Raw genomic sequence first — 57,671 nt, forward strand, 5'->3', positions numbered from 1 at the left:
TGATGAAGCGAGTTCAAGAAACCACCATGACAACGAACATCTTAAAAATCGACGACCTCAGCGTGGCCTATGGCGGCATCCAGGCGGTCAAGGGCGCGAGCCTGGAAGTCAACGAAGGCGAACTGGTGACCCTGATCGGTGCCAATGGCGCGGGCAAGACCACCACCCTGAAAGCCATCACCGGCACCTTGCCCAACTGCAAGGTGCAAGGCCACATCAGCTACCTGGGCCAGGCCCTGAAGGGGCAGAGCTCGTTCCACCTGGTGCAGCAAAAGCTGGCGATGGTGCCGGAAGGGCGGGGCGTCTTTACGCGCATGAGCATTCATGAAAACCTGCTCATGGGGGCCTACACCAGCGACGACAAGGCGCAGATCCAGCAAGACATCGAACACTGGTTCACGGTGTTTCCGCGGTTGAAGGAGCGTGCCAGCCAGATGGCGGGGACCCTGTCGGGCGGGGAGCAGCAGATGCTGGCGATGGCGCGGGCCCTGATGAGCCACCCGAAGCTGCTGTTGCTGGATGAACCGTCGATGGGTTTGTCGCCGATCATGGTGGAGAAGATCTTCGAGGTGATCCGCACGGTGTCGGCGCAGGGGATCACGATCCTGTTGGTGGAGCAGAACGCCAAGCTGGCGCTGGAGGCGGCGCATCGCGGCTATGTGATGGAGTCGGGCTTGATCACCATGACCGGCAATGCCAGGGAGATGCTTAATGATCCGCGCGTCAAGGCGGCTTATCTGGGCGAGGGGTAAGGAAGGACGGGAGGCGTGTATTCTGCCGAATATAGCATTCAGATACATCCTTTAAGGAACCATGCGACCTGTTAAGGGATCGACAGTATGGCCTCGCAGCACAGGGAACGCCTGAGCGTCAATATGACATCCAGGCACGGTGCGGCGGGTTTCAGTCTTATCTTTATCGCAAGGAGCTCTCCATGAATAAGAAATCCATTGTCTCCTCGGTTCTCGCCCTGACGCTCGGCCTCGGTGCTTTGCCCGTTGTCCACGCTCAGCAATACGGTCGCGACGACGACCGTCCGCGCCACGGCCATGACGAGGGTCGCGGCCCGCCTGACCACCGCGGGCCACCTGACCGACGTGACGATCATCGTGATGACCGCCGCGGGCCTCCAGGGCATCGCGACGAGCGCGGCGCCGGTCCCAATCAAGCTTTCCATCGCGGCGACCGTCTGCCGCCGGAATACCGCAATCGCCAATACGTCGTCGACAACTGGCGCGACCATCACCTGAGCGCTCCTCCGCGCGGCTATCACTGGGTGCAGACCGGCGGCGACTACGTGCTGGTCGCCATCGGCACCGGCATCATCCTGCAATTGTTCCTGGGCAATTAAGCATTCCGTCGCCACCGCAAACGACGTATAAACGACACTCGCCCCGTGCATGGAGCGAGTGTCGTTCTTGGTTCCGGTAATCCATACGCCATTGAATTTAATTCTGCAAAATAAATATTTGTTAAATTAAATTCGCAATATTTGTAGTAAATGCAGAATTAATATTGGTTAATCACGCATAGAATCGCAGCAGGCAAAAACTGTGTTTTGCCGATTCTTTCCGAGACAAACCAACATGAACAGCGCCTCCGACCCTTTCGTTTTTTCTCCAGCCTTCACCGCTTTCCATCACGAAGTCATGGCCGAACCGACGCCTCTGCGCGCCGCGATCACGGCCGTCTATCGACGCGACGAACGTACTGCCGTGCAATGGTTGCTGGCCCAGGTGCAGAGCAATGCGACATGGACCGAGGCCACGCAAAAACTGGCGCGCAAGCTGGTGCAGGCGGTGCGCACCAAGCGCACTCGCTCATCCGGCGTCGACGCGCTGATGCATGAATTCTCGTTGTCGTCGGAAGAGGGCGTGGCGCTGATGTGCCTGGCCGAAGCATTGCTGCGCATTCCTGATCATCAGACCGCCGACCGCCTGATCGCCGACAAGATCAGCAAGGGCGACTGGCGCAAGCATCTCGGCGAATCGCCGTCGCTGTTCGTCAACGCCGCCACCTGGGGGCTGCTGATCACCGGCAAGCTGGTCGGCACCAGCAGCGAAAGCGGCCTGGCTTCAGCATTGACGCGCCTGATCAACAAGGGCGGCGAGCCGCTGATCCGCAAAGGCGTGGACCTTGCCATGCGCATGCTGGGCAACCAGTTCGTCACCGGCCAGACCATTGCCGAAGCACTCGACAACAGCCGCGACAATGAAAAGCGCGGCTATCGCTATTCCTACGACATGCTCGGGGAAGCGGCGCTGACCGAACACGACGCCGCCTTCTATTACAAATCGTATGAAGACGCCATCCACGCCATCGGCCGCGCTTCCAACGGCCGCGGCATCAAGAACGGTCCCGGCATTTCGGTCAAGCTGTCGGCGCTGCACCCGCGCTATTCGCGCGCCCAGCATGCGCGCGTGATGAGCGAACTGCTGCCGCGTTTGAAGCAATTGCTGATGCTGGCCAAGTCCTACAACATCGGCCTCAACATCGACGCCGAAGAGGCCGACCGTCTCGAACTGTCGCTGGACCTGATGGAGACGCTGGCCTTCGACCGCGACCTTGACGGTTTCGAAGGCATCGGTTTCGTGGTGCAGGCTTACCAGAAGCGCTGCCCCTTCGTGATCGACTACCTCGCCGACCTGGCGCGCCGCAGCGGCCGCAAGCTGATGGTGCGCCTGGTCAAGGGCGCCTACTGGGACAGCGAAATCAAGCGCGCCCAGGTCGACGGCCTGTCCGGTTATCCGGTTTATACGCGCAAGGTCCATACCGATCTGTCTTACCTGACCTGCGCGCAAAAACTGCTGGCCTCGACCGATGCCATCTACCCGCAATTCGCCACGCACAACGCGCATACCTTGTCGGCGATCTATACCTGGGCGCAGCAGCATAAGATCGACGATTACGAGTTCCAGTGCCTGCACGGCATGGGCGAAACCCTGTACGACCAGGTAGTCGGCGCCGACCAGCTCGGCAAGGCTTGCCGTATTTACGCCCCGGTCGGATCGCACCAGACGCTGCTGGCTTACCTGGTGCGCCGCCTGCTGGAGAACGGCGCCAACTCGTCCTTCGTCAACCAGATCGTCGATGAGCAAGTCGCCATCGACACATTGATTACCGATCCCATCTCCGCTGTGCAAAAGTCGGGCGGCGATCCGCATCCGCAGATTGCCCTGCCGCGCAATCTGTACGGTGCAGAGCGCAAGAATTCGGCCGGCATCGACCTCAGCAACGAAGACAATCTGCGCTCGCTCGACCGCGAGTTTGCGCAGTTGGCCACGCGGCAATGGCAAGCCGCGCCATTGCTGCATGACGGTTCGACGTCGATCGGGGAGACGCAGCAGATCACTAATCCGGCCGATCGCCGCGATGTCGTCGGCCAGGTCATCGAAGCCACGCGCGACGACGTTGAAAACGCCTTGTGCGCCGCTGCCGATGTCGCGGCGCAATGGCAGGCGGTGTCGTCCGGCGACCGTGCGCAGATGCTGGAACGCGCCGCCGACCTGTTCGAAACCCATCAGGCCGAACTGATGGCCCTGGCTGTGCGCGAAGCCGGCAAGTCGCTGCCCAACGCGATTGCCGAAGTGCGCGAAGCGGTCGACTTCCTGCGTTACTACGCAACGCAATCGCGCCATGACGGCAATACGCTGGCGTTGGGGCCGGTCGTGTGCATCAGTCCGTGGAATTTCCCGCTGGCGATTTTCATCGGCGAGGTCAGCGCTTCGCTGGCCGCAGGCAATGTCGTACTGGCCAAGCCGGCGGAGCAAACGCCGCTGATTGCACATCGCGCCGTGCAATTGCTGCATGAAGCCGGCGTGCCGCGCGCTGCCGTGCAATTCCTGCCGGGCCGCGGCGAGACCGTCGGTGCGACGTTGACCGGCGACGCGCGCGTCAAGGGCGTGATTTTCACCGGGTCGACCGAAGTCGCGCAACTGATTAATCGAACTCTGGCTGCGCGCACGCTGGCAAAGCACGCCAAGGATGAACACGGCGACATTCCGTTTATCGCCGAAACCGGCGGCCAGAATGCACTGATCGTCGACTCCAGCGCCTTGCCCGAGCAAGTGGTGCAAGATGTACTGAGTTCCGCCTTCGACAGCGCCGGCCAGCGCTGCTCGGCGTTGCGCGTGCTGTGCCTGCAGGAAGACATTGCCGACAAGACCATGACCATGCTGAAGGGCGCGATGCAGGAACTGCGCATCGGCCGGCCGGATTGTCTGGCCACCGACATCGGCCCGGTCATCGATATGGAGGCGCGCACGCAATTGCTGACGCACATCGAACAGATGAAAAAGGGCGGCAAGGTATATCAACTGCCGCTCGACGAACGCCATGCACACGGCACCTTCGTCGCGCCGACGGTGATTGAAATCGACTCCATCGCGCAGCTCAAGCGCGAGGTGTTCGGTCCGGTCCTGCATGTGCTGCGCTATCGCCGCGACCAGTTGCCGCAACTGGTCGACGCCATCAACGCCAGCGGCTACGGCCTGACGCTGGGCGTGCATTCGCGCATCGACGAAACCATCGATTTCGTCGCCGGCCGCGCCCATGTCGGTAATATTTACGTCAACCGCAACATCGTCGGCGCGGTAGTCGGCGTGCAGCCGTTCGGCGGCGAGGGCAAGTCCGGCACCGGCCCCAAGGCTGGCGGTCCGTTGTACCTGAAGCGCTTGCAGCGTCATCCCGAAGTTGCCCTGTTCCCTGCCGGCAAGCCGGCCGCTCCCGAGCCGCTGAAAGCACTGCTGGAGTGGGCCGCCACCCACGGCCATGCGCGGCTGGCGCAATTGGGCGAGACCTATGTGCAGGAAAGCCTGCTGTACAGGACGCTGACGCTGCCGGGGCCGACCGGCGAGCGCAACACGCTGTCGTTTACGCCGCGCGGCAAGGTGCTGTGCGCGGCGGCCGATGTGGCGGCGCTGCTCAATCAGATTGCCGCCGTGCTGGCCACCGGCAACACGGCCGTGGTGCCGGCGGCGCAAAGCAAGCTGATCCCGGCCGGCTTGCCGGCGGTCGCGCGGCAGGCGATCGAAGTCAGCAGCGATGTTGCCGTGCAGGACTTGCATCTGGCGTTGGTCGATGCGTTGGTGATAGCGCAATGGCGCAGCACGCTGGCAGCCCGCGATGGCGCGCTGGTGCCGTTGGTGCCGACGGCGGAAGACTCTCCGGTTGCACTGTGGCGGCTGGTGGCCGAGCGCGCGCTATGCGTCAACACGACGGCCGCGGGCGGAAACGCCAGCCTGATGACGTTGTCCGTATAAGAATCGCCGTCGTCCTGACGAAAGTCAGGACCCAGCGTCGTAACCGCCTTCGATATGTCGTGCGGTACGACACTGGGGCCCTGATGTGTTCGCCGGAACGACGGCGTTTTTGCATTGCCTGTTCCGTCCCCCGCTTCCTTCCAGAGTAGACAGATTGTCATCTGCCGGCTTCTCCTCTTTCCCCTGCACGAGCTCCCTGCGCGCAGCGGCGTAAAATAATGCTTCTGCACGGACATTCCGCGCAACTTGCCGTCTCCTTGCAATCGGCTCGGCTGTCCCCATTTCATCAGAACAAGCAGGAAGCAATTCGGCAGAACCCCACATTTGAGGCATTAGCATGGAACAATTTCACGGCACAACCATCCTCTCGGTCCGGCGCGGCAACACCGTGGCGCTCGGCGGCGATGGACAAGTGACGCTCGGCAACGTCGTCATGAAGGGCACCGCGCGCAAGGTGCGCAAGCTCTACAACGGCAAGGTCCTGGTCGGTTTCGCCGGCGGCACGGCGGATGCGTTTACGCTGCTCGACCTGTTCGAATCGAAACTGGAAAAGCATCAGGGCAACCTCATGCGCGCCTCGGTCGAGCTGGCCAAGGAATGGCGCACCGACCGCATGTTGCGTCGCCTCGAAGCGATGCTGCTGGCGGCCGACCGCGACACCACGCTGGTGATCACCGGCAACGGCGACGTGCTGGAGCCCACCGACGGCATCGGCGCGATCGGATCGGGCGGCAACTTCGCCCAATCGGCCGCCAAGGCGCTGCAAGAAAACACCGATCTGGCGCCGGCCGACATTGTCAAGAAATCGCTGGTGATCGCAGGTGAACTCTGCATCTACACCAATCTGAATCACATCATCGAAACGCTGGATTAAGTCGGGAATTTTCCGACGCATTGCAAAGAACATCACAATGAACATGACTCCCAAAGAGATCGTCTCCGAACTCGACAAACACGTCGTCGGCCAGGGCCGCGCCAAGCGCGCCGTCGCCATTGCGCTGCGCAACCGCTGGCGCCGCCAGCAGGTCGTCGAGCCGCTGCGCCACGAAATCACGCCCAAGAACATCCTGATGATCGGCCCCACCGGCGTCGGCAAAACCGAGATCGCACGTCGTCTGGCCAAGCTGGCCGACGCCCCGTTCATCAAGATCGAAGCGACCAAGTTCACCGAAGTCGGCTATGTCGGCCGCGACGTCGACACCATCATCCGCGACCTGATCGACATCGGCATCAAGCAAACGCGCGAAGGTGAAGTACGCAAGGTGCGTGCGCGCGCCGAAGACGCCGCCGAAGACCGCGTGCTCGACATCCTGCTGCCGCCTGCGCGCGATTTCGGTTTTACGCCGGACGGCAGCAAGGCTGTTGCGGCCGAGGGCGGCGAGGAAAAAGGCAGCAATACGCGCCAGACCTTCCGCAAGCGTCTGCGCGAAGGCGCGCTCGACGATCGCGAAATCGAGATCGAGTTGACCGACGTGTCGCCGCAGATGGAAATCATGGCGCCGCCCGGCATGGAAGAAATGACCGAGCAGATCAAGACGATGTTTTCCGGTCTCGGCAACAACCGCAAGAAGACGCGCAAGATCAAGATCAAGGAAGCCATGAAATTCCTGATCGAAGAAGAGGCCGCCAAGCTGGTTAACGAAGAAGAGCTGAAGCAGAAGGCGATCGCCAACGTCGAGCAGAACGGCATCGTGTTCCTCGATGAAATCGACAAGATCGCCACGCGCTCGCAAGGCGCCGCCGACGTCTCGCGCGCCGGCGTGCAGCGCGACCTGCTGCCGCTGGTCGAAGGCACCACCGTGAACACCAAGTACGGCATGATCAAGACCGATCACATCCTGTTCATCGCGTCCGGCGCTTTTCATCTGGCCAAGCCGTCCGACCTGATTCCGGAATTGCAGGGCCGCTTCCCGATCCGCGTCGAACTCGATTCGCTGTCGATCGACGACTTCAAGCGCATCCTGACCGGTACCGACGCTTGCCTGACCAGGCAGTACGAAGCCTTGCTCGCCACCGAAGGCGTCAAGGTCGAGTTCGCCGACAGCGGCATCCAGCAGTTGGCCGAGATCGCCTATTCGGTCAATGAGAAGACCGAGAACATCGGCGCACGCCGGCTCTACACCGTGATGGAAAAATTGCTGGAAGAGATTTCGTTCTCGGCCGGCGAAGGCGGCGAGCAAACCATCGCCATCGATGCGGCCTATGTCAACGAGCGTCTGCGCGAACTGGCGGTCAATGAAGACCTGTCGCGCTATGTGCTTTAATTGCGCGTTGCAAGGGGGGCGGCAGCCATGGCGAACAAGACGTTGGGAACGAGACAGAAGCTGAGCTTCCGCATCGAGCCTTCACAGAAAATCGCCAGGCCGCGCAACCCCGTCGCCGTTGCCGCCAAGCAGCGCGTCGCCGGACCGCATCGCAAAACGACATCGGCGTTGCGGCAATCGGCGCAACGCGAAGTAAAGAAAAAGTTGGACGAGTCCGGGCACGATTAAGCCTGTGCCCGACGTTCCATCTGCAATAAAAAAACCACGGAGATCTCCGTGGTTTTTTTATGTCGGCGCAGCAATCAATGTTTGGCGCGAATCACCCCGGGGTTGTCGTCGCCGTCGTCCGGGCCGTTGGCGCCGAAGGAGAACACCTCGAAGCTGCCGCCGTCTTCCGACACGCGGTACTGGTAGGCGTTGCCCCAGGGATCGTGCGGCAGACGGTCGAGATAGCCGCCGGTTTTCCAGTCCTTGGGCACCGGCGCCCGGACCGGCTTGATGATCAGCGCCAGCAGGCCCTGTTCATTGCTGGGATAGCGGCCGTTGTCCTGTTTGTAGAGTTGCAGGCCTTTTTCCAGGTCGCCGAGGTCTTGCTCGGCCGTAACGATTTGCGGGCTGTGCGCATGGTTCACGGCATTGATCAGACGTGGCGCTGCGACGATGGCGATCACGGCGAGGACGGCAATGGCGGCAATCAACTGAAATTTCGATAAACCGCGCTGGCGTTGATGAAGTTGCGAATAATGGGGTCGCGTGGTCTTGCTGCGCATGGAATCCAGAATGACAGTAAATATGACAAGATGCGAGAGTATAAGCCACGTCGCGTATGCAACGTGGGCTGCTGTTGAGGAAATGACAGAATTTTTTCATAGAGTTTCCGTCAGGAAGTAAATTGACAGAGTGACATCAAAAATATATCCGGCCAGCGAGCCAACGGAGGACGACATGTCTGAACAATACATTCTGGCGCTCGATCAGGGCACCACCAGTTCACGCGCGATCCTGTTCGATCGCGCCGGCCATATCATCAGCACGGCGCAGAAGGAATTCCGGCAGATCTATCCCCATCCCGGCTGGGTTGAGCACGACCCGCAGGAAATCTGGTCTACCCAGGCCGGCATTGCCGCCGAAGCCGTCACCAGAGCCGGCCTGAACGGCGCATCGATCGCGGCCATCGGCATCACCAATCAACGTGAAACCACAATCGTCTGGGATCGCGGCAGCGGCCGTCCGCTGTATAACGCGATCGTCTGGCAAGACCGCCGCACCGCGGCGTTTTGCGACACGCTGAAAAGCGCAGGCCATCAGGAAACCATACGCGCCAAAACCGGCCTGCTGGTGGACTCCTATTTTTCCGGCACCAAAGTCCGCTGGATACTCGACAACGTGCCGGGGGCGCGTGAACAGGCCAACGCCGGGAAGCTGGCTTTCGGCACCGTCGACAGTTGGCTGATCTGGAATTTCACGCGCGGCGAATTGCATGTCACGGACGTCAGCAACGCGTCGCGCACCATGCTGTTCAATATCCATACGCTGGAGTGGGACGATGAACTGTTGGCGTTGCTGGATATCCCGCGCAGCCTGCTGCCGCAGGTGCGCCAGTCGAGCGAAATCTACGGCCACACCAAGACCACCGTATTTGCGTCGAAGATCCCCATCGCCGGTATCGCCGGCGACCAGCACGCGGCGCTGTTCGGGCAGATGTGCACGGAGCCGGGTATGGTCAAGAATACCTACGGCACCGGCTGTTTCATGGTGATGAATACCGGCGTGACGCCCATTGTCTCCCAAAACAATTTGCTGACCACGATCGCCTGGCAAGTCGACGGCCAGGTGCAGTACGCGCTGGAAGGCAGCATTTTCATAGGCGGAGCGGTCGTGCAATGGCTGCGCGACGGTCTTGGCATCATTCGTCATTCGCACGATATCGAAGCGCTGGCGCGTAGCGTGCCGGACAGCGACGGCGTGTATCTTGTGCCGGCTTTCGCGGGCTTGGGCGCGCCGCATTGGAATCCGCACGCGCGCGGCGCCATGTTCGGTATTACGCGCGGCACCACGTCTGCGCATCTGGCGCGTGCGGCGCTCGACAGCATCGCCTATCAGACCATGGACGTGCTGCAGGCGATGCAGGCTGACGCCGGCCTCGACATTGCCCAGTTGCGGGTGGATGGAGGCGCTACCGCCAACGATCTGCTGATGCAGTTCCAGGCCGACATCCTCGGCGTCGAGGTGATCCGTCCGCAAGTGACGGAAACCACTGCACTGGGCGCAGCTTATCTGGCGGGGCTCGCGGTGGGTTATTGGTCGGATCAGGATGAGATGCGCCGGCAGTGGCGGCAGGACGCCGCTTTCAAGCCGGCCCTGAAAGGCGAACAGGTGGAGATGCTGGTGCGCGGCTGGCGGCGCGCGATCGCAGCCGCCAAGTCGTGGGCTGATGACGCCTGAAGCCTTATGGCGCGCTCAGCGTCACCGCCACGCCGGCCTGCTCGCTGACGGCGGCCGACAAGGTGGCGTACAACTCGGAACCGTCGCGCGTGCTGAGCCATCGGGCGCCGTCGTACTTGTAATGGAAACCGCCCGACTTGGCCGCCAGCCACAGTTCCTGCATCGGCGCCTGGCTGTTGACGATGATCTTGGTGCCGTTGTCGACGCATTCGATTTCCAGGACGTTGCCGCTACGGCTGCATTCCACGTCCAGGTCAGTGTCGTCGGTGGCCTGTTCCAGCGCGGCCTCGATCGCGTTCAGCGCGGAGTCCGCGAGGGCCAGGAATTCTGATTCTGTCATGCTACACTCCGAGACATTGATGTAAACCTGTGATTCTATCGTGAAGTCTCCATTTCATTTTGCTGTCGTCTCGCCGTTGACGGGCGCCGTTTTGCTGGTCGCATTGCTGGCCGGTTGCGGCCAGAAAGGCCCGCTCTATCTCGGCAAGCCGCCGCCGGAGCGCGTCAAGACCGCCCCGGCGGAAAACATGAGCAGGCCTGCGATACCGGCGAATGCACCCGATGCAACCGACAACAGTACCGCTCCCGCGACCGATAACTCCAAATAATTTTTTTGCCGTTCTCCTCTTTATGTCTCACTTTTCTTACCGCGATGGCGTGCTGCATGCCGAAAACCTGCCGCTGACCGCGTTGGTCAGGCAGTTCGGTTCGCCTTTGTATGTCTATTCCAAAGCAGCGCTGACCGCCAACTATTCCGCCTACGCCGATGCCTGCAAGAAAGCCGGGCGTACCGAGAATGCGGGCAACGGCGGCGCGCTGATCTGCTATTCGGTCAAATCCAATTCCAACCTGGCGGTGCTGAACCTGCTGGGTAAACTCGGTTCCGGTTTCGACATCGTCTCGGGCGGCGAACTGCTGCGTGTGGTTGCCGCCGGCGGCGATCCGCACAAGGTGATTTTTTCGGGCGTCGGCAAGGGCCGCAACGAAATGCGCCTGGCGCTGGAACACGACATCCTGTGCTTCAACGTCGAGTCGATTCCCGAAGTGCATCGCCTCAATGAAGTCGCAGGCGAAGCCGGCAAGCGCGCGCGCATCTCGCTGCGCGTCAACCCGAACGTCGACGCCAAGACCCATCCGTATATTTCCACCGGCCTCAAGGAAAACAAGTTTGGCGTCGCCTACGAAGACGCGCTGGCCTGCTACCGCGATGCCGCCGCCTTGCCGAACATCGAAGTGGTCGGCATCGATTGCCATATTGGTTCGCAACTGCTGGACGATGCGCCCTTGCTGGAAGCGCTGGACAAGGTGATCGAACTGGTCGACCGGCTCGAAGCCGAAAACATCCATATCCACCACCTCGACATCGGCGGCGGCATCGGCATCACCTACGATGAGGAAAAGCCGGTCGCGGTCGGCGACTACCTGGGCCGCCTGTTCGCCCGCATCGACGCCTGGCGCAAGGAAAAATACGCCGGCCGCGCGATCACGGTCATGTTCGAGCCGGGCCGCTCCATCGTCGGCAACGCCGGCGTGCTGGTGACCGAGGTGCAATATCTGAAGCATGGCGAAACCAAGAATTTCGCCGTGGTCGACGCCGCCATGAACGATCTGATGCGTCCGGCGCTGTATGAAGCATGGCATGGCGTGCAAGTGGTCGAGCAACGCCAGGACGCTGCACAGACCTACGACATTGTCGGTCCGGTGTGCGAATCCGGCGACTGGCTGGCGCGCAACCGCGCGCTGGCAATCGCACCCGGCGACCTGCTGGCGTTGATGTCGGCCGGCGCCTACGGCATGACCATGGCTTCCAACTACAATTCCCGCGGCCGCGCCGCCGAGGTGCTGGTGGACGGCGACCAGGCGCACTTGATCCGCAAGCGTGAAAATCCGGCCGATCTGTTTGCACTGGAATCCGTCGCCGACTGACGACGTCAGGCAAGATCATGCGCGCCAACGGGGCGAGTTTCTGAAAAGGACTCGCCCCGTTGCCATTCGATGAATCGTCGGCGCTGAAGCGCCGGTCTGCAGATTTGACCGAAGAAAGCGAGAACGGTGTTGACCTCGATGCAAGACAATACGCGCAAAAGTTCGCCCGACAGGCGCCGCTTCAATCTACTGGACAACGCTTTTTTTGATCAGGATAGTCCTGCGCTGGCGCGCGCCCTGATAGGCAAGGTATTGCGCCGGCGCTGGAAAGGCCGGTGGCTGTCGGCCCGCATCATTGAGACCGAAGCCTATCGTCTCGACGAGCGCGGCAGCCATGCATCGCTTGGCTACACTCATAAACGACGCGCGCTATTCATGGAAGGCGGCACCATCTACATGTATTACGCGCGTGGCGGCGATTCGCTCAACATCAGCGCGGCCGGTCCGGGCAACGCGGTCCTGATCAAATCGGCATATCCCTGGATCGATGCGATCGCCGGTCCCGCCGCGCTGGCGGCGATGCAGGCGGAAAACCCCGACATGCAGGGCGCCATACGGCCGTTGCACCGGCTATGCGCGGGGCAAACCTTGCTGTGCCGGGCCTTGGCGTTGCGCGTACCTGACTGGGATGCGCGCTCGTTCGATCCTGATGAATTTTTTGTCGACGATGTGGGCGAATTGCCGGAGGCGCTCATTGAGACCACGCGACTTGGTATCCCGACCGGACGCGACGAACATCTCCCTTACCGCTACGTCGACCCCGCCTACGCCCGATACTGCACGCGCAATCCGCTGCGCAAGGGACAGACCGCGCCTTTGCATTATCGGTGGGTCGATCGCCACGGCAAAGCGACGGCCGTGCAACAATTTCCTCCCGGCGTCATTTCCGTTACGAACTGATCTCGCAAGCGCGAGTTTTCAGCTTGCCGGGATTCAACGCCACGCATCGGCCCTTGTCTTCAGCAGGCGCCGGTTTTTGGGTTTTCTTCCGATGGCGCGAAATTTGCTGACGAACCCCTGTCAAGGCGATAAAACCGGCCTGTAATGCCGCTATAATGCGCGTTTTCGATAGTCGCCCTTATTTCTTCCCGCCCTTTTTGCGCAAGGAAAATGCATGAATGCCCTGATCTGGTTCGTCATACTTTATTGGGTGATTTCCGTCGGCATCGGCCTGTACGCAACCAAGTTCGTCAAGAGCTCGAAGGACTACGCCGTGGCCGGACGCGCGCTGCCGATGTCGGTGGTGACGGCGACGGTGTTTGCGACCTGGTTCGGTTCCGAAGCGGTGCTGGGCGTGTCGTCGACTTTCCTCAAGGAAGGTCTGGGCGGCATCGTCGCCGATCCCTTTGGTTCTTCGCTGTGCCTGATCCTGGTCGGCGTGTTCTTCGCCAAGCCGCTATATCGCATGAACCTGCTGACCATCGGCGATTACTACAAGAAACGTTTCGGCCGCGCCGCCGAAATGCTGGTGACGATTTGCATCGTGATTTCCTATCTCGGTTGGGTGGCCGCGCAGATCAAGGCGCTGGGCCTGGTGTTCAACGTCGTTTCGGGCGACTATATCCCGATGCACTGGGGCATGATCATCGGCGCTGCCAGCGTGCTGGTGTATACGCTGATGGGCGGCATGTGGGCGGTGGCGATCACCGACTTCCTGCAGATGATCATCGTGGTGGTCGGCATGCTGTACATCGGCTGGGAAGTGTCCGGCATGGTCGGCGGTCCAGGCGTCGTGATCCAGCATGCGGCCGATGCCGGCAAATTCAACTTCTGGCCTTCGCCCACGCCCAAGGAGGTGCTGTGGTTCTTTGCCGCCTGGATCACCATGATGCTCGGCTCGATTCCGCAGCAGGATGTATTCCAGCGCGTGATGTCGTCGAAGAATGAAAACGTCGCGCGCAATGCTTCGGTGCTGGGCGGGGTGATCTATTTCTTCTTCGTGTTCATCCCCATCTTCCTGGCCTATTCGGCCACGCTGATCGATCCGGCGATGGTGTCCCGACTGCTGGAAACCGATTCGCAACTGGTGCTGCCGACGCTGATCATGGAAAAAATGCCGGTGTTCGCGCAGGTCATGTTCTTCGGCGCGTTGCTGTCGGCGATCAAGAGCTGCGCCAGCGCGACCCTGCTGGCGCCGTCGGTGACGTTCACCGAAAACGTCATCAAGGAAATCCGCCCGTGGAAGAACGATAAGGAATTCCTGTTCTCGATGCGCGTGGTGGTGCTGCTCTTCACGGTGGCGGTCACTTCGCTGGCATTGAACAGCCAGTCGAGCATTTACCAGATGGTCGAAAATGCCTATAAGGTGACGCTGGTCGCGGCCTTCGTGCCGCTGGCGTTCGGCGTGTACTGGAAGCGCGCGACGCGCCAGGGCGCTTTGGCCGCGATGATCCTTGGCCTGATTTCATGGATCACATTGGAATACACCGCGCCGGAAGGCTTGTGGCCGCCACAACTGGTCGGCTTGCTGGTGAGCATCGGCGGCATGGTGGTCGGCTCGCTGATGCCGCAACTGGTCGCGCCGATTTCGCAAACGGTGGCGTTGAGCGCCGACGGTCCGGGCAACTGATCCGGCTTTCTTCATTCCTCCAGGTTCTTCCATTCCATTTGCCCTGGCGCGGTTCGCATTCGGCGGATCGCGCGAGCGGCGGGTTTTTCTCCTTCGGGATTTTTCCGCGATCCCAGGCCGGCGAGCGCCTCTTTTTTGCCAAAAACACATTTAATTGCCGAAAAGGCAATTGGAACTAATCAGTATTAAATCGACCTCACCGTGCATGCCTCTGCAAAATCGTAAATATGACTTTGCCGCTGACGCATTGTTTCTGGACTTCGACGGCACGCTGGTGAACCTGGCTTCGCGGCCCGACGGCGTGGTGTTGGCGCCGGATCTGATTGCAATGCTGCGGCAACTGCAAGAAGCGGCGGATGGCGCGTTGGCAGTCGTCAGCGGCCGTCCGCTGGACCATCTCGACCATTACCTGGCGCCGCTGCGATTGCCGGCGGCAGGCGTGCATGGCCTCGAGCGCCGCGACGCCACGGGCCGCATGATCCGGTTGCCGGCGCCCGACACCGATTGCCTGATGGAGCGTCTGGGGCCGATGGTGGCGCGCCATGCCGGTCTGCTGCTGGAACCCAAGCGCGGCGCACTGGCATTGCATTACCGGCAGGCGCCGCATCTGGAGCAGGCTTGCATCGAAGCGATGGACCATGCCGTCACGTTCATACCGGGTTTCAGCGTCCTGCGCGGCAAGATGGTGGTGGAAGCCAAGGCCGCGCTGGCCAGCAAAGGCGAGGCGATCGCTTCCTTCATGCGCGAAGCGCCGTTCGCCGGTCGCCGTCCGGTATTCGCCGGCGACGATGTCACCGATGAAGCAGGCTTTGCCTGGGTGCAATCGGCCAGCGTCGGCGGACTCGGCATCAAGATAGGCAATGGTCCCAGCCAGGCGTTGATGCGTCTGGACAATCCCGCGGCCCTGCATCAATGGCTGGAACAAGCGGCGCGCGGCGCCGGCTAGCCGATGCCGCGAACGTTCGGTCCGGCGACAACAAAAAGAGGAAAGAGAGGAAAGGCAGCATGAGCACGTCATCCATCGATACCCCCAGCAACGACACCTCCACCGGCACCAGCAACGACGGCGCTCGACCTTCCACTTCATCGCTCGACCTCGGCGTGATCGGCAACTGTTCCTACAGCGCGCTGATCGACAAACTCGGCCGCATCGTCTGGTGCTGCCTGCCGCGCTTCGACGGCGATCCGGTCTTCAATGCCTTGCTCGATCCGAGCGAGAGCGGCAGCCTGTGGAGTTTCGAGCTGGAGAATTTTTCGCACAGCGAACAGTGGTACGAGTCGAACACCGCCGTGCTGAAAACCCGTCTGTACGACACGCTCGGGCAGGGCGTCGAGATCACCGATCTGGCGCCGCGCTTTCCGAGCCGCGGGCGCTTCTTCCGGCCGCTGACGCTGGTGCGCCGCGTGTCGCCGCTCAACGGCGCGCCGCGATTGCGCGTGCTGTTGCGGCCGCGCTTCGACTGGGGCCGCGAAATGCCGGAGATCACGCGCGGCAGCAATCATGTGCGCTACGTCGGTTCGGAACTGACCTTGCGCCTCAACACCGACGCGCCGATCAGCTATCTGCTCGACGAGACCGCATTCGTCATCAGCCGTCCGTTGAATTTTTTGCTGGGCCCCGACGAAACGCTGACCGGCGGCATCGGCGACACCGCGCGCAGCTTCGAGCAGGAAACCATCACTTACTGGCGCAACTGGAGCCGCAGCCTGGCGACGCCGCTGGAGTGGCAGGCGGCCGTGATCCGCGCGGCCATCACGCTCAAGCTGTCGGTATACGAAGACACCGGCGCCATCATCGCCGCCATGACCACCAGCGTGCCGGAGGCGCCGGGCAGCGCGCGCAACTGGGACTATCGCTACTGCTGGCTGCGCGACGCCTTCTTCGTGGTGCGCGCGTTGAACAGCCTGTCCGAACTCGGCACCATGGAAGACTATTTGCGCTGGCTCACCAACGTGGTGGTGCGTTCGGCCGGCGGCCATGTGCAGCCGCTGTATGGCATCGGCCTCGAAGAAGCGCTGCCGGAGCAGATCATCGCCCACTTGCCCGGCTATCGCCACCATGCGCCGGTGCGCGTGGGCAATCAGGCTTACGAGCATTTCCAGCACGACGTCTACGGCAACATCGTGCTCGGCGCGGCGCAGGCCTTCCACGATGTGCGTCTGCATCATCGCGCCGGCATCGAACAGTTCAAGCATCTGGAAGCAGTCGGTGAGCGCGCCTTCGACATGTACGACCAGCCCGACGCCGGCATGTGGGAGTTGCGCACGCGTTCGCGCATCCACACTTCATCGGCGCTGATGAGCTGGGCGGCATGCGACCGCCTCGCCAAGATCGCCGCGCGGCTCGAACTCGGCGAACGCGCCGTCTACTGGAGCGAGCGCGCCGCCATGATCGGCCGACGCATCCTGACCGAAGCGTGGAACGAAGAGCGTCAGACTTACGCTGAAAGTTTCGGCGGCCGCGACCTTGACGCCAGCGTTTTGCTGATGGTGGAAGTTGGCCTGATCGCGCCGACCGACAAGCGCTTCATCGCCACCGTCGACGCCTTGGAAAAGCATTTGTGCGACGGCCCCTACATGCGCCGCTACGAAGCGCCCGACGATTTCGGCCGTCCCGAAACCGCCTTCAACATCTGCACCTTCTGGCGCATCGATGCGCTCGCGCGCATCGGCCGCAAGGAACAGGCGCGCGAGATTTTCGAGGCCATGCTGGCCGCGCGCAACCACGTCGGGCTGTTGTCCGAAGACACGCATCCGGTCACCGGCCAGATGTGGGGCAATTTTCCGCAGACCTATTCGATGGTCGGCATCATCAATTGCGCGATGCGGTTGTCGGCGTCATGGGAGACCGTGATCTGATGAATGTACTCAGGATCTTATTGCGAGACCGTGATCTGCGAATTGCCAGTCCTTGGGCGATGCGCGGAATCCTCATGTACTAAAGTGCATTCAGGTTCTTCCGTTCCGGCCGCCATCGGCTGACGACCTCTGGTTATCGATCGCGAGCAAATTCTGTGGTTTTTTCATTACATGACAAAGGAATCCCATCATGTCCCGCCTGGTCGTAGTTTCAAATCGTCTCGCCGACCCGCGCAAACCTGCGGCCGGGGGATTGGCGGTGGCGTTGGGCGAGACCCTCAAGCGCACCGGCGGCGTCTGGTTCGGCTGGAGCGGCAAGGTCGTCGAAGACGGCACGCCGGGCGAAGGCGCCTTGAATGTCACTCAGGCCGGTTCCGTCACGCTGGCCGAGCTCGACCTGTGCGCCGAAGACCACGATGCCTATTACCGCGGCTACGCTAACGGCGTGTTGTGGCCGGTGTTCCACTATCGGCTCGACCTGGCGCATTTCGAATCGGGCCATCTGGGCGGCTATCGCCGCGTCAACCAGTTGTTCGCGCGCAAGCTGATGCCGCTGCTGAAACCCGACGACCTGATCTGGATCCACGATTACCACCTGATTCCGCTGGCCGCCGAATTGCGCGCCATGGGTTGCGGCAACCGCATCGGTTTCTTCCTGCACATTCCCTTGCCGCCGCCGCAGATCCTGGTGGCGATCCCCTCGCACGAATGGCTGATGCGCGCATTGTTCGCCTACGATCTTGTGGGCTTCCAGACCGAGGCCGACCTGCTGCACTTCTCGCACTATGTCAAGGCCGAGGCGACGGCGGAAACGGTGGGCGTCAGCCAGTTCCGCGCTTTTAACAGCACGGTGCAGGCCAAGGCGTTCCCGATCGGCATCGATGTCAGCGACTTCCAGCGCCTCGGCCGCGCCCGCGAAGCGCGCGAAACCTTCGAGAGCACGCGCAAGGAATATTCACGGCGACGCCTGCTGATCGGCGTCGATCGCCTCGATTATTCCAAGGGTCTGCCGCACCGCATCCGCGCCTTTCGCGAATTGCTGCTGCAATACCCGGAAAACCGCCATAGCGCGACGCTGCTGCAGGTGGCCTCGCCCAGCCGCGAAGATGTCGACGCCTACGCCGACATCCAGCGTGAGCTGGAAAGCCTGTGCGGCGCCATCAACGGCGACTATGGCGATTTCGACTGGATGCCGATCCGCTACATTCATCGCACCATCGCGCGCAAGCGCCTGCCGGGTTTGTACCGCGCCTGCGCGGTGGCGTTGGTGACGCCCTTGCGCGACGGCATGAACCTGGTCGCCAAGGAATTCGTCGCCGCCCAGGACGAGGCGGACCCGGGCGTGCTGGTGCTGTCGCGGTTTGCCGGCGCCGCCGAGCAGATGACGGAAGCCTTGCTGGTCAATCCTTACGACACGCCCGGCACCGCCCAGGCCATCCAGCAGGCCTTGCAGATGCCGCTGGAGGAACGCAAGGAGCGCCACACTGCCTTGCTGGCGAAGATTCGCGAATTCGACGTGCACTGGTGGCGCAACAGTTTCTTGCAGACCCTGGAACAATCACGCTGAAAATGACGTTTTCTTGGTTTCCTGATAAATAATCGCCGGATTTATTGCTGTTCGGCATCGTGCCGCGGCCGCCTGTCCGGCCTTGACAGGCCTGACTTGCAGCGGACTCGTAAAAATGCCTGAAAAACCTTTATAATTCAGGGTTTTGGACGATTTTTGCGGAGTATTTCATGCCAATTTACGCGTATCGCTGCGAAGCATGTGGTTTTGCCAAGGATGTGCTGCAAAAGATGTCTGACGACGCGTTGACCGTTTGCCCATCCTGCCACAAGGACAGCTTCAAAAAACAATTGACCGCCGCCGGCTTCCAGCTCAAGGGTTCCGGATGGTATGTGACCGATTTCCGCGGCAACGGCAGCGGTGTTGCCAACAGCACCGGCGCCACCGGCACCGCGCTGCCTGCGACCGAAGCGCCTGCGTCATCCGACACGAGCACGGCGGCGCCTGCTGCTTCAACCGCCGCCGCAAGTGCGCCGGCCGCCACGCCGGCTGCGGCATCCGCCCCCGCCGCACCGAGCACGCCCAGCGCGTCGTAAGCGAAACCTGACACCATGCGCAAATATTTCATCACCGGCCTGCTGATCCTGGTCCCACTGGCGATTACGCTGTGGGTGCTCAACCTGATCATCGGCACCATGGATCAGTCGCTGCTCCTGCTGCCGGAAAGATGGCGGCCGGAAGCGCTGGTCGGCTTCCATATCCCCGGCCTGGGCACCATCCTCACGCTGCTGATCATCTTCATCACCGGGCTGGCCACGCGCAACTTCATCGGCCGCCAGGTGGTGACATTGTGGGAAGGCCTGTTGACCCGCATCCCGGTGGTCAAGTCGATCTATTCCAGCGTCAAGCAAGTGTCCGACACGCTGTTTTCGTCGTCCGGCAACGCGTTCCGCAAGGCCGTGCTGGTGCAGTATCCGCGCCAGGGTTCGTGGACGATCGCGTTCCTCACCGGCATTCCCGGCGGCGAGGTGAAGAACCACCTGCAAGGCGATTACGTCAGCCTGTATGTGCCGACCACGCCGAACCCGACCTCGGGATTTTTCCTGATGGTGCCGCGCGCCGACACCATCGAGCTGAACATGAGCGTGGACGAAGCGCTCAAGTACATCGTCTCGATGGGCGTGGTGGCGCCGGAAATGCAGGCCGACAAGAAGATCATCACCAATCCCGGCCCGGCCGCCCATAATTGAAGGGGCGTCCAGCGCGCCGGCCGTTACCGGTTTCCGCGCTGTTCTGCCCCGCCTTCGCCTTGCCAGCATCAAACAATCTCAACGAACTGAATCAAACGAAACTGTAACCGGAACCTGAATATGTCCATGCGAACTCAATACTGCGGCCTCACCACTGAGGCACTGCTCGGCCAAACCGTCAGCCTGTGCGGCTGGGTGCATCGTCGCCGCGACCACGGCGGCGTGATCTTCATCGACCTGCGCGATCGCGAAGGCCTGGTGCAGGTCGTCTGCGATCCGGACCGCGCGGAGGTGTTCAAGAACGCCGAAGCCGTGCGCAACGAATTCTGCCTGCGCATCACCGGCGTCGTGCGCAGCCGTCCTGAAGGCACCACCAACGCCAACCTGACTTCGGGCAAGATCGAAGTGCTGGCGCACGAACTGGAAGTGCTGAACCCGTCGGTCACGCCGCCGTTCCAGTTGGACGACGACAACCTGTCGGAAACCACCCGCCTGACGCACCGCGTGCTCGACCTGCGCCGTCCGCAAATGCAAAACAACCTGCGCCTGCGCTACAAGGTGGCGATGGAAGTGCGCAAGTTCCTCGACGCGCAAGGCTTTATCGACATCGAAACGCCGATGCTGACCAAGTCGACGCCGGAAGGCGCGCGCGACTACCTGGTGCCGTCGCGCGTGAACGCCGGCGAATTCTTCGCGCTGCCGCAATCGCCGCAACTGTTCAAGCAGTTGCTGATGGTCGCCAACTTCGACCGCTACTATCAGATCACCAAGTGCTTCCGCGACGAAGACCTGCGCGCCGACCGTCAGCCTGAATTCACCCAGATCGACTGCGAAACTTCCTTCCTCAACGAGCAGGAGATCCGCGACCTGTTTGAGGGCATGATCCGTCTGGTATTCAAGAATACGCTCGACATCGACCTGCCGAACCCGTTCCCGGTGATGGACTTCGCCACCGCGATGGGCATGTACGGCTCCGACAAGCCGGACATGCGCGTGAAACTGGAATTCACCGAACTGACCGACGTCATGAAGGATGTCGAGTTCAAGGTGTTCTCGGGAGCGGCCAACAGCGAAGGCGGCCGCGTGGTCGGCCTGCGCGTGCCGGGCGGCGCCGAAATGCCGCGTTCCGAAATCGACGCCTACACCCAGTTCGTCGCCATCTACGGTGCCAAGGGCCTGGCTTACATCAAGGTCAACGAAAAGGCCAAGGGCCGCGACGGCCTGCAATCGCCGATCGTCAAGAACCTCCATGACGCCGCCCTGGCCGCGATCGTCGAGAAGACCGGCGCGCAGGACGGCGACCTGATTTTCTTCGGCGCCGACAAGGCCAAGGTCGTCAACGACGCCATCGGCGCGCTGCGCGTGAAGATCGGCCACAGCGACTTCGGCAAGAAGAACGGCCTGTTCGACGACGCCTGGCGTCCGCTCTGGGTGGTCGACTTCCCGATGTTCGAATACGACGAAGACAACCAGCGCTGGGTCGCCCTGCATCACCCGTTCACCTCGCCCAAGGATGGCCACGAAGACTTCATCTCGACCAATCCGGGCGCGGCAATCGCCAAGGCCTACGACATGGTGCTCAACGGCTGGGAACTGGGCGGCGGTTCGGTGCGTATCCACCGCGCCGATGTGCAGAGCAAGGTGTTCCGCGCGCTGAAGATCGACGATGAAGAAGCCCGCCTGAAGTTCGGCTTCCTGCTGGACGCGCTGCAATACGGCGCGCCTCCGCACGGCGGCATCGCCTTCGGCCTCGATCGCCTGGTCACCATGATGGCCGGCGCCGAGTCGATCCGCGACGTCATCGCTTTCCCCAAGACCCAGCGCGCCCAGTGCCTGCTGACGCAAGCGCCGTCGGCGGTCGACGAGAAGCAACTGCGCGAATTGCACATCCGTCTGCGCAATGCCGAACCTGCCGTCAAGGCATAAGGAAAGCATCAGGAAATTCTGCAGCATCAATTGAAGGCATAATGAAGGGCGCACGGGTTTACCCGGCGCCCTTTATTTTTATCCAGTGGAAACATGCCGCCATACAAGATTCCCGAGTCCGTCCTGGTCGTCATCTATACTGCGGAGCTTGATGTCCTGCTGATTGAGCGCGTCGACAAGGCCGGTTACTGGCAATCGGTGACCGGTTCCAAGGATGCGCCCGACGAGCCGTTGTCCGAAACCGCCCGACGCGAAGTCGGCGAAGAAACCGGGATCATCGTCAGCGACGAAATGAGTGTTGCGCCGACAGCCGGCAATCGCGTTCCGTGCGATCATCTACGCGACTGGCGCCTGTCGAACGTCTATGACATCTATCCGGTCTGGCGGCACCGCTATGCGCCCGGCGTGACGCGCAACACCGAGCATGTGTTCGGCTTGCTGGTGCCGCGCGGCATTCCGGTCACGCTGGCGCCGCGCGAGCACACGCGCTACCAGTGGCTGCCGTACCGCGAAGCCGCCGACCGGTGTTTCTCGCCGTCGAATGCGGAAGCGATTCTGCAATTGCCGCGATACTTGCTTCCTGCAGAATGAATTTGCAGGGGGCTTCTGTATGACATGCTGTATTGAACAAGGGGTTTTGCCGATCGTATGAAGTTACGCATAGCCACTTACAACATCCACAAAGGCGTGACCACCTTCAGCGGACGGCCGCGCATCCACGCGCTCAAGCAGGCGCTGACCCAGCTTGACGCCGATTTGCTGTTCCTGCAGGAAGTGCAGGGGCGGCACGACCGCATCGCCTTGCGCCATGCCGCGCACTGGCCGCAGCAGGCGCAGCATGAATACCTGGCCGGCGAGTCGCATCACGCTGCTTACGGCGTGAATGCGATCTACGACCACGGCCATCACGGCAATGCGCTGCTGTCGCGTTTTTCGATCGCGTCGGCGCGCAATCAGGACGTATCCGACCATGCTTACGAGTCGCGCGGCATCCTGCATTGCGTGGTCAACGTCGAGGGCACCGATATCCATTGCTACGTCATCCACCTCGGTTTGTTTGCCGGCAGCCGCAACCGCCAGACCGCCGCGCTGATCGAAGCGGTGCGCGCGTCCTCGCCGCCGGATGCGCCTATCATCATCGCGGGCGATTTCAACGACTGGGGCAACAAGCTTAGCGACTTCCTGCGGATCCGCCTCGGCGTGACCGAAGTCTTCGAGCAGCAAGCCGTGCCGTACGGCTTGATGAGCTACCTGCGCAAGCTCGGCGGCATGCGCCCGGTGGTGCTGCCGGCGCGCACTTTTCCGGCATCGATGCCGTGGTTGCGGCTGGACCGCATTTACCTGCGCGGCTTCGAAGTCGAATCGGCAGAGGTCTTGCGCGGCGGCTTATGGGCGACGCTGTCGGACCATGCCCCTATCATCAGCACCTTGCGCTTAAAATGACGGCAACGCCGACTTCCGATTGACCATTCCTTGCTTAATTCTTCGTTGATTCTTTTCGCTTCCCGGGTTTGCCATGCGCGTGATCAGTTATAGCGGCGGCAACGACGTCAGTCTGTTGCGCAGCGGCGCCGAATTTTTCCCGGCGCTGATTGCGGCAATCGACGAAGCCCGTACCGAGGTCTATCTCGAAACCTATATCTTCAGCATTGACGATACCGGCATCCTGGTGCGCGATGCCTTGACGCGCGCGGCAAAACGAGGCGTCATCGTCAGCGTCATCACCGATTGGCTCGGCACGGGCCGCGTCGAGACCAAGCAACTCAAGGCCAGCCTTGCCCAGGCGGGCGTCCAGCATCGCTCGTTCAACTCCTGGTTCAGGCGCGGCGTGGCGCGCAGCCATCGCAAGCTGTGCGTGGTCGATCGCAAATGGGCTTTTGCCGGCGGTCTCAACATCAACGACGATTTCTTCTCCGACGAAGGGCGCCATGCGCCCTTGCCGGCGCCGCGCTGGGATTTCGGCGTGCGCATCGGCGGTCCGCTGGTGGAGGCCGTGCATCGGGAAATGCAGGACCAGTGGATACGCATCGGCAAGATGAAGCTGCGTGCGCGCTGGGATCGTTTCAAGATGGCGCGCCGCGTCAGCGGGTATGGCGTCGAGAAAGGGCCCGCACTGGCCGGACTGGTGGTGCGCGACAACCTGCGCAATCGCCGCACCATCCAGCGCGCGTATTTGCAGGCGCTGGGGCGGTCGCGTGAGACGGCTTTCCTGACCAGTCCCTATTTCGCACCGGGCCGCAAACTGCGCCGCGCTCTGGAGGAGGCCGCCATGCGCGGCGTGCGCGTGACCTTGTTGCTCGGCGTCGGGCAGTTCTACCTGCAAGATGCGGTGGCGCATTCCTTTTATCCCAAGCTGCTCAAGGCCGGCGTGCGTATCGTCGAATACACGAGGACGCAATTGCACGCCAAAGTCGCGGTGATCGACGACGAATGGGCCACCGTCGGCTCCAGCAACTATGACGGCCTCAGTCTGTTCGTCAACCAGGAAGCCAACGTCGTCATCAGCGATGCCGGTTTCGCCTCGACGCTGCGCACCGAGATCGAAGTCGGCGTCAGCGAGGGGCGGCTGGTGCAACTGCAGGACTTCCTCCATTCGCCTTGGTACAAGAAACTCTGGTACGGCACGGCTTTCCTGTTTTATCGCGGCATCATCCACATCATCACTCTGGGGCAGGACGCCTAGCGTGATGGCCGGTGCAACGAAATTCCTATTTGATCAATAAAAACAATCAATTTCTTATTTTCAATTGTTTTAATTAAAGTTCATGCAGCGCCGTATCAAGCAGTTCACAGATGCGGGTCTTCTAACCTAGCTCTTTTAAGGGATGTGACATGAGCAATAAATTAACCACCGCTGCAGGCGCCCCGGTAGCAGACAACAACAATATCCAGACCGCCGGTCCGCGCGGCCCGGCTTTGCTGCAAGATGTCTGGTTCCTCGAAAAACTGGCCCACTTCGATCGTGAAGTGATTCCCGAGCGCCGCATGCACGCCAAGGGTTCGGCGGCGTACGGCACCTTCACCGTGACGCACGACATCACCAAATACACCAAGGCCAAGATATTCTCCGAAATCGGCAAGAAAACAGATCTGTTCCTGCGTTTCTCGACGGTTGCCGGCGAACGCGGCGCGGCCGATGCCGAGCGCGACATCCGCGGTTTCGCGATCAAGTTCTATACGGAGCAGGGCAACTGGGACCTGGTCGGCAACAACACGCCGGTGTTCTTCATGCGCGACCCGCACAAATTCCCGGACCTGAACCGCGCCGTCAAGCGCGATCCGAAAACCAATCTGCGCAGCGCCAACAACAACTGGGATTACTGGACGCTGTTGCCGGAAGCGCTGCACCAGGTCACCATCGTCATGAGCGATCGCGGCATCCCGCGTTCGTATCGCCACATGCACGGCTTCGGCAGCCACACCTACAGCTTCATCAATGCCGCCAACGAGCGTTACTGGGTCAAGTTCGCCTTCAAGACCCAGCAAGGCATCCAGAACCTGACCGACGCCGAAGCGCAAGACCTGGTCGGCCGCGACCGCGAAAGCGCGCAGCGTGACCTGTTCGACAGCATCGAGAACAAAGACTTTCCGCGCTGGAAGCTGTTCATCCAGATCATGCCCGAGAAGGATGCCGGCAGCTATCGCATCAATCCGTTCGACCTGACCAAGGTGTGGCCGCACAAGGACTATCCGGAAATCGAAGTCGGCGTGCTGGAGTTGAACCGCAATCCGGAAAACTACTTCGCCGAAGTCGAGCAGGCCGCTTTCTCGCCGGCCAACATCGTGCCGGGCATCGGTTTTTCGCCGGACAAGATGCTGCAAGGCCGTTTGTTCTCGTACGGCGATGCGCATCGTTACCGCCTGGGCGTGAACCACTTCCAGATTCCGGTCAACGCCGCGCGCTGCCCGGTCAATACCTCGCACCGCGACGGCAGCATGCGCGTGGACGGCAATCACGGCGCGACGCTGGGTTACGAGCCGAACAGCTACGGCCAATGGCAGGAGCAGCCTGACTTTCGCGAACCGCCGCTGGCCATCGAAGGCGCCGCCGACCACTGGAACCACCGCGTCGACGACGACTACTTCTCGCAGCCGCGCGCCTTGTTCCAATTGATGACGCCGGCCCAGCAACAGGTCTTGTTCGAAAACACCGCGCGCGCCATCAACGGCGCGTCGGAACCGGTCGTGCAGCGTCACATCGACAACTGCACCAAGGCCGATCCGACCTACGGCGCGGGTGTGGCGAAAGCAGTCGCCGCGCTCAAGGCCGGCAGCAAATGATGGCGCCGTGAGGCATACCAATCGGAAGGTCGGTATCGAGAACGCCGCAGTCCCACAAGGGCCGCGGCGTTTTTTTATATAGATAGAAAAATTTGAATAATTGCGACTCTCATACCGAAAATCCACCGTATCGCCATCGCTCCTGAAATGGACTAAGATGGACGTCCCCGGATTTCAACAAGCAAGTCAATCCACCCTCGGAAAGACTTCAGGATATTTAATCAAAGGAGTGAAACATGGATGACGTCGTCATTGTTGCAGCACAGAGAACAGCAGTCGGCAAGTTCGGCGGTTCCTTGTCGAAAATCGCCGCCTCCGATCTCGGCGCGCAAGTCATCAAGGCGCTGTTGGCGAAGACCGGCATCAAGCCGGAAAGCATCAGCGAAGTCATCCTCGGTCAGGTGCTGACCGCCGGCGTCGGCCAGAATCCGGCGCGCCAGGCAGTGATCAGCTCCGGGCTGCCCAATATGGTGCCGGCCTTCGTGGTCGGCAAGGTCTGCGGCAGCGGCCTGAAGGCAGTGCAACTGGCGGCGCAAGCAATCAAATGCGGCGACGCCCAGATCGTGATTGCCGGCGGCCAGGAAAACATGAGTGCTTCGCCGCACGTGCTGAACCATTCGCGCGACGGCTTCCGCATGGGCGACGCCAAGCTGACCGACACCATGATCGTCGACGGCCTGTGGGACGTCTACAACCAATACCACATGGGCATTACCGCGGAAAACGTCGCCAAAAAATTCGACATCTCGCGCCAGGAGCAGGACGAGTTCGCCGCCGCTTCGCAAAACAAGGCCGAAGCCGCGCAAAAGGCCGGCAAGTTCAAGGATGAAATCATCCCGATCGAAATCAAAGGCAAGAAAGAAACAGTGGTGTTCGACACCGATGAATTCGTCAAGCCGGGCGTCACCGCCGAAGCGCTGGCCGCCCTGCGTCCGGCATTCGACAAAGCCGGCACCGTCACCGCCGGCAACGCCTCCGGCATCAACGACGGCGCCGCCGCCGTGATCGTGACATCAGCCAGGCTGGCTGCCGAACTGGGCTTGCCGGTGCTGGCAAGGATCAAGTCGTATTCCTCGGCCGGTCTCGATCCGAGCATCATGGGCATGGGCCCGGTGCCGGCGTCGCAACTGACCTTGAAGAAAGCCGGCTGGACGCCGCAAGACCTCGACCTGATGGAAATCAACGAAGCCTTCGCGGCGCAGGCGATTGCCGTCAACAAGCAAATGGGCTGGGACACCAGCAAGATCAACGTCAACGGCGGCGCGATTGCCATCGGCCACCCGATCGGCGCTTCCGGATGCCGCGTGCTGGTCACGCTGCTGCACGAAATGATCCGCCGCGACGCCAAGCGCGGTCTGGCCAGTTTGTGTATCGGCGGCGGCATGGGCGTGGCGCTGGCGCTCGAGCGCTGATGCGGTGTCGGCGAGGACTGCGGTCCTCGCCTGACAAGTAAAGAAGTAAAGCCGAAAATGCAGAACATGCCGGCCTTGATGGAAAATCATCAAGGCCGGCATTTTTATTTTCCTTCATGGCAGCTATGGATTCCACCCGTATCGACAAATGGCTCTGGGCGGCGCGCTTCTTCAAGACGCGCTCGCTGGCGACCGACGCGGTCGAACGCGCCAAGGTCAAGCTCAACGGCGAGCGCACCAAACCTTCGCACAACCTCAGGATCGGCGACATGCTGCTGATCGACAACGGCGCCGCCGAATGGGAGGTCCGGGTCTGCGGCATCGCCGACAAGCGCGGTTCGGCCGCTGTCGCGCAGGGCTTGTACGGCGAGACCGCCGCCAGCGTCGAAAAGCGCCGGTTGCTTGCCGAACAGCATCGTTTCTTCCGCGAACCGGCGGCCGCCATCAAGGGCCGCCCGACCAAGCGCGACCGGCGTCTGTTGGACCAGTCTTCTTCCTGAAAAAGCGGTTGCCGGCTCCAATGCCGCTCAGTTCAATACCACCGTCGTCCCAGCGTCGTGAAGACGGCCGATACGACACTGGGTCCTGACTTTCGTCAGGACGACGGTTGTGATGGACTGGCAATGCAGTAAGGCGCTTTTACACTTCACTGAACGGCATTACCCGATGACGGGCAAATGCCGTTCAGCGAAGCTTGCTTTCCCGGCCGTCGTCCCAGCGCACGCTGGGACCCAGTGTCGTGAAGACGGCCGATACGACGCTGGGTCCTGGCGTGAGTCAGGACGACGGTTGTTTTGAGTTCGCAAATTCTTCTGGCGGCAGAACGGCCGCCGTCGCCACATCATTAGAAACAATTTGAAGGCGCTCTCATTTTTCGTTTGACATTTGGCATGCAATGAATAATAGTACGACCGTTCGCATAAAAAATTCTGCGCTGCCCAAGTAAGCCGAAGACAACGATAAACACCGGCGCAGCATACCCAAGTTGGCGTTTTTCGAGATATAGCAATGATTGAGACATCATCCTCATCCCTGACACGGCCGAAGTTCATGCGCAAGGGCGAGCTGACGCGCGCCGCCATTCTCGACATGGCGCTGGAGTTGTCCAGCCGCGACGGCCTGGAAGGCCTCACCATCGGTTTGCTCGCCGAGAAAATGAAGATGAGCAAATCCGGCGTATTCGCCCATTTCGGTTCGCGCGAAGATTTGCAGATCGAGGTGGTGCGCCTGTATCACCATCGTTTCGAGCAGGAAGTCTTCTATCCCAGCATCAAGGAACCGCGCGGGCTGCAACGCCTGCAAAGCATGTTTGCACGCTGGGTCAAGCTGGTCAGCGTGGAAATCGCGCTCGGCTGCATCTACATCAGCGGCGCCGTCGAATACGACGACCGTCCGGGCGCCATCCGCGACCATCTGGTGGCGATGGTGCAGGCATGGCGCGACGCGCTGTATCGCTGCATCAAGCAATCGATGGAAATGGGCGACCTGCGCAGCGACATCGATGTCGAGCAGATGGTCTACGAAATCTACGGCCTGATCCTGGCGCTGCATCACGATGCGCGCTTCCTCAAGATCCCGGGCAGCGTGGAACGCGCCCAGGCCGGCTTCGACCGCCTGATCGACAGTTACCGCAACCCGCAGACATCGGCGCCGGCCAAGGCCGCCGGCGGCAAAAGCGCCAAATCCCCTGCAAAAAAAGCAGCGTAGACGTTTTCAATTATTCCTGACTCATTTCCTGATCCATCAGTTCTGCCGGAGACAAAAAATGCCCCAATACAACGCCCCCCTTCGCGACATGCAATTCGTTCTGCATGAGCTGCTGAAGGTAGAAGACATCCTCAAAACCTTGCCGGCGCACGCCGACACCAACCGCGAACTGATCGACCAGGTGCTGGAAGAGGGCGGCAAATTCACCTCGCAGGTACTGTTCCCGCTGAACCACTCGGGCGATCGCGAAGGCTGCCATTACAACAAGGAAACCAAGAGCGTCACGCCGCCCAAGGGCTACAAGGAAGCCTACAAGCAATACGTCGAAACCGGCTGGGCCGCATTGTCCTGCGATCCGGAATTCGGCGGCCAGGGCTTGCCGCTGGTGATGAACAATTCGTTCTACGAAATGCTAAACTCGTCGAACCAGGCCTGGACCATGTATCCCGGCCTGTCGCACGGCGCCTACGAATGCCTGCACGCGCACGGCTCCGACGAGCAAAAGGCGCTGTACCTGCCGAAGCTGGTTTCCGGCGAATGGACCGGCACCATGTGCCTGACCGAAGCCCACTGCGGCACCGACCTCGGCCTGCTGCGCTCGAAGGCGGAGCCGCAAGCCGACGGTTCCTACAAGATCACCGGCAGCAAGATCTTCATCTCGGCCGGCGAACACGACATGTCGGACAACATCATCCATCTGGTGCTGGCGCGCCTGCCGGATGCGCCGCAGGGTTCCAAGGGCATCTCGCTGTTCATCGTGCCGAAGTTCATGCCGAACGCCGACGGCTCGCTCGGCGCGCGCAATCCGATCACCTGCGGCGCCATCGAAGAAAAGATGGGTATCCACGGCAACGCCACCTGCCAGATGAATCTGGACGGCGCCACCGGCTGGCTGATCGGCGAACCGCACAAGGGTCTGAACGCGATGTTCGTGTTCATGAACGCCGCGCGCCTGGGCGTCGGCATGCAGGGCCTTGGCCTGACCGAAGTCGCCTATCAGAACGCCCTGGTCTACGCCAAAGACCGCATCCAGATGCGCAGCCTGTCGGGCGTGAAGGCGCCGGACAAGGCCGCCGATCCGATCATCGTGCATCCCGACGTGCGCCGCATGCTGCTCACGGCAAAAGCCTATGCCGAAGGCGGCCGCGCATTCTGCTCCTACGTCGCGCTGCAACTGGACAAGGAACTGAACCATCCCGATGAAGAAGTCCGCAAGGAAGCCGCCGACCAGGTCGCGCTGCTGACCCCGGTGGTCAAGGCCTTCATCACCGACAACGCCTGGATCGCCACGTCCGAGTGCCTGCAAGTCTACGGCGGGCACGGCTACATCGCCGAATGGGGCATGGAGCAATACGTGCGCGACGCCCGCATCAACATGATCTACGAAGGCACCAACACCATCCAGTCGCTGGATTTGCTGGGCCGCAAGATTCTGATGGACAACGGCGCCAAGCTGAAGAAATTCGGCGCGCAAGTCCAAGCCTTCATCGAAGACAACGGCACCGACGAAGCGATGTCCGAGTTCATCTCGCCGCTGGCCGACATCGGCGACAAAGTGAGCAAGCTGACCATGGAAATCGGTATGAAGGCCTTCCAGAACCCGGACGAAGTCGGCGCCGCCGCCGTGCCTTACCTGCGCGTGGTGGGACATCTAGTCTACGCATATTTCTTCGCGCAAATGGCCAAGATCGCGCTGGAAAAGCAGGATTCCGGCGACAACTTCTACAAGTCCAAGCTGGCGACCGCGCGGTTCTACTTCGCACGCCTGTTGCCCGAGACAGCGACGCTGATCCGTCAGGCGCGCTCCGGCTCGGCCAATCTGATGGCGCTGGACGCGGATCTGTTCTAAGTTACAAACGCCGCTGGGTCCTGACGTTCGTCAGGACGACGGTGCGAGATTTGAAGGTGTTTGATTCTGTCATCGACCTCAAATTAATCCGTCGTCCCAGCGAACGCTGGGACCCAGCGGCGTGAATGCCTAAAGTACCAGCCAGACGGCAAGTTTTAAGAACCTCGCCGTCACGCCAGTGTCATCACAGCGCAGCATGCTGTAAAAAATTGCGGGAAGGCGTAGAGTGTCGCAAACCATCCGTTTTTTTGCCGGGTTTTGCGTACCGCTTCCTGATTGGCCAGACTTCATTTCTGCATCACTAAAAGGAGACACGCGTGTCCAACTTCATCGTCAAAAAAGTAGCCGTCCTCGGCGCGGGTGTGATGGGCGCCCAGATTGCCGCGCACTGCATCAATGCCAAAGTGCCGGTCGTACTGTTCGACCTGCCGGCCAAGGAAGGCCCGAAAAACGGTATCGTCCAGCGCGCCATCGACAACCTGAAGAAACTCAGTCCGGCGCCCTTGGGCAACAAGGATGACGCCGCCCTGATCCAGGTCGCCAACTACGAAGACAACCTGGACATCCTGGCCGGCTGCGACCTGATCATCGAAGCGATCGCCGAGCGCATGGACTGGAAGCATGACCTGTACAAGAAGGTCGCACCGCATATCGCGCCGAACGCCATCTTTGCCTCCAACACGTCCGGCCTGTCGATCACCGCGTTGTCCGAAGGTTTCGACGTCGAACTGAAATCGCGCTTCTGCGGCGTGCACTTCTTCAACCCGCCGCGCTACATGCATCTGGTCGAACTGATCCCGACCGCGACCACCGATCCTGAGATCCTCAACAAGCTCGAAGCCTTCCTGACCACCACGCTGGGCAAGGGTGTTGTGCGCGCCTTCGACACGCCCAACTTCGTCGCCAATCGCGTCGGCGTGTTCGGCATCCTGGCCACTGTCATCGAAGCGGAAAAATACGGCCTGTCGGTCGACGTCGTCGACGACCTGACCGGCGCCAAGCTCGGCCGCGCCAAGTCGGGCACCTTCCGCACCGCCGATGTGGTCGGCCTGGACACCATGGGTCACGTCATCAAGACCATGCAGGACAACCTCAAGGACGATCCGTTCTTCTCTTCGTATGCCACGCCGCCGTTGCTGGCCAAGCTGGTCGAGCAGGGCGCGTTGGGTCAGAAGAGCGGCGCCGGCTTCTACAAGAAGGTCGGCAAGGACATCCTGCGCATCGATCCGGCCAAGGGCGACTACGTCCCCGGCGGCGGCAAGGCCGACGACATCATTGCGCGCATCCTGAAAGAGAAGGACCCGGTCAAGCGCATGAAGGCGCTGCACGATTCGACCAACCCGCAAGGCCAGTTCCTGTGGGCGATCTTCCGCGACGCCTTCCACTACATCGCCGTGCATCTGGAAACGGTCGCCGACAACGCGCGCGACCTCGACTTCGCCATGCGCTGGGGCTTCGGCTGGAGCGTCGGCCCGTTCGAGACATGGCAAGCAGCCGGCTGGCAGCAAATCGCCACCTGGATCAAGGAAGACATCGACGCCGGCAAGGCATTGTCGACCGCGCCGCTGCCGGCATGGGTGTTCGACGGACGTGAAGGCGTCCACACCGCGCAAGGTTCCTGGTCGCCATCGAAGAAAGCCAACGTCGCCCGATCCGAACTGCCGGTCTATCAACGCCAGGCATTCCGCGCGCCGCTGGTCGGCGAAGGCGCCGCCGACGGCAAGACCGCCGGCACCACCTTCTTCGAAGACGATTCGGTGCGCATCTGGCATCAAAACGACGACGTCCTGGTCCTGTCCTTCAAGACCAAGATGCATGTCATCGGCCAGGGCGTCATCGACGGCATCAACAAGGCTATCGACGAAGCCGAAAAGAATTTCAAGGGCCTGGTGATCTGGCACGCTGATGCAGCCGAGGGCGGCGCGTTCTCGGCCGGCGCCGACCTGCAATCGATGCTGCCGCTGTTCATGTCGGGCGGCGTCAAAGCCATCGAACCGGTCGTGCATCACCTGCAACAGGCGCATCAACGCCTCAAGTATGCCAACGTCCCGGTCGTCGCCGCAGTCGCCGGCCTGGCATTGGGTGGCGGTTGCGAATTGCTGCTGCACGCCGCCAAGCGCGTCGCGTCGATCGAGTCCTACATCGGCCTGGTGGAAGTCGGCGTCGGCCTGATCCCTGCCGGCGGCGGCCTGAAAGAAGCCGCCGTGCGCGCCGCCAGGGAAGCCAAGGGCAACGACATCCTGCAATTCCTCAAGGATTACATGCTGGCCGCGGCCACCGCCAACGTCTCCAAGTCGGCGCTGGAAGCACGCAAGCTCGGTTACCTCAAGGCGGACGACGTCATCGTCTTCAACGCTTACGAATTGCTGCACGTCGCCAAGGTCGAAGCGCGCGCCATGTTCGACTCCGGCTACCGCCCGGCGCTGGCGCCGCAGGTACCGGTGGTCGGCCGCTACGGGGTCGGCACCATCATGGCGCAACTGGTCAACATGCGCGACGGCGGCTTCATCTCCGCGCACGACTTCAAGCTGGGCCAGATGATCGCCGAGATCGTCAGCGGCGGCGAAGTCGAAGAGGGCAGCGTGGTCAACGAGCAATGGCTGCTGGATCTGGAACGCAAGGCGTTCATGGAACTGCTGAACCATCCGAAGACGCAAGAGCGAATCATGGGAATGATGCAGACAGGCAAACCTGTTCGGAATTAATTTCCGCCAATGCATCGAACCACGTAAAAAATCAGGAGCCATAAATGACCAAACAACTTCAAGACGCCTACATCGTTGCTGCGACGCGCACCCCGATCGGCAAAGCGCCGCGCGGCATGTTCAAGAACGTGCGCCCGGACGACCTGCTGGTACGCGTTATCCAATCGGCCCTCGCGCAAGTCCCTGGCCTCGATTCGAAACTGATCGAAGACGCCATCATCGGCTGCTCCTTCCCCGAAGGCGCGCAAGGCCTCAACATGGCGCGCAATGCCGTGCTGCTGGCCGGCCTGCCCAATACCGTCGGCGGCGTCACCGTCAACCGCTACTGCGCATCCGGCATCACCGCGATCGCGATGGCGGCCGACCGCATCCGCGTCGGCCAGGCCGACGTCATGATCGCCGGCGGCGCCGAGTCGATGTCCATGGTGCCGATGATGGGCTTCCATCCATCGATCAACATGGGCGCGTTCAAGGACGAGAACATCGGCATGGCCTACGGCATGGGCCTGACCGCGGAAAAAGTCGCCCAGCAATGGAAGGTCTCGCGCGAAGCGCAGGACGCGTTTTCGCTGGCCTCCCACCAGAAGGCCATCGCCGCGCAACTGGCCGGCGAATTCAACGACGAGACCACTTCGGTCGACATCGTCGAGCGCTTCCCCAACCTGGCGACCGGCCAGATCGACATCAAGACCCGCACCGTCAACAAGGACGAAGGCGCGCGCGCCGACAGCACCATCGAAGCGTTGACCAAGCTCAAGCCGGTCTTCGCCGCCAAGGGCAGCGTCACCGCCGGCAACAGCTCGCAGACCTCCGACGGCGCCGGCGCATTGATCCTCGTCAGCGAAAAGATCCTCAAGCAATTCAACCTGACTCCGCTGGCGCGTTTCGCCTCGTTCGCCGTGCGCGGCGTGCCGCCGGAAATCATGGGCATCGGTCCGAAGGAAGCCATCCCCGTCGCCCTGCGCGCCGCTGGCATCACCCAGGATCAACTGGACTGGATCGAACTGAACGAAGCCTTCGCCGCACAAGCGCTGGCCGTGATCCAGGACCTCGGCCTCGATCCGTCCAAGGTCAACCCGATGGGCGGCGCGATTGCACTCGGCCACCCGCTCGGCGCGACCGGCGCGATCCGCGCCGCGACCACCATCCACGCCATGCGCCGCAAGAACCTGAAGTACGGCATGGTGACCATGTGCGTCGGCACCGGCATGGGCGCAGCCGGTATTTTCGAGCGCATGTAACGTACGCAGAAGTCAAAAAAGCAAAGAACAGGCCGCACGTCTCCCAGGCAGTGCGGCCTTTTTCATCGGAGACATATGGACATCCAGATCACCAAAGACAACGGTATCCTGAGCATCGGCTTCAACCGTGAAGAAAAGAAGAACGCCATCACCGCCGCGATGTACCAGCAGATGGCCGACGCCATCCGCGACGCCGAAGCCGACAGCGCGGTGCGCGTCATCCTGTTCACCGGCAAGCCGCAAGCTTTCACCGCCGGCAACGACCTCGAGGACTTCCTCAAGAATCCGCCCAACAGCAAGGAGGCGCCGGTGTTCCAGTTCCTGTGGGAACTCAGCCACGCCGGCAAGCCGGTCGTCGCCGCCGTCGCGGGCGTGGCCGTCGGCATCGGCACCACCATGCTGCTGCATTGCGACCTCGTCTACGCCGCCGACAACTCCAGGTTGTCCATGCCGTTCACCCAACTGGGTTTGTGCCCCGAAGCGGCTTCCTCGCTGCTGCTGCCGCATATCGCCGGCTACCAGCGCGCCGCCGAAAAGCTGTTGCTCGGCGAAGCCTTCGACGCCGCCGAAGCGCACGACATGGGCATCGTCAACCGCGTGCTGACGCAAGACGAACTGCTGCCGTTCGCGCAGAAGCAGGCAGCCAAACTGGCTGCGCTGCCGGCCAGTTCGATCCGCATCACCAAGCAGTTGATGAAGAAGAACCGCGTCGCCGCGACCGAGGCGCAGATGACAGCCGAGATCGAACACTTTGCCAAGATGTTGACGGCGCCGGAGGCGAAGGAAGCGTTCACGGCGTTCTTCGAGAAGCGCAAGCCGGATTTTACGAAATTTTCTTGAACTGCCGATTTAGGATCGCATGGACGTCTTAGCCTGTACCGGTCGAAAACCAGCCACCAGCGCCATATACGGATGGGAATAGCGAGCCATTTCTCCTGCAAATTTTTTCGGATAAGCCTATTATCTGCAAACGCAATCGAGAGAGAATTGCTTTCCAGCTTTTCCTGAAGTCTTCTCCGCCGCTGTCTCTGACATAGTCTCCCCGGCACTCTCGATCGCGCCAGGCATGGACATCCGGACGGATTGACGTCTTCCCCGATGTTCTACCCAACAGGACGTCGGAGGAGTGAAAAAGATGACAACCAGCTTCAACCTCAACGGTAAGCAAGTGACAGTGCAGGCGGAACCGGACACCCCGCTGTTGTGGGTGATCCGCGATGAAATCGGTTTGACCGGCACCAAGTTCGGCTGCGGCGTGGCCTTGTGCGGCGCCTGTACCGTGCAGCTCGATGGCGCGCCGATACGCTCGTGTCAGACGCCGGTCTCGGCGGCGGCGGGCAAGAAGGTCGCCACCGTCGAATCCCTGTCCAAGGACAATTCCCATCCGCTGCAAAAAGCCTGGATCGCGCACGACGTGCCGCAATGCGGCTACTGCCAGTCGGGCCAGTTGATGAGCGCCGCCGCCTTGCTGCGCACCAACAAGAACCCCAGCGACGCCGATATCGAGAACGCCATGAGCGGCAACATCTGCCGTTGCGGCACCTACAACCGCATCCGCGCCGCGATCAAGAGCGCCGCCGCGGAAATGCGCAAGGCCTGAGGAGACTGCCATGACAACCACACGACGGGATTTCCTCAAGGTAACGGCGCTGGTCGGCGGCGGCCTCACGCTGGGCGTCAGCCTGCCGGGAGCAGTCAGCGATGCGCAGGCGGCCGGCACGCTCTACACCCCCAATGCCTGGGTCCACATTGCCGACGACAACACCATCACGCTGATCTCCGCGCGTTCGGAAATGGGACAGGGCGTCTACACCTCGATGCCGATGCTGATCGCCGAAGAACTCGGCGTCGACATTCGCAAGATCAATGTCGAGATCGCGCCGGTCGGCGAGGTCTACACCAATACGCTGCTTGGCGGCCAGCTTACCGGCGGTTCGACCTCGGTGCGCGAAGGCTGGGAAAAACTGCGCGTGGCCGGCGCGCAGGTGCGCACCATGCTGGTTACGGCGGCGGCGCAGAAATGGAATGTCGATGCCTCCAAACTGCACGTGAGCGACGGCAAGGTCATCGGTCCGGGCGGCCGCAAGGCGACCTACGGCGAACTGGCCGACGCGGCCTCCAGGCTGCCGGTGCCGACGGATGTGGTGTTGAAGGATCCCAAGGATTTCAAGATCATCGGCAAGGCCACCAAGCGCCTCGACACGCCGCGCAAGGTCAACGGCACCGCCGTGTTCGGCATCGATGTCAAGTTGCCGGGCATGGTCTACGCCTCGCTGGAGCAGTGTCCGGTCATCGGCGGCAAGGTCGTGAGCTTTGACTCCGGCAAGGCCAAGGCGATGCCGGGCGTGATCGATGTGGTGCAGATCCGCGACGGCGTCGCGGTGGTGGCCGACAGCTACTGGCGCGCCAAGAAGGCGCGCGAAACGCTGACGGTGACCTGGGACGAAGGACCGGTGGCGCGCATCGACAACGCATCGATGATGGACGGCATACGCAACGCCAAGGATGCGCCGACGCCGATCAAGAAGACCGGCGACGCCGACGCCGCCATGAAGACCGCCGCCAAAACCATGCAGGCCGAATACTGGTCGCCGCTGCTGGCGCACGCCACCATGGAGCCGCAGAATTTCACGGCCGATTACAAGGACGGCAAATGCCTGGTCGTCGGGCCGGCGCAATTCCAGCAGGGCACGCAAGGCAACGTCGCCGCCGCGCTGGGACTCAAGCCGGAAGACGTCACCGTCAAAACGACTTTCCTCGGCGGCGGTTTCGGTCGTCGGCTGGAATACGATTTCGCGGTGCAGGCCGCCGAGATTTCCAAGGCCGTCGGCAAACCGGTCAAGCTGCTCTGGACCCGCGAGGACGACACCACGCACGACTTCTACCGGCCGATGGCTCTCCACCGCATGGCGGGCGGACTCGATGCATCCGGCAAGCCGGTTGCGCTGACCTTCCAGTTGACGTCGCAATCGGTGACGCAGCGCGCCTTCGGCCTGCCCAAGGGCGCGCTCGATCCCTTCATGTCCGAGGCTTCGGTGGTCGGCTACGACATTCCCAACATGACGCAGGAACTGATCGAGCACGACAGCGGTTTGCGCGTCGGTTACTGGCGTTCGGTCAGCCACGCGCTGAATGCCTTCGCCAATGAAAGCTTCATCGACGAAATGGCTGCCGCCACCGGCAAGGACCCTTACCTGTTCCGCCTGGCCATGCTCGACAAGCAGCCGCGCTTTGCCAACGTACTCAAGATAGCGGCGACCAAAGCCGGCTGGGGCAACCCGCTGCCGGCCGGACGCAGCCGCGGCATCGCGCTGATGGAGGGCTACGACACGTACATGGCGCAGGTCGCGGAGATTTCGGTGAAGGACAACGAGATCACCGTACACAAGATGTGGGTGGCAGCCGACCTCGGCCGCATGGTCAATCCCGATACGGTGGAAGCGCAGATCGAATCGAGCATCGCCTTCGGCCTGTCGTCCACGCTCGGCGCCGAAATCACGCTCGACAAAGGCCGCGTGCAGCAGACCAATTTCCACGACTATCCGGTCATCCGCATGTTGCAGATGCCGCGCATCGACGTGACGCTGGTCAAGAGCACGGAAAAACCCGGCGGCATCGGCGAACCGGCCACCGCACTGGTCGGCCCGGCGGTGGCGAACGCCTTGTTCGCCGCGACCGGCAAGCGCCTGCGCAAGATTCCGCTGTCGCCGGACAACATCAAATCAGCTTAAGCATCCCTTTGAAAGCCGCGCACCCTGTTCCGGAATAACGGAGCAGGGTGTGGATGTCTGTCCGGCTTGGTCGGCGGCATGATCATGACGGATGGCTGCCAACGCCGATCACATGCGGATGTTCTTGCCGCAGATAATCCCCTCCATCGAAACGATTAATTGTTGGAGATTGGTCGAAGTAATTCTAGATTTTCGTTGTATCTCTGCTTTTGGGACTTTTCCTATATGAGGAGTGGAAGCAGATATCTATAGTCACGCGCTTGACCAATGATTGAGCGGGCGCGGGGAAATGAACAAGCATCTATATCGCATCGTATTCAACCAAAAAACGGGCGAATACGCGGCGGTTGCAGAAACAGCAAATGCACGTGGCAAAGGTCGTTCCAACGGCAATGCGGCTTCGTTCATTGCAGCGTTCTCCGCACTCACTGATTTATTCTCCTTGCGCTTGTGTCATTTGGCCGTCGGCATTGCCGCGCTCTTCGGCAGCGTTACCGTTGTCGACGCTCAGGTCGTGGCCTACCGTAACGCTCCCGGTAATCAACGGCCCACCGTGCTCCAAACCGGCAACGGTGTGCCGCTGGTCAATATCCAGACTCCCAGCGCGCAAGGCGTCTCGCGCAATGTCTATAGTCAGTTTGATGTCGACAGCAAGGGCGTCATTCTCAACAACGGTTCAAGCAACTACAAGACCGAGCGTGGTTATAAGACCGACCTTGGTGGTTATGTCCAAGGCAACCCCTGGCTGGCCACCGGCACCGCCAAGATCATTCTCAACGAAGTCAATTCAAGCAATCCCAGCAAACTGAGCGGCTATATCGAAGTCGCCGGCGATCGCGCGCAGGTCATCATCGCCAACCCGATGGGCATCACTTGTTCTGGCTGCGGCTTCCTGAACGCCAGCCGTGCGACCCTGACTACCGGCACACCAAGCATCGTCGGCGGCGCGCTCGATTCCCATCGCGTCACTGGCGGCACGGTCACCATCGACGGCAGGGGCCTCGACGCCAAATCGACCGACTACACCGACATCATGGCGCGCGCCGTGCAGGTCAACGCCAACATCTGGTCCAACAAGCTCAAGGTCAGCACCGGCGTCAATACCATCTCTGCCGACAATAGCGTCGTGACACCGACCAGTGGGGCAACGGGTGCGGCACCCGGTCAATTTTCCGTTGACGTGGCGAAGCTGGCAGGCATGTATTCGGGGCAGATCGTTCTGGTCGGTACCGAGCATGGTGTCGGCATGAACAACGCCGGCGCCATTGGCGCCGGGGCCGGCGATGTCATCGTCACGGTAGACGGTCTGCTGCAAAACAAAGGCAGCATCACCGCCACGCAAGATATCGCCGGCACTGCTACCGGGGTGATCAACCAGGGCAGCCAGTTCCAGGCGGGTGGCAGCACAACGCTGGCCCTCGGCACCGGTCAGCTCGACAATAGCAACGGCGGCCTGGTCCGTTCCACCACTGCCACCACGATCACGGCGGCCAGCATCAACAACAGCAACACCACCGGCGCTGATCTCGGCATACAAGGCCAGACGGTGACGATTGCCGCGACCACCGTCAATAACAAGGCGGGCACAGTTCGCGCCAACACCGATCTGATGATGGCCGGCGCAGGCGCCATCGACAATACCAACGGCTCGCTGTCCGCAGGCCGGATGCTGGACGTACACGACACCCGTGCCGCCGGTGTGCCCGGGTCTACGCTAAAAACGCAGGCCATCGTCAATACCGGCGGCACGCTCGTCGCCGGTAAGCAACTGGCTGTCGACAGCGCCGCCATGACCGGTGACGGCAAAGTGCTCAGCCTGGGCGATCTGTCGATCAAGCTCGACGCAGACTACCGCAACAGCGACACCACGCAAGCCGACGGCAACACCAGCATCACGACTGCCGGCAAACTGACCAATAGCGGCAAGCTGCTTGCCGGCAAGACACTCGCCGCCACTGCCAAATCTATCGACAACCAGACTGGCGGCCAACTCATCGCCAAGACCCATCAACTGCGCGCCACCGATAGCCATACCTTTATCAATCGCGGGCTGATCGACGGCAGCGACACCTTCATCGACAGCCCGACCGTCAACAACATCGGCACCGGCCGTATTTACGGCGACCACGTGGCTCTCTCCGGTGACACGCTCAACAATCTTCCAGAAACCGTCAACGGCGTCACCTCGGCACCGGTCATCGCCGCGCGCGTGCGCATGGATCTCGGTGTCGCCGTCATCAACAACAGCGACCATGCCCTGCTTTATTCTGCCGGCGACCTGGTCACCGGCAATGCGCTTGATGCCGGCCATCAAGCCATCGGCATGGGCGACAGCATCAACAACAGCAGCGCCACCATTGCCGCCGACGGCAATGCCACGATCAACCACAACATCGTCAACAACAACAACGCCCATCTGGAAACGATGGTCGAGAACAGCACCGGCCGTCGCATCGTCCAATATCGCCTGAACGGCGCGACCGAAAAGCTCGACGCCAACAGCGTCACACTCATCAATAAAGACAGCGGCCAGATTGTGACCGACTGGACGCAAATGGGCGATGAAGACAACTACCGGCTGATGCTCCCCTCTGGGCAAATGGTCAGCGAATGGACCATCTACGACGGCACCGAACAGATCGCCCGCACCAAAGTCACCCGTAGCGACCCCGCCTTGATCACTACTGGCGGCAACCTGCGGTTTAACAGCCAGGCCGTCAACAACCGCAACAGCCAGATCATTGCCGGCGGCGACAACACCGGCAACAACGTGCTCGGCACCAAGCCCGCCAACAATGGCGAGACTGGAACGCAAGTCGTCACCACCACCGGCCGGGCCAAATATACCTACATCAAAAGCCATCGTTTCAGTGCCGATGACCGCCGCTACGACGACCGTCCCTACGAAGGCCAATCGGTGCAAACCAGCTTCGTGTTGGACATCACCCCCACCAACGGCAGCGGCGCGCAACAAGACAAGACACTCAAGAACATACCCAGTGCAGTTCCCGGTAACGCCAGCATGGTGGTGCGCACCAGCAACCCCGATATCGCTTTGCCCAATAACTCGCTGTTCGTGCCCGGCAACAACCGCTATTTGGTTGCCACCGACCCGCAGTTCGCCAACTACCGCAGTTGGCTCAGCTCAGACTTCATGCTGACCCAATTGAGCCAGGATCCCAACCTGGTCATGAAACGTATCGGCGACGGCTTCTACGAGCAGCTCCTGGTCCAGCAACAGATTCAAAAAGCCATCGGCCAACGCTATGCAGGCAACTACACCAGCAACGAAGCGCAATACCAGGCGCTCATGACTGCCGGCGTGCAGATGGCGCAAACCTTCCATTACCAGCTCGGCGTGGCGCTCACCGCCACCCAGATGGCCATGCTCACCTCCGACATCGTCTGGCTGGTCAAGCAAACTGTCACGCTGGCCGACGGCAGCCAGCAAGACGTGCTGGTGCCGCAGGTCTACCTGCGCGCCAACCGCCTGCAAGTGACCGGCGAAGGCACGCTGATTGCCGGCAACAACGTCAATTACCAGACCGCAGGCGACATCCTCAACAACGGCACGATTGCCGCCAAAAATACAGCCGTCCTTGCCGGCAACAACATCAACAATCTCGGCGGACGTATCAGCGGCACCGACACGGCATTGCAGGCGCAGACCGACATCAACAACCTGGGCGGGGCCATCGACGGCAGCAACAGCGTCACCGCAATGGCCGGGCGCGACATCAACGTCAACAGCACCAGCGTAGCGACCGTCAACGCCACCACAACCGGCACCAATATCGACAGCGTCGCCAGCGTCACCGGTACCACCCTGACGATGGCAGCCGGGCGCGACATCACCGCCAACGCCGCCGTGATCAATGCTACCGGCAACGCCAACCTCTCTGCGGTACGCGACGTCAACCTCGGCACGGTCACGGAAGGCTACACCGAGCAGATACGCTGGGCCGATGACAAAGGCGCCTCCAACTGGGTCGGCACGCTCACCGGTCCTAACTTCCTCGACGCCGCCAACGGCGCGCACGGCACCAAAGAGGTTGGCGTCAATCGCGCCACAGTGACCGCCAGCCAGGAGGTCGCCACCCAAATCGCCGGCAACAACATCAGCATCAACGCCGGCCATGACCTCACCACCAAAGGCACGCAGGCGATCGCCGCCGCTGCACTGGCCGCCATCGCCGGCAACAACCTCAACATCGGCACCGCCAATGCATCGGCCAGCGCGCGCGACGAGCACCAGAAGAGTTCCAGCGGCATCCTCAGCGGCAAGACCACGCAAACGGACGACGCCAGCAGCTACAGCCGGCAAAGCGGCAGCACCTTCAGCGGCAACACCGCGGTGCTCGCCGCCGGCAACAGCGCCACCATCACCGGCAGCGACGTCGTCTCCACGCAAGGCACGCAAATCACTGCCGTCAATGACCTCAACATCGTCGCCGCGACCGACACCAGCAGCGAAAGCCATTACAAGAAAGAAACCACCTCGGGCATGTTCAGCAGCGGCGGCCTTGGCGTCACCGTCGGCAGCAAGATGCAAAGCACCGACCAGACCCGCACTACCACCACGGCAAGCGCATCGACCGTGGGCGCCACCAACGGCAATGTGACCCTGGCCGCCGGCAACCGTTACAGCCAGATCGCCAGCACCGTCATCGCGCCGCAAGGCGACATCAGCATCAGCGGCAAACAGGTCGACATCCTGGCCGGTGTCAACACCGAGCAGAACACGCAAGAGACCCAGTTCAAGCAGCAAGGCGTCACGGTGCAAATCACCAACCCAGTCGTGAGTGCCGTGCAGACGGTGATGAGCATGCAAGACGCCAAACAAAAGACTAAAGACGGTCGCAGCAAAGTGCTGGCCGATGTTGCCTCTGCGCTGGCAGTAGCCAACGCCGCAGCAGCAGTAAATGGCAGCGCCGCCCCGGCCGGCGGTATCGATCTCGCCGTCTCGATGGGCAGCTCCAGCAACCAGAGCAACACCGTGCAAAGCAGCACGACGTCGGCCGGCTCCACCGTGGCCGCAGGCGGCAACACCAATATCATTGCCACCGGTGCCGGCAAAGACAGCAACCTCATCATTCAAGCCAGCGAGATCCTCGGCAACAACATTCGCCTGCACGCCGACAATCAGATCAAGCTACAGGCCCAGCGCAACAGCAACGAAGAACACAGCACCAACAAAGGCAGCTCGGCCAGCATCGGCATCTCCTTCGGCAGCTCCGGCTTCATGGTCAATGCCAGCGCCTCCGGCAGTCGCGGCAAGGGCGACGGCAGCGACAGCGACCACACCAATACGCATGTCAACGCGACCAACCAGCTCGCCATGACATCAGGCGACGACACCGACATCCAGGGCGCCACCGCCAGCGGCAAGCAAGTCACCATCAATGTCGGCGGCAACCTCAATGTGGAAAGCCTGCAAGACAGCAGCCAATACAAGAGCCAGCAGCAAAGCCTGGGCGGCAGCATTAGCGCGGGCGTCGGCAAGGTCAGCGGTAGCATCAGCGCCAGCCGTAGCAAGGTCGACGGCAACTACGTCAGCGTCACCGAGCAAAGCGGCATCCTGGCGGGAGATGACGGCTTCAAGGTCGCCGTCAACGGCAACACCGACTTGAAGGGAGCCAAGATTGCCAGCACCGACAAGGCCGTCCAAGATGGCAAGAACAGCTTCACGACAGCAAGTCTGACCACCAGCGACATCCAGAACAAGAGCGACTACAAGGCAGAGAGTCAGAGCGTTAGTGCCGGAGGCGGATATGGCGGCGGCAACAGCGCCTTGAACGGCGGCGGCATCGGCATTGGCAACGAGAGCGGCAGCGCATCGAGCACTACCACATCAGGTATCTCCGGCATCGCCGGCGACAAGACAGTCAGAAGCGACCAAGACAACAGCAACGCGCTCAAGAAAACCTGGAATGGAAAGGACCTGCAGCAAGATGTAGAGGCACAGGCCAAGATCACTGAGACCTTCGGCAAGCAGGCGGCCTTGGGCATCGGCACGTATGCCACCAGCAAGCTCAACGCCCTCAACAAACAAATCGAGAAGGAAACCGATCCAGCAAAGAAAGCGGAGTTGCAAGGCGAAGCGAAGAATTGGGCTGAAGGCGGCGCCTATCGCACCGCCCTGCATGCGGCGGCTGGCGCATTGGGTGGCGGAGTGGCCGGTGCGCTGGGTGCGACGGCCTCGGCAGTGTCGATGCCTGCGATTGCAGCACAGATCGACAAGCTGGATGCGCCTAACGCAGTGAAGCAAGCATTGGCGCAGGTGGCTGCTGCGGCGTTGGGTGCTGCTGTGGGCGGCACGCAAGGAATGGCGTCGGCGGTGAATGTCGAGGCCAACAATCGGCAGTTGCATCAAACCGAAAAAGAACTCGCCCGAAAACTGGCTGCACAAAGCAAAGAAAAATACACAACGGCACAGATTGAAGAACAAATGCGTGGCATGACTGCCAACATCAACGGTAAGACAGAGGCCGGTATGCCGCGCAACATTCAGGCATGACTGATGCGCAAGCTGAACAGATACTGGCACAGCAGGCGTATCGACAGTTGCAGGATGGCGCAGCCGGGACATGGGATGCAGACGCCAGCAATTTCCTCAAGCAGGCGCATGGCATGTTACCCGCTGATGGCAGCAGTGGACCGGGATACATGTTCCAAGCCACGGCAGCGCAGAAGGCAGATGCCAATATGTATGCCAACCAGTTGCCACAAACCGTAGATTTTTACATCAAGAACGGTCTGAAGATACCGACCGCACAGCAAGCAGCAGATGCAACCAAGCGCGGTAACGACATACGGGATACGGTAGCCCAAGCTACATTGGCCACAGTTGCATTGGCTGCAGGGACAACACTTCCACCGATATTGAGTCTTTGTTTATCAAATCCGGTCGTATGTAACCAGCTTGCCATTGCTGGCGGTGAGATTGCTGCTGGTGACGCTCTGGGACTAGCAGGTCTTGCCATAGGTGGTGTCGCCGCTGGGAAAATGGGCTTGAAGTCTGTTCAAAGTGCTGAACAGGCCAATGCGAAGATGATCAAAGATGGGATGGATGCAGCATGGGCCAAAGGGACTCCGGTGATTAACGCTGAACTGATGCCAGGGACTAAGGTGCAGATGGTGTTGAGTGAAGCGCAGTATCAGAAATATGTCGATAGTAACTTTACAACGCCGCCTCTTGGTGGTTGGGCCACCTTCGATAGCGTGGCATCGCAGGCGACTGCCAAACAAGATTTGGCACTTCTCAATAAATTCAAACCCGATACCAAATATGTAATGGAGCTGGAAGTCGTGAAACCGATTACAGCGAATATCGGATATGTTGGAAAACTGTCCGAGCCTACGGGACAATTGCTGCAAGGAGGACGGACGCAGGCAGCGTTTGATTGGAGTGGTATCACTAATCGGTCAGAATATTTGAAGCCCATAGGGAAACCCATACTTTTACCTGTGTCGAAATAAGGAGCTTTACATGGATAAGGTAACGAATGTCTTGTCAGTTTGGGAAAATGGGCAGTCTTTTTCTCATGGCTGGCCTGTCGGTTTGGAAAAAAATTCCGAGTCTATTGGTGGAATGGTTTTTAAAAAATGGAGCTATCGTGGTGTATTGCATGAGATTTTTTTTGAAAATACAAATTACAATCGATACAGTTTTGAAATCCTCCCCGACGAAACCGGCTTTGTTGTCATCGATGGCATTCCCAGTACCCCCGGAAAACATGCCTATATTTTGCGCGGTGATGCCACGGTTCGCTTTGTCTTAACTCCCGCTTTTAACATGCGGGGTTTTGATGCGGAACGATTAGCAGTCGTTCGCCAACATGATGAAGAACGGGCGAAGCTATCCGGTCGCATGCTCAATACCGTCATACCACGAGAAGAACAAACCTGCTTTCACAATGCCGACACGAGCGACGGCAAATTAGAAATTTTCGGTGACGATGGGCTAGGCGACTGCTATTACACCTACGATTGGAATACTGGTGAACTGATATCGGCGCGTACTCTTCCTCGTCGTTCTTAGTATCTGCCGTGCAGACGGTGATGAGCATGCAAGACGCCAAACAAAAGACCAAGAACGGCCGCAGCAAAGTGCTGGCCGATGCTGCCAGCGCCTTGGCCGTAGCAAACGCCGCCGTCGCCGTGTCAGGCAGCGCCGCCCCGGCCGGCGGTATCGATCTCGCCGTCTCGATGGGCAGCTCCAGCAACCAGAGCAACACCGTGCAAAACAGTACGACGTCGGCCAGCTCCACCGTGGCCGCAGGCGGCAATACCAATATCATTGCCACCGGCGCCGGCCACGACAGCAACCTCGCCATCGGCGGCAGCGAAGTCAGCGGCACCAACGTCAACCTCCAGGCCGACAACCAGATCAACCTGACCGGCCAACGCAACAGCAACGAAGAGCACAGCGCCAACAAGGGCAGTTCAGCCAGCGTCGGCTTCTCCATCGGCAGCTCCGGCTTCATGGTCAATGCCAGCGCCTCCGGCAGTCGCGGCAAGGGAGACGGCAGCGACAGCGACCACACCACTACGCATGTCAACGCAACCAACCAGCTCGCCATGACATCAGGCGACGACACCAGGCCCTTATGGCCACGTTCAATTTATCTCGAAATGGTCAGTAATCAGAAAGAGATATTTAAACTGAACCCGCCAGTGATCGCCACCGTCCTGAACCCCTCCGGCCTGTCCAGCGGCGTGGCGATAAAAGCGTCATAGCCTACCTTCCAGAATGCACCGCGCAAGCCGATGACCGCACCGGCCAGACGCTCTCCAAGAAGATATTGCGCCGAGGGTCCGCTGACCTGGCCGGCGTCAATGCCGGCATACAGTTCCTGATTGCTTTGACCAAGCATCAGTGCCAGTTCGTTGCGCATCAACCAGCCGCGTTCGGCTTGCAGGATCAGTTCGCCGTCGAAGCCGCGCACGGTGTAGCGGCCGCCGATGGAAAACTGATCCTGGGCAGGCAATGCGCCGCGATTCCATTGCGCGCGGACGCTGCCGTTGTAGCGCAAGTGCCGATTGCCAATCTGGAATGGCGCATTGAGATTCGCATCGGCCAGAAACAGGCTGTAGCGCGTCGCCAGTTGCGGCAGTTCAATCGATGACTCCGGTTCCTTGCCTTGCTTGTCGAGTGCGCGCCGATAGGCGATATTGGCATCGACGGTGGCGTTGCCGATGAATTCACGATGGTTGATGCCGGCTTCCCAGGCGCTGGTTTGATGGCGTTGCGGCCCGACTTCGGTGTCGTCGATGAAATTGCGCGAGGTGCGCAGCAATCCCTTGAGCGACAGCGTCGTTTTACCCACGTTGTCGCGGTAAATCAAACGGGACAGTTTCAATTCTGCGTTTTCGCTTTGCCCGCTGTAGACAATCGGATTTGCCGGATCGGCGCCGGCGACTTGCTGGTGGTAGCGACTGCCTGACAAGGTGCCGCCCAGCATCCAGTAACCGGCCGGGACCGAGTAATGGACCGTGTAGCTGTTGACGCCCTGATCGCCATAGTGGCCGAGACTGCGATTCCAGCTCGCATAGAACAGATCGTTGAGTGTCCACCAGTTGTCATAAGACAGCGTGGCGCCCGCCTGGTATGTGCCGGTGGCTTTGGCGCCGCCATCGTCGAGCGTGACATTGAATCGGAATGGGAAACCTTGCCGGTAATCGATTACCAGGTCGCTGTCGCCGGGCTGCTCGGCGGTTTCAGTGGGAGTCATCCGAATATCGGCGCTTGCCGTCGGTACGCGTTTGAAATTCTCCAGTCCTTGTTCCATATCGCGCAGATTGAGGATGTCGCCTTCCTTGATCGGCAGGGCATTCCAGGCGGTGCCGCGCGGGCTGGCGTCAGGTGCAAAACGGATGTGGCGCACATGGCCAGGCAAGACGGTCAGGACCAGTTCGCCTGTCTTGAGGTTTTGCAGTGCGGCGCGTACCTGGGTGGTTGTGTAGCCGCGCGCGATCAGGGCATTTTGCATACGGGCGATGACGGTATTGACGCCTTCCGTCCCCAGGCAACGTCCGATTGCGCCGTCCTTGCCGGTGACGCTGTCCAATGCAAATTGAAAGCGTTCCGCAGCCTGGCCGATCAGGCTGATTTTGGAAATGGGGAAGCAAGGCGACTCCTCGACCGGAAAGACCGTCGATACGTCAAGCTCTTTGGACGGCGGCAACCGAACATCGGGCGCTTGCTCTTGTTGTCGACGCAACAAACGCTCGCGTTCGCGCTGCAGTTGTTCCTGGTTGGCGGATATCCCGGCGCCGGTGGATTGTGCCTGGGCGGCGCCGATGGCAAGCATCGCGACGATGCCGCCCAGCAGCCGCGTCGCGTTGCTTTGCATGAACTATTCCCCTTGTTGTCTGATTTGGCTGCGCTAGTGTAAAAAGCCGTCGACAAGGTGAATATAGGAATAGTCTTAAATATCGCGTCCCCCGGATTTATTTCGATGATCGGTCGAACGATTCAAAGCGCGTCATGAAAAATCACGCCCAGCGTATAACGGCTTCCCGAGCGCAAACGGCTTACGCCGTGCCGCATCCTGACGCGGTAAAAGCCGCGCGATCCTTGCACCGGCCTTTCATTGACCGCGAACAGCACGGCGTCGCCCTTGCGTAGCGGCACCACCTCGGCGCGCGACTGCATGCGCGGGCGCTGCTCGGTCATCACGAACTCGCCGCCGCTGAAGTCGCGGCCCGGTTCCGACAGCAGGATCGCCATCTGGATCGGGAACACATGTTCGCCGTACAAATCCTGATGCAGGCAGTTGTAATCTCCCGTTTCGTATCTGAGGATCAACGGCGTCGGCCGCAACTGGCCGGCGGCACGGCAGCGGGCGAGGAATTGCGCATGCGCGGCGGGGTAGCGCACATCGACGCCCATCGCTTCGTTCCAGCGATTGGCGTGCGGCGCCAGATGCGGGTAGGAGGCGTCGCGCAATGCGTCGATGGGATCGGGCAAGGGATAGTTGTAGTATTTGTATTCGCCGCGTCCGAAACCGTGGTGTTCCATCACCACGCGGCTGCGGTAGATGTCGTCGTCGGCATAGCGCGCGATCAGCGCATCGCATTCCGGCGCGGTCAGCAATGCCGGCAACGCGGCGCAGCCGTACCGGTCCAGCTCGGTCCCGATATCCTGCCAGTCCAGCGCATGGATACGCCGCGCGATGGCGTTGGCGCGTTCTGCAACGGTGTTCATCGATTCATCCTTTCACATGCTCGTCGGCACAGACCGGGCAGTGTAGAAGGGCGGTGCGACGGCGGCACTCCGTCGCTTGCTTTCAAATTCCCTTACAACATCTCGAGCGGGCGGCGTTTCTTCGGCGGCGCGAAAGCCTGGTCCAGTTCGGCGAGGTCGGCGGCGTCCAGCGCCAGGTCGAGGCAGGCGCGATTTTCCTGGACATGTGCGACGACGGAGGCTTTGGGAATCGAGATCACGCCGGGGCGGCGCAGCGTCCATGCCAGCGCGACCTGCGCCGGCGTGGCGCCGTGGCGTCTGGCCACCGCCGCCAGCGTGGCATCCTTGAGCAGGCGTCCCTGTTCGATCGGCGAATAGGCCATGATGGCGATGTCCTGTTCGGCGCAGTAAGGTTGCAGGTCGAACTCGATGCCGCGCCGCGACAGGTTGTACAGCACCTGGTTGGCTTGCGCATGGCCGCCATGCTCCAGCGCCAGCAGTTCGTGCATGTCGTCGTTGTCGAGGTTGCTGACGCCCCAGGCGCCGATCTTGCCCTGGCCGATCAGCGTTTCCATCGCGGCGATCGTGGCGGCGAAGGGATGCGTGCCGCGCCAGTGCAGCAGGTAGAGATCGATGCGTTCGACGCCGAGCCGTTTGAGGCTGGCTTCGCAGGCCTTGACCGTGCCTTGCCGCGAGGCATTGAAGGGTAGCACCTTGCTGACCAGGTAGACCTCGTCGCGGCGGCCGGCGATGGCTTTGCCGACGACTTTTTCGGCGCCGCCGTCGCCATACATTTCGGCGGTGTCGATCAGCGTCATGCCGAGGTCGATGCCGTGTTGCAAGGCGCGTACCTCATCGGCGGCGCGGGCGGCCGATTCGCCCATGTTCCAGGTGCCCTGGCCCAGCGCGGGCACGCGGTCGCCGTTCTTGAGGGTAATGCTCGGGATGGCTTTCATGGAAACTCCGTCATGCGCGATGTCGAAGTCTCCAATGTAGCGCAACTTGCGATGGCTTACTCTTTGCCCTTGACCGGCTTCGGATAATTCTTCAGCACGTCGATGGGCTGGGCATAGGCCGAGCTCCAGGTCTGTTCATGCAGTTCGGCGATGCGCCTGGCCATTTTTTCGTTGCGCATCACGATTTCCAGGTTGCGCGAATTGTCGAGATAGCCGCCGCTCCAGTTGCTGGTGCCGATCCAGGCCACCTGGCCGTCGATGGACATGGACTTGGTGTGGATCACGCGCGCGAACGGGATGAAACCGGAGGACGCCTGCGGCAGCGTGACGATGCGGATTTCCATGTTCGGCAGCACGGCCAGGCTTTGCAGGTAGCGGATCGCGGGTTGCTCCGTATTCCAGTTCGATACCATCAGCTTGACCTTGACGCCGCGCGCCAGCGCCGCACGGATGGCGTTGTCGATCACGGCGTAATAGGGCCGCGTCTTGTTCGGGCCGTAGCTGAGCGGCGCGTAGTCGAGCAGTTGCACGCGCACCTCGGTTTTGGCGGCCGCCAGCAGACGCACCAGTTCGGTTTGCGAATCGCCGACGCCGGCCGGATTGAAGGCATTGGGGCTGGCGACCAGATAAGCCGCCTGGCGGTCGTCGGCAGGAACCACGCCGGTGTTGAGCGGCGCGACGGTCTTGCCTTGCGCCACCAGCGCCTGCGCGTTCCAGTCGAACTCAAAGATTTGCTGCACTTGTTTTGCGATCGCCGCGTCCGTGATGCGCAGGCCGGTCTCATGGATATGGCTGAACGAACGCCAGTCGAAGTTCTGGCTGCCGACATAGGCGCTTTCGCCATCGATCACCAGATATTTGGCATGGATGATGCCGTTGCCGGTCAGTTTCGAATAATCGAGCTGGCGGAATTCCAGGTTGGGAATCTGCTTCAGCTTGTCGATGGTGGCCTGGTCGGAGGCGAATTCGCCTTTCTTTTCCATCAGGAAGCGGATCTTCACGCCGCGTTGTCCGGCGGCGGCAAGATGCGCGATGATGCCGTCGAGCGCCTCGCCGGGTTTGCCGGCGACGTAGAACTGGCCCAGCGCGATGTCATGTTTCGCGGCATCGAACATGCCGTTCCAGACCGTGAAGGCGTCGCGCAGGTCCGGTGTCGGCAATGCCGTCTCCTGCGGCACGGTGTGCACCAGTTCGAAGCCGGGGATGTCGAAGTCGGCCCTGGCGTTGCCGTGCAGGGCAAGGGCGATGCCGAAGGCGATAAGCAGTCTGCGCATGATGGAGGTTCGGTGGTTTGACGGCATGATAAAGCGGTTCAGGCGGCGTGCAATTTATTGTTGCCCGGATGTTCGGCGCTGCGTCCGACGCAGGCGCGCAGCATCAGGACCTTGAGATGATCGTTGATGCGTTCGATGCGTTCCTGGAACAGGTTGAAGAAGAACATGCCGGTCACTGCGATGCCGATGCCCAGCGCCGTGGCGTAGAGCGCGGTGCCGATGCCTTGCGAGACCTGGCCGGGATCGGACACGCCGGAGACGGCCAGCGCCTTGAAGGTGTCGATGATGCCCAGGATCGTGCCGAGCAGGCCCAGCAGCGGCGCGGCGGTCACGATGGTGTCGAGTATCCACAGGCGCTCCTGCACCGCGCCGCGATTGGCGATGTAGACCGATTCGCTGAAATCTTCCAGGTCCTTTTCCGAGGCGAGGTGATGCTTTTCGGCGAGGATCTCGGTGACCAGCGCCAGCGGCAGGCTGGGGCGCGCGGTCAGTTCGGCGGGCAGTTCGCGCACATGCTGTACGGCGTGCGACATGGCTTTTTCAAGTCCGACCGCCTGGCGCAGCGTGTAGCCGAAAAACAGGCCGCGTTCGACGATCACGAAGATCGCCAGCGCCGCGCAGGCGTACATCAGGTAAAAAGCGATTTCGTGGAGTATTTGCATGTTCATGATTGCCTCTCTTGCGGGTGTTCAGGGCGGCGGGCGGACCTCAGCCCGTCCGCCGCCCAAGGGGACGTGCGATCAGAAATCCGCCGTCAGGGTGACTGTGAAGGTGCGCGGCGCGCTCACATAAAACGATGGCGCCGTCGCCGGAGCCGCGGCGCCGATCGCCACCGCATTGGTGGTGAACTGGCTGCCGCTGCCCGAGCTCAGGTTCAGGTACTGCTTGTCGAACAGGTTGGCGATGTTGAAGCGCACGGTCGGTTTCTTGATCCATGCCGCCGACGGGAAGGTATAGCCGGCGCCGGCATTGAACACTGTGTAACCGCCGATCGCATCGTCGTTGACCAGCGTGGTGTAACGGCGGCCGGTGTACTTGGCCTGGCCGAACACGTACCAGCTATCCTGCGCATATTGCAGGCTCAGGCCGCTTAGCCAGTTAGGCGTATCGGGGAACTCCTTGCCGGCGGTCGGCATCGAGAAGTTGGCGGCCCAGGGCATGTTGTCCTGCATCTTGCTCTTGATGTAGGACAGCGAACCGTACAACGACAGGTTGCGGGTCAGCGCATAACCGGACTCCAGCTCGAAACCCTTGGAGGTCGAATCGCCGACGTTGTAGTCGGTGCGGCTGGCGGTTTCGGGATTGTAGGAAGAGGCGATGCGGTTATGGTAATCGACATAGAACAGCGAGCCGGAGACGTTCCACTTGTCGGTCGCGTAGCGGTAGCCGAGGTCGTAGTTCCAGGACGTTTCCTTGTCCACCGGGACGTTGCGCACGGTGCCGCCGGTATAGACGCCGTTGACGAAATTGCCGCCCGAGATCAGGCCGAAATAGGAGAAGTTGCCCGGCGCCTTGAAGTTCTTGGCGGCGTTGAAGAACACCGATTGCGCCTGGTCGATCTGGTATTTCAGGCCGAAGCTCGGCAGCAGGTCGGAGTACGACTTCTTCAGCGTATAGAAGCCGCCGGCGCTCTGGCTCGGATTGTTGGTGAAATCGCGGTCGATGCTGGAATAGCGCGCGCCCAGTTGCAGGTTCAGCTTGTCCTGCATCATGCTGATGCTGTCCTGGACGAAGGCCGATTTGCCGGTGCTGATGGTCAGCGTGTCGCGGTATTGCACATAACTGCCGTCCTGGTTCTTCAGCCAGGCGCCGGAATTGTTTTGCCACAGGTCGGCCGGATTGCCGTTGTTGTCGATGGTCGAGTACTGACCGGTTTGCTGGTGGCGGGCGCGCTCGTACCAGTAGCCGAACATCAGGCGATGGTTGTCGATCTGCTGGTTGTACTTCAGCGTGACGCCCGGACGGAAGGTGCGGGTGCGGCTGCCTTCATAGACGAACACGGTGTCGAGGGTGTCGCCGTCGCCGTTGATGTCGCGCACGCCGCGACCCAACTGGTTGCCGGCATTGCCTTCGGTCAGCGTTTGCAACTGGTTGCCGCCGGTGCCGAAGCCGTACCACATGTAAGGATTGACGTCGACGCTGGAAGTCGGCGTCAACTGGAAGTGGGCGTTCATCGTCGCCAGGTAATTGCGGAACGGATTCAGGTTATAGCCGTAGTACAGATCCTTGTTGCCGTTGTTGATGCCGGCGTTGGGTCCATAGTTGGTGTCGTTCTGCGCACCCGGACCGCCGGGCTGATGCACCGGCACCTTGGTGCCGAAATCGTAATCGCGGCCGAATTGCGCAATCTGCGCCTTGGTCAGCGAACGGTAGTTGTTGTTGACCGCGGTGTTGTACATGAAGCCGGTGTCGATGAAGCTGCCGCTGCCGAGATCGAGCTTGCTGTTGAAGTCCAGATGCTGCTTGTCGGCGCCGCCTTCGCCCTTGAACTTGTCCGCCGTGGTGTTCGAGTAGGAGAGGAAGAACTTGAATTTGCCGTCGAAGATCTTGCCCGAATCCATGCGCACATATTCCTTGCGCAGGTTGTTGGAACCGAAGGTCACCGAGGTGCGGAAGCGGCGTTCGTCTTCCGGGCTGCACATGGTCATGCCGATGTTGCCGCCGGAAGCGCCGACGTGCGGCGCTTCGGTGTCGGTCGAACCTTGCGTGACGAAGATTTCGCAAAGATTTTCCGCATCGGTGTATTCCTGCGGATAGACCGAGAAGCTGCCCGAATCGTTGACCGGCGCGCCGTTGATGGTGAAGCCGAGCTGGTCGCTGTTGAAGCCGCGCACGCGGATGTTGCCGCCGAACAGGCCGGTGCCGTCGTTGTCGTAGGTATTGACGCCGGGCAGCAGGTTGATCATCTGGTAGGGATTGCCGGTCGGGCTTTGCTTTTCCATATAACTGCGGTTGACCGAGCTGCGCGCCTTGGGCGTTTCTTCCGCCTGGATCAGGCCGCTGTCTTGCGCGGTGCCGGCGGTGCCTTGCACGGTGACCTTGCCGACTTCGGTGGTGTCAGCGGCAAATGCGGCCGGGCTGGATGCCATGAATATTCCGGAGATCAGCAGTGATAACCGGGTCAGTCTCTGTTGCATGTTCTTACTCCCCTGAAGGTTTTACGTTGTCATAAAAATGCGTGGACGCCCGGCGGCGCGGCAACCTCAGCCGGCCGACGGGATGAATTCCAACTCTGCGGTGAAACGATGGGCGCTTTCGCCTGCCCAGGTGGCGTCGGGAAAGGCGCTGAAACCGGCGCGGTTGATGGTCTTGCGCGCCGCCTCGTCGAGCAGCATCGAGTTCGACGACTGGTCGATGCCGACATCGACGACGGTGCCGTCGCGCCGGAGCACGAACCAGATCCTGACCTTGCCTTGCGGCCGCTGCTGGCTGGCTTCGCGGCCGGTCGGATAGCGTTTGATGCTGTTCAGATGCGCGCGCAATTTGCCGACGTATTCAGCTTCGACGCTGGTCGTGGTCGGCTTGGCTGCAACGGCGGGCGCCGGCGGTATCGGCGCTGCTGCCGGAACCGGCGCAGGCGGCACCGGCTCGGTCGCTCGCGCCGGTGCGGCGGGCAGTTCCGGTGTGCCGGTCTGGCTCGGCGTCACCGGACCGGGCAAGTCCTTCGGCGCGGCCGGCGCAGGTTTTTGGACGGGCTGGGGCGTCGGTTTGGGTGTGGGCTGCGGAGGCGGAACGACCGGCTTCGGCGGTTCGGGTTGGGGCGGCTTGGGAGGCGTCGGCGGTGGTGGCTCCTGCGCCACCAGGGCGATCTGCACCGGCGTGTCATCGGCATGCCGCTGCAGTTTGACGGTCTGTTGCACGCCCAGCAGCGCCAGCGCAATCAGCGCCAGCAGCGACGGCGTGGCCGCGACCGTTTCGCGGAAGCGGAACAGCAATGGCGGAGACGTGATCATGGCTTGCGCGTCGCGATGGAAATCGAATCGAAGCCGCCTTGCTTGAGCTTATCCATGACATCGACCAGGCGTTGCACTTCGACGCCGCGGTCGCTGTTGACGATCACGTTCAGCTTTTCGCCGTCCTTGAGCTGGTTGAGCCTGGCCGCCAGGTCCGCCAGCGGCGTGTCGACGCCGTCAACCTGGACTATGTCGTGCAGGCCGAGCGTGACGATGGCCTTTTTCTGCGGCTTCAGGTCCTGCGAGGTGCTGGAGCCGGGCAGATGCGTTTTGAGGCCCAGCGCCGGAATCACGTTCAGGCTGATCAGCACGAAGAACACCAGCAGGAACATCATCACGTCGATCATCGGAATGATCTCGACGCGTGCTTTTCGTTTCTTCGGTTCGTCCCAACTGCGCATGATCCTGCTCCCCATCAAATATCTGCCGCTAGTAAAATTCCATATCGCTATAATTTTTATAACGATGCGGAAGCGTAACGGGGAATTATTTCTGGCGTATTACAACGCGCGGACAAAAACGCAGGAACGGAAAGTCAGCGGTGTGGAAACGGCAGGAAGGACAGCAGGGTCTTGAACAGGTAGACCACGATCAGCGAGCCGACGAGGTCGCCGATCGACATCACGATCAGGCCCGCCCAGAAGTGGTAGGAGACGCCGCGGAAGGCGAACCAGATCAGTTGCAGCAGCGGGTTGGAGAGGGCATACAGCAGCACGCAGGTCATCAGCCTGGCGGTGGTCAGGTTGACCAGCGAGCGCCGCAGATCCATGCCTTCCAGCGTGAAGCGATAGGCCAGGTAAGGCGCCAGTGCAGAGATCAGCGCATAGCCGACGGTGGTCACCGGATCGTCCGGAAACAGGCTGTACAGGCTGGCTGCGAGCAGGGAGGCGGCGAAGATGCCGAACATCGCCGCTTCCGCGAACAGTAGCGTGCAGATCAGGCGCACGCCCGCGGGCAGATAGATCCACGCGATGCCCTGGGTGAACTCGGTCTGCTTGAACAGCCAGTCGTTCGCCATGTAGGAAAGCAGATAGCAAACGGCAGTCGCCGTGGCGGTCAGCAGGCCGAGGCGCAATCTGGACGAAGGTGTCGGAAACGGTTCCATAGCGGCGCGTATGTTACCCAGTTTCATGGCGTCTTGCTGGCGTATGGGAATTTGTGTGGCGAAATGGCAGCGGCGTGCGGCGTGCGAGCGATTGCAGATTGCCAATTGTTGCGCCAACAGCGTATTATCCGCTATAAAATTAAGAGCATAATCACGAAACCTAGGGAAAAGTAAAATAGCAGGGAAAAGTTGTATAAAGGCTGTACATAAAGACAAGACAAAAAAGTAGCCATGGAAAAAACAAATCGTCCCGCAGATATCT

General features: G+C 61.0%; 46 protein-coding genes (1 of these 46 running past the window's edge). 35 read left to right on the top strand and 11 right to left on the bottom strand.

The genetic code is table 11. From position 1 onward, the window contains the following. Window positions 1-26: 26 nt before the first annotated feature. The 6 genes from RV1423_RS21525 (at window position 27) to RV1423_RS21550 (ending at window position 7,753) form a co-directional block, all read left to right on the top strand. Window positions 27-752 carry an ABC transporter ATP-binding protein gene (locus tag RV1423_RS21525; RefSeq protein WP_034298506.1) on the top strand — a complete coding sequence of 242 codons (726 nt, stop codon included), beginning with the start codon at window positions 27-29 and terminating at the stop codon, window positions 750-752. A 182-nt stretch (window positions 753-934) separates the two neighbouring features. Next, window positions 935-1,351, top strand: a complete 417-nt coding sequence (locus tag RV1423_RS29250; RefSeq protein WP_081768940.1) for an RcnB family protein — start codon at window positions 935-937, stop codon at window positions 1,349-1,351. A gap of 235 nt (window positions 1,352-1,586) precedes the next feature. Beyond that, the gene (putA, locus tag RV1423_RS21535; RefSeq protein ID WP_034301213.1) at window positions 1,587-5,261 is read left to right on the top strand and encodes a trifunctional transcriptional regulator/proline dehydrogenase/L-glutamate gamma-semialdehyde dehydrogenase; all 3,675 of its coding nucleotides are present in this window, start codon (window positions 1,587-1,589) and stop codon (window positions 5,259-5,261) included. A 337-nt stretch (window positions 5,262-5,598) separates the two neighbouring features. Then, complete coding sequence (gene hslV, locus RV1423_RS21540; protein ID WP_034301216.1) at window positions 5,599-6,135, top strand: ATP-dependent protease subunit HslV; 537 nt, start codon at window positions 5,599-5,601, stop codon at window positions 6,133-6,135. A 37-nt stretch (window positions 6,136-6,172) separates the two neighbouring features. After that, a complete protein-coding gene (gene hslU, locus RV1423_RS21545) occupies window positions 6,173-7,525 on the top strand; it encodes an ATP-dependent protease ATPase subunit HslU (RefSeq protein ID WP_034301219.1) in 1,353 nt (450 codons plus the stop codon). 27 nt (window positions 7,526-7,552) lie between these two features. Next, window positions 7,553-7,753, top strand: coding sequence for a hypothetical protein (locus RV1423_RS21550; protein WP_034301221.1), 201 nt, complete (start codon window positions 7,553-7,555; stop codon window positions 7,751-7,753). A 74-nt stretch (window positions 7,754-7,827) separates the two neighbouring features. Here the strand turns inward: RV1423_RS21550 and gspG are convergent, their stop codons facing one another. Next, on the bottom strand, window positions 7,828-8,295 hold the full coding sequence (gene gspG / locus RV1423_RS21555) for a type II secretion system major pseudopilin GspG (RefSeq protein ID WP_034301223.1): 468 nt from the start codon (window positions 8,293-8,295) through the stop codon (window positions 7,828-7,830). Window positions 8,296-8,470: 175 nt separating this feature from the next. On the opposite strand from gspG, the gene glpK reads away from it, so the two are divergent. Then, window positions 8,471-9,970: a glycerol kinase GlpK gene (gene glpK / locus RV1423_RS21560; RefSeq protein ID WP_034301225.1), complete on the top strand. Its 1,500-nt coding sequence runs from the start codon at window positions 8,471-8,473 to the stop codon at window positions 9,968-9,970. A 4-nt stretch (window positions 9,971-9,974) separates the two neighbouring features. On the opposite strand, the gene cyaY is transcribed toward glpK, so the two are convergent. Then, window positions 9,975-10,310 (bottom strand): iron donor protein CyaY, encoded by a 336-nt coding sequence (gene cyaY, locus RV1423_RS21565; RefSeq protein ID WP_034301227.1) that lies wholly within the window; start codon window positions 10,308-10,310, stop codon window positions 9,975-9,977. A gap of 40 nt (window positions 10,311-10,350) precedes the next feature. Here cyaY and RV1423_RS21570 point away from each other — a divergent pair, with 40 nt between their 5' ends. The 27 genes from RV1423_RS21570 (at window position 10,351) to RV1423_RS21700 (ending at window position 47,672) form a co-directional block, all read left to right on the top strand. Continuing rightward, window positions 10,351-10,578: a lipoprotein gene (locus RV1423_RS21570; protein ID WP_155835209.1), complete on the top strand. Its 228-nt coding sequence runs from the start codon at window positions 10,351-10,353 to the stop codon at window positions 10,576-10,578. Window positions 10,579-10,600: 22 nt separating this feature from the next. Continuing rightward, window positions 10,601-11,896 carry a diaminopimelate decarboxylase gene (gene lysA, locus RV1423_RS21575; RefSeq protein WP_034301232.1) on the top strand — a complete coding sequence of 432 codons (1,296 nt, stop codon included), beginning with the start codon at window positions 10,601-10,603 and terminating at the stop codon, window positions 11,894-11,896. Window positions 11,897-12,034: 138 nt separating this feature from the next. Further along, on the top strand, window positions 12,035-12,796 hold the full coding sequence (locus RV1423_RS21580; RefSeq protein WP_034301313.1) for a DNA-3-methyladenine glycosylase: 762 nt from the start codon (window positions 12,035-12,037) through the stop codon (window positions 12,794-12,796). Window positions 12,797-13,010: 214 nt separating this feature from the next. Then, window positions 13,011-14,465 carry a sodium:solute symporter family protein gene (locus RV1423_RS21585; protein ID WP_034301234.1) on the top strand — a complete coding sequence of 485 codons (1,455 nt, stop codon included), beginning with the start codon at window positions 13,011-13,013 and terminating at the stop codon, window positions 14,463-14,465. A gap of 205 nt (window positions 14,466-14,670) precedes the next feature. Next, window positions 14,671-15,411, top strand: a complete 741-nt coding sequence (gene otsB, locus RV1423_RS21590; RefSeq protein WP_034301236.1) for a trehalose-phosphatase — start codon at window positions 14,671-14,673, stop codon at window positions 15,409-15,411. A gap of 59 nt (window positions 15,412-15,470) precedes the next feature. Beyond that, entirely contained in the window at window positions 15,471-17,324 is a 1,854-nt protein-coding gene (locus RV1423_RS21595) for a glycoside hydrolase family 15 protein (RefSeq protein ID WP_034301238.1), read from the top strand. A 190-nt stretch (window positions 17,325-17,514) separates the two neighbouring features. Then, entirely contained in the window at window positions 17,515-18,891 is a 1,377-nt protein-coding gene (gene otsA, locus RV1423_RS21600) for an alpha,alpha-trehalose-phosphate synthase (UDP-forming) (protein WP_034301239.1), read from the top strand. Between the two features lie 170 nt (window positions 18,892-19,061). Continuing rightward, the gene (locus tag RV1423_RS29255) at window positions 19,062-19,427 is read left to right on the top strand and encodes an FmdB family zinc ribbon protein (RefSeq protein ID WP_081768942.1); all 366 of its coding nucleotides are present in this window, start codon (window positions 19,062-19,064) and stop codon (window positions 19,425-19,427) included. Window positions 19,428-19,442: 15 nt separating this feature from the next. Further along, window positions 19,443-20,081 (top strand): DUF502 domain-containing protein, encoded by a 639-nt coding sequence (locus RV1423_RS21610; RefSeq protein ID WP_034301244.1) that lies wholly within the window; start codon window positions 19,443-19,445, stop codon window positions 20,079-20,081. Window positions 20,082-20,201: 120 nt separating this feature from the next. Beyond that, window positions 20,202-22,007: an aspartate--tRNA ligase gene (gene aspS / locus RV1423_RS21615; RefSeq protein ID WP_034301246.1), complete on the top strand. Its 1,806-nt coding sequence runs from the start codon at window positions 20,202-20,204 to the stop codon at window positions 22,005-22,007. Between the two features lie 93 nt (window positions 22,008-22,100). Beyond that, window positions 22,101-22,598, top strand: a complete 498-nt coding sequence (nudB, locus tag RV1423_RS21620) for a dihydroneopterin triphosphate diphosphatase (protein WP_034301248.1) — start codon at window positions 22,101-22,103, stop codon at window positions 22,596-22,598. Window positions 22,599-22,655: 57 nt separating this feature from the next. Then, entirely contained in the window at window positions 22,656-23,450 is a 795-nt protein-coding gene (locus tag RV1423_RS21625) for an endonuclease/exonuclease/phosphatase family protein (protein WP_034301250.1), read from the top strand. 73 nt (window positions 23,451-23,523) lie between these two features. After that, window positions 23,524-24,690, top strand: coding sequence for a phosphatidylserine/phosphatidylglycerophosphate/cardiolipin synthase family protein (locus RV1423_RS21630; protein WP_034301255.1), 1,167 nt, complete (start codon window positions 23,524-23,526; stop codon window positions 24,688-24,690). A 149-nt stretch (window positions 24,691-24,839) separates the two neighbouring features. Then, window positions 24,840-26,288: a catalase gene (locus tag RV1423_RS21635; protein WP_034301258.1), complete on the top strand. Its 1,449-nt coding sequence runs from the start codon at window positions 24,840-24,842 to the stop codon at window positions 26,286-26,288. Between the two features lie 236 nt (window positions 26,289-26,524). Continuing rightward, on the top strand, window positions 26,525-27,700 hold the full coding sequence (locus tag RV1423_RS21640) for an acetyl-CoA C-acetyltransferase (protein WP_034301260.1): 1,176 nt from the start codon (window positions 26,525-26,527) through the stop codon (window positions 27,698-27,700). Between the two features lie 125 nt (window positions 27,701-27,825). Further along, window positions 27,826-28,200 (top strand): RNA-binding S4 domain-containing protein, encoded by a 375-nt coding sequence (locus tag RV1423_RS21645; protein ID WP_034301314.1) that lies wholly within the window; start codon window positions 27,826-27,828, stop codon window positions 28,198-28,200. Window positions 28,201-28,708: 508 nt separating this feature from the next. After that, the gene (locus RV1423_RS21650) at window positions 28,709-29,407 is read left to right on the top strand and encodes a TetR/AcrR family transcriptional regulator (protein WP_197034984.1); all 699 of its coding nucleotides are present in this window, start codon (window positions 28,709-28,711) and stop codon (window positions 29,405-29,407) included. Window positions 29,408-29,465: 58 nt separating this feature from the next. Beyond that, on the top strand, window positions 29,466-31,256 hold the full coding sequence (locus tag RV1423_RS21655) for an acyl-CoA dehydrogenase C-terminal domain-containing protein (RefSeq protein ID WP_034301266.1): 1,791 nt from the start codon (window positions 29,466-29,468) through the stop codon (window positions 31,254-31,256). A 317-nt stretch (window positions 31,257-31,573) separates the two neighbouring features. After that, window positions 31,574-33,961, top strand: coding sequence for a 3-hydroxyacyl-CoA dehydrogenase/enoyl-CoA hydratase family protein (locus RV1423_RS21660; protein WP_034301268.1), 2,388 nt, complete (start codon window positions 31,574-31,576; stop codon window positions 33,959-33,961). Window positions 33,962-34,005: 44 nt separating this feature from the next. Further along, window positions 34,006-35,202: an acetyl-CoA C-acyltransferase gene (locus RV1423_RS21665; protein WP_034301270.1), complete on the top strand. Its 1,197-nt coding sequence runs from the start codon at window positions 34,006-34,008 to the stop codon at window positions 35,200-35,202. 75 nt (window positions 35,203-35,277) lie between these two features. Beyond that, a complete protein-coding gene (locus RV1423_RS21670) occupies window positions 35,278-36,042 on the top strand; it encodes an enoyl-CoA hydratase (RefSeq protein ID WP_034301274.1) in 765 nt (254 codons plus the stop codon). A 295-nt stretch (window positions 36,043-36,337) separates the two neighbouring features. Beyond that, window positions 36,338-36,802 (top strand): (2Fe-2S)-binding protein, encoded by a 465-nt coding sequence (locus tag RV1423_RS21675; RefSeq protein ID WP_034301276.1) that lies wholly within the window; start codon window positions 36,338-36,340, stop codon window positions 36,800-36,802. Window positions 36,803-36,812: 10 nt separating this feature from the next. Beyond that, the gene (locus RV1423_RS21680; protein ID WP_034301278.1) at window positions 36,813-38,933 is read left to right on the top strand and encodes a xanthine dehydrogenase family protein molybdopterin-binding subunit; all 2,121 of its coding nucleotides are present in this window, start codon (window positions 36,813-36,815) and stop codon (window positions 38,931-38,933) included. Window positions 38,934-39,222: 289 nt separating this feature from the next. After that, window positions 39,223-45,450: a hemagglutinin repeat-containing protein gene (locus RV1423_RS21685; RefSeq protein ID WP_034301280.1), complete on the top strand. Its 6,228-nt coding sequence runs from the start codon at window positions 39,223-39,225 to the stop codon at window positions 45,448-45,450. Continuing rightward, complete coding sequence (locus tag RV1423_RS30415; protein ID WP_034301282.1) at window positions 45,447-46,412, top strand: hypothetical protein; 966 nt, start codon at window positions 45,447-45,449, stop codon at window positions 46,410-46,412. The genes RV1423_RS21685 and RV1423_RS30415 overlap by 4 nt, the downstream gene beginning before the upstream one ends. A 10-nt stretch (window positions 46,413-46,422) precedes the next feature. Next, window positions 46,423-46,974, top strand: a complete 552-nt coding sequence (locus tag RV1423_RS30000) for a hypothetical protein (protein WP_155835210.1) — start codon at window positions 46,423-46,425, stop codon at window positions 46,972-46,974. A 26-nt stretch (window positions 46,975-47,000) separates the two neighbouring features. Beyond that, complete coding sequence (locus tag RV1423_RS21700) at window positions 47,001-47,672, top strand: hemagglutinin repeat-containing protein (protein WP_197034985.1); 672 nt, start codon at window positions 47,001-47,003, stop codon at window positions 47,670-47,672. Here the strand turns inward: RV1423_RS21700 and RV1423_RS21705 are convergent. The 9 genes from RV1423_RS21705 to RV1423_RS21745 form a co-directional block, all read right to left on the bottom strand. Beyond that, window positions 47,579-49,288 carry a ShlB/FhaC/HecB family hemolysin secretion/activation protein gene (locus RV1423_RS21705; protein WP_155835211.1) on the bottom strand — a complete coding sequence of 570 codons (1,710 nt, stop codon included), beginning with the start codon at window positions 49,286-49,288 and terminating at the stop codon, window positions 47,579-47,581. The genes RV1423_RS21700 and RV1423_RS21705 overlap by 94 nt on opposite strands. 122 nt (window positions 49,289-49,410) lie before the next feature. Beyond that, a complete protein-coding gene (locus RV1423_RS21710; RefSeq protein WP_034301290.1) occupies window positions 49,411-50,142 on the bottom strand; it encodes a 2OG-Fe(II) oxygenase in 732 nt (243 codons plus the stop codon). A gap of 92 nt (window positions 50,143-50,234) precedes the next feature. Beyond that, window positions 50,235-51,077 carry an aldo/keto reductase gene (locus RV1423_RS21715; protein WP_034301293.1) on the bottom strand — a complete coding sequence of 281 codons (843 nt, stop codon included), beginning with the start codon at window positions 51,075-51,077 and terminating at the stop codon, window positions 50,235-50,237. A gap of 56 nt (window positions 51,078-51,133) precedes the next feature. Beyond that, window positions 51,134-52,351 carry a phospholipase D-like domain-containing protein gene (locus RV1423_RS21720; RefSeq protein ID WP_034301295.1) on the bottom strand — a complete coding sequence of 406 codons (1,218 nt, stop codon included), beginning with the start codon at window positions 52,349-52,351 and terminating at the stop codon, window positions 51,134-51,136. Window positions 52,352-52,389: 38 nt separating this feature from the next. Next, complete coding sequence (locus RV1423_RS21725) at window positions 52,390-53,019, bottom strand: MotA/TolQ/ExbB proton channel family protein (RefSeq protein ID WP_034301297.1); 630 nt, start codon at window positions 53,017-53,019, stop codon at window positions 52,390-52,392. A 72-nt stretch (window positions 53,020-53,091) separates the two neighbouring features. Beyond that, window positions 53,092-55,488, bottom strand: coding sequence for a TonB-dependent receptor (locus RV1423_RS21730; protein WP_034301300.1), 2,397 nt, complete (start codon window positions 55,486-55,488; stop codon window positions 53,092-53,094). Between the two features lie 66 nt (window positions 55,489-55,554). Further along, window positions 55,555-56,304 carry a TonB family protein gene (locus RV1423_RS21735; RefSeq protein ID WP_231502466.1) on the bottom strand — a complete coding sequence of 250 codons (750 nt, stop codon included), beginning with the start codon at window positions 56,302-56,304 and terminating at the stop codon, window positions 55,555-55,557. Further along, window positions 56,301-56,705: a biopolymer transporter ExbD gene (locus RV1423_RS21740; protein WP_034301302.1), complete on the bottom strand. Its 405-nt coding sequence runs from the start codon at window positions 56,703-56,705 to the stop codon at window positions 56,301-56,303. Before RV1423_RS21740 ends, RV1423_RS21735 begins: the two co-directional genes overlap by 4 nt. Before the next feature lie 134 nt (window positions 56,706-56,839). After that, the gene (locus RV1423_RS21745) at window positions 56,840-57,436 is read right to left on the bottom strand and encodes a hypothetical protein (protein WP_231502468.1); all 597 of its coding nucleotides are present in this window, start codon (window positions 57,434-57,436) and stop codon (window positions 56,840-56,842) included. A gap of 204 nt (window positions 57,437-57,640) precedes the next feature. Here RV1423_RS21745 and RV1423_RS21750 point away from each other — a divergent pair, with 204 nt between their 5' ends. Beyond that, a protein-coding gene (locus tag RV1423_RS21750; protein WP_034301305.1) for a helix-turn-helix domain-containing protein crosses the window boundary here: on the top strand, window positions 57,641-57,671 show its start. Its footprint extends 332 nt past the window's final position; the window shows 31 of its 363 coding nt (coding positions 1-31); the start codon lies at window positions 57,641-57,643; its stop codon lies beyond the right edge, outside the window.

Source organism: Herbaspirillum sp. RV1423, from assembly GCF_000577615.1.
Taxonomy (GTDB): Bacteria; Pseudomonadota; Gammaproteobacteria; order Burkholderiales; family Burkholderiaceae_D; genus Herbaspirillum.

Excerpts from the sequence above, each read along its gene's own strand:
- RV1423_RS21680 (WP_034301278.1), top strand. The coding sequence starts at position 36,813 with ATGACAACCACACGACGGGATTTCCTCAAGGTAACGGCGCTGGTCGGC.
- RV1423_RS21725 (WP_034301297.1), bottom strand. The coding sequence starts at position 53,019 with ATGAACATGCAAATACTCCACGAAATCGCTTTTTACCTGATGTACGCC.
- lysA (WP_034301232.1), top strand. The coding sequence starts at position 10,601 with ATGTCTCACTTTTCTTACCGCGATGGCGTGCTGCATGCCGAAAACCTG.
- RV1423_RS21595 (WP_034301238.1), top strand. The coding sequence starts at position 15,471 with ATGAGCACGTCATCCATCGATACCCCCAGCAACGACACCTCCACCGGC.
- RV1423_RS21675 (WP_034301276.1), top strand. The coding sequence starts at position 36,338 with ATGACAACCAGCTTCAACCTCAACGGTAAGCAAGTGACAGTGCAGGCG.
- RV1423_RS21655 (WP_034301266.1), top strand. The coding sequence starts at position 29,466 with ATGCCCCAATACAACGCCCCCCTTCGCGACATGCAATTCGTTCTGCAT.
- RV1423_RS21670 (WP_034301274.1), top strand. The coding sequence starts at position 35,278 with ATGGACATCCAGATCACCAAAGACAACGGTATCCTGAGCATCGGCTTC.
- RV1423_RS21650 (WP_197034984.1), top strand. The coding sequence starts at position 28,709 with ATGATTGAGACATCATCCTCATCCCTGACACGGCCGAAGTTCATGCGC.
- RV1423_RS21730 (WP_034301300.1), bottom strand. The coding sequence starts at position 55,488 with ATGCAACAGAGACTGACCCGGTTATCACTGCTGATCTCCGGAATATTC.
- RV1423_RS21665 (WP_034301270.1), top strand. The coding sequence starts at position 34,006 with ATGACCAAACAACTTCAAGACGCCTACATCGTTGCTGCGACGCGCACC.
- hslU (WP_034301219.1), top strand. The coding sequence starts at position 6,173 with ATGAACATGACTCCCAAAGAGATCGTCTCCGAACTCGACAAACACGTC.
- RV1423_RS21550 (WP_034301221.1), top strand. The coding sequence starts at position 7,553 with ATGGCGAACAAGACGTTGGGAACGAGACAGAAGCTGAGCTTCCGCATC.
- RV1423_RS21685 (WP_034301280.1), top strand. The coding sequence starts at position 39,223 with ATGAACAAGCATCTATATCGCATCGTATTCAACCAAAAAACGGGCGAA.
- RV1423_RS21580 (WP_034301313.1), top strand. The coding sequence starts at position 12,035 with ATGCAAGACAATACGCGCAAAAGTTCGCCCGACAGGCGCCGCTTCAAT.
- RV1423_RS21700 (WP_197034985.1), top strand. The coding sequence starts at position 47,001 with ATGCAAGACGCCAAACAAAAGACCAAGAACGGCCGCAGCAAAGTGCTG.
- putA (WP_034301213.1), top strand. The coding sequence starts at position 1,587 with ATGAACAGCGCCTCCGACCCTTTCGTTTTTTCTCCAGCCTTCACCGCT.
- RV1423_RS21645 (WP_034301314.1), top strand. The coding sequence starts at position 27,826 with ATGGATTCCACCCGTATCGACAAATGGCTCTGGGCGGCGCGCTTCTTC.
- RV1423_RS21740 (WP_034301302.1), bottom strand. The coding sequence starts at position 56,705 with ATGCGCAGTTGGGACGAACCGAAGAAACGAAAAGCACGCGTCGAGATC.
- nudB (WP_034301248.1), top strand. The coding sequence starts at position 22,101 with ATGCCGCCATACAAGATTCCCGAGTCCGTCCTGGTCGTCATCTATACT.
- glpK (WP_034301225.1), top strand. The coding sequence starts at position 8,471 with ATGTCTGAACAATACATTCTGGCGCTCGATCAGGGCACCACCAGTTCA.
- RV1423_RS21720 (WP_034301295.1), bottom strand. The coding sequence starts at position 52,351 with ATGCGCAGACTGCTTATCGCCTTCGGCATCGCCCTTGCCCTGCACGGC.
- RV1423_RS21705 (WP_155835211.1), bottom strand. The coding sequence starts at position 49,288 with ATGCAAAGCAACGCGACGCGGCTGCTGGGCGGCATCGTCGCGATGCTT.
- RV1423_RS21640 (WP_034301260.1), top strand. The coding sequence starts at position 26,525 with ATGGATGACGTCGTCATTGTTGCAGCACAGAGAACAGCAGTCGGCAAG.
- RV1423_RS21735 (WP_231502466.1), bottom strand. The coding sequence starts at position 56,304 with ATGATCACGTCTCCGCCATTGCTGTTCCGCTTCCGCGAAACGGTCGCG.
- otsB (WP_034301236.1), top strand. The coding sequence starts at position 14,671 with ATGCCTCTGCAAAATCGTAAATATGACTTTGCCGCTGACGCATTGTTT.
- cyaY (WP_034301227.1), bottom strand. The coding sequence starts at position 10,310 with ATGACAGAATCAGAATTCCTGGCCCTCGCGGACTCCGCGCTGAACGCG.
- RV1423_RS21625 (WP_034301250.1), top strand. The coding sequence starts at position 22,656 with ATGAAGTTACGCATAGCCACTTACAACATCCACAAAGGCGTGACCACC.
- RV1423_RS21610 (WP_034301244.1), top strand. The coding sequence starts at position 19,443 with ATGCGCAAATATTTCATCACCGGCCTGCTGATCCTGGTCCCACTGGCG.
- RV1423_RS21710 (WP_034301290.1), bottom strand. The coding sequence starts at position 50,142 with ATGAACACCGTTGCAGAACGCGCCAACGCCATCGCGCGGCGTATCCAT.
- RV1423_RS29250 (WP_081768940.1), top strand. The coding sequence starts at position 935 with ATGAATAAGAAATCCATTGTCTCCTCGGTTCTCGCCCTGACGCTCGGC.
- RV1423_RS30415 (WP_034301282.1), top strand. The coding sequence starts at position 45,447 with ATGACTGATGCGCAAGCTGAACAGATACTGGCACAGCAGGCGTATCGA.
- RV1423_RS21585 (WP_034301234.1), top strand. The coding sequence starts at position 13,011 with ATGAATGCCCTGATCTGGTTCGTCATACTTTATTGGGTGATTTCCGTC.
- hslV (WP_034301216.1), top strand. The coding sequence starts at position 5,599 with ATGGAACAATTTCACGGCACAACCATCCTCTCGGTCCGGCGCGGCAAC.
- RV1423_RS29255 (WP_081768942.1), top strand. The coding sequence starts at position 19,062 with ATGCCAATTTACGCGTATCGCTGCGAAGCATGTGGTTTTGCCAAGGAT.
- RV1423_RS21635 (WP_034301258.1), top strand. The coding sequence starts at position 24,840 with ATGAGCAATAAATTAACCACCGCTGCAGGCGCCCCGGTAGCAGACAAC.
- RV1423_RS21525 (WP_034298506.1), top strand. The coding sequence starts at position 27 with ATGACAACGAACATCTTAAAAATCGACGACCTCAGCGTGGCCTATGGC.
- RV1423_RS21630 (WP_034301255.1), top strand. The coding sequence starts at position 23,524 with ATGCGCGTGATCAGTTATAGCGGCGGCAACGACGTCAGTCTGTTGCGC.
- gspG (WP_034301223.1), bottom strand. The coding sequence starts at position 8,295 with ATGCGCAGCAAGACCACGCGACCCCATTATTCGCAACTTCATCAACGC.
- aspS (WP_034301246.1), top strand. The coding sequence starts at position 20,202 with ATGTCCATGCGAACTCAATACTGCGGCCTCACCACTGAGGCACTGCTC.
- RV1423_RS21715 (WP_034301293.1), bottom strand. The coding sequence starts at position 51,077 with ATGAAAGCCATCCCGAGCATTACCCTCAAGAACGGCGACCGCGTGCCC.
- RV1423_RS21745 (WP_231502468.1), bottom strand. The coding sequence starts at position 57,436 with ATGAAACTGGGTAACATACGCGCCGCTATGGAACCGTTTCCGACACCT.
- otsA (WP_034301239.1), top strand. The coding sequence starts at position 17,515 with ATGTCCCGCCTGGTCGTAGTTTCAAATCGTCTCGCCGACCCGCGCAAA.
- RV1423_RS30000 (WP_155835210.1), top strand. The coding sequence starts at position 46,423 with ATGGATAAGGTAACGAATGTCTTGTCAGTTTGGGAAAATGGGCAGTCT.